This window comes from Sphingomonas aerophila (assembly GCF_014199305.1).
GTDB lineage: Bacteria > Pseudomonadota > Alphaproteobacteria > Sphingomonadales > Sphingomonadaceae > Sphingomonas > Sphingomonas aerophila.
The window spans coordinates 110755-165972 of the sequence record NZ_JACIJK010000009.1 but is presented as its reverse complement, the minus strand read 5'-3'; the positions used below and the strand labels follow the sequence as shown (position 1 = coordinate 165972).

Sequence of the window (55218 nt, the reverse complement as noted above, 5' to 3'; positions counted from 1 at the left end):
CGGTTGCGAATGCGGACGTTGACCAGGCGGACGGAGTTCTCGCGCGCCGCGATTGCCTCCCTCGCAATCCCCGCCTGCCGCTCGGCACGGGCCAGGTCCAGATAGGTTTGCACCACCGACCCCGCGAGCATTTCCCGCGCGGCAAGCAGGTCCAGCGTCGCGGCCCTGGTGGACGCACGCGCGCCTTCGATCGCCGCCCGCTGCCGTCCGAACAGGTCGAGGTTCCAGTTCAGATTGGCGTCCGCCGTCCCGACAAAGCGCACGGTGCCGCCATAGGGCGGTGGGATGGTATAGCGGCCCGACAAGCGCGCAACCTGGGCGTTGCCGTCCAGACCGACATTCGGCCCATTCTCCGCCCCGCGCTGCTGCAACACGGCTTGAGCCTGCCGCACCCGCGCAAGCGCCTGCTCCAGGCGCGGCGTGCCCGAAATCGCCGCCTCGACCAGTTGATCCAGTTGCGGGTCACCAAACGCGCGCCACCAATGCTGGTCGATCACGGGCGCTGCCGCGTTGGCGAGACCAAGCGCCTCCGGTACCTTCGGTGTCACCATCGGCCGACTGTTCGGGATCGCGCAGCCGGCCAGCAAGGTGGCGACCAGGAGAGCAGCCCGCTTCACGCGCAGGCCCCCGCGAATTCGATGCTCGTTCGTAGTTCGCGAAGGTCGCCCAGCAATTGCTGCACCTTCTCGGGTTCCCAGCCCGCCAGCCAACCGTTCCAGCACGCCGCCACTCGATCCCGTGTACGCTGGGCCACAGCCTCACCCTTGTCGGTCAGTGCAAGGATGACGTGACGGCGATCATCGGTCGCGCGTTCACGCGTCACCCAACCCTTTTCTTCCATCTGGTCAATGAGGCGAGTCATCGCACCCTTGTCGTGCGCCTGGTCGCGCGCGAGCTCGGCGCAGGTCCGCCCCCGCTCGAAGTGCAAGGATACTAGGACTGACCATTGCGCATGAGTCAGGCCTTCGTCGGCGAACACCGGCTCCAGCGCCGCACTCATGGCCTGCGCGGCCCGCTTGATCTGGTACCCGATCGAATTGTCGGGCTCGAACGGAACGGAATCGTAGAACGCCATGTCGCTGCCCTGGCAATCGTTGCTTAGGCAGTCAAGTAGGATCAGCAATGTCCAGCAACAAGGCATACGACAACGGGCCCGGTGACATACCGAGCCCGCCAGCGTCTGCTTCGATTGTCAGGGTTGCCGGGTGTCAGCGGCTCAACACATCCTCGATGGCCGCTGCTACCTGGTCCATGTCTGCCATGCCGTCGACCCGGGAAACCAACCCACGCTCCTCATAGAAGGGCAGGATCGGCGCAGTCTCACCACGATAGACTTCCATGCGGGTTCGCACGGTTTCCTCGTTGTCGTCAGGCCGGCGCTTGAACTCGGTGGAGCCGCACACGTCGCACACGCCAGCGACCTGGGGCTGCTTGAAGCGCTCATGATATCCCGTGCCGCACTTCGCGCAAGTGTAGCGGCCGCACACGCGCTCGATCAACGCGGCCTCGTCCACCTCCAGCTCGATCACATGGTCGAGCTGGCGACCCCGCTCGGCCAGTAGCAGCTCCAGCGCTTCGGCCTGGGCGACCGTACGCGGGAAGCCATCAAAGATGGCGCCCGTGCCCTCGTCCATGGAGTCGAGTCGCTCGCCGATCAACGCGGAGACAATCGCGTCTGAGACAAGCTCGCCAGCGGCCATGATCGCCTTGACCTGCAACCCGACGGGAGTGCCCGCGTCACGTGCCGCCCGCAGCATGTCCCCCGTGGACAGCTGCACCATGCCGCGCTCGGCGACCAGCCGCTGCGCTTGCGTACCCTTGCCCGCGCCCGGCGGTCCCAGCAGGATGATGTTCACGCGAACGCGCTCCCCTCGTTCGTTTTACAGATCCGGCTGCACGCTTCAGCGAGCGCGCCCACCCTTCAACTTCGCCTTCTTGATCAGGTCGCCATATTGCTGCGCCAGCAAGTGCGACTGGATCTGCGTCACCGTGTCCATCGTCACGTTCACGACGATCAGCAAGCTGGTGCCGCCAAGGTAGAACGGGATCGACAGCGCCGATACCAGGTATTCCGGCAACAGGCAGATGATCGTCAGATACGCCGCGCCGATCACCGTGATGCGGGTCAGCACGTAATCAAAATATGTCTCGGTGTTCTTGCCGGGACGGATGCCGGGGATGAAGCCGCCATAGCGCTTCAGGTTGTCCGCAGTCTCCTCCGGGTTGAACACCACGGCCGTGTAGAAGAACGAGAAGAAAATGATCCCCGCCGCATACAGCGCCATGTACACCGGGCTGCCGTGCTGGAGATACTGGTTGAGAGTGATGATGAAGTCACCCCAACGGCTCTCACCCGCCACCCGCTGGCCGGCGAACTGACTGATCGTCAGCGGCATCAGCAGCAGCGACGACGCGAAGATCGGAGGGATCACGCCCGCGGTGTTGAGCTTCAGCGGCAAGTGGCTGCGATCGGCCTGCATGCCGCGCTGTGTCGCGCGCTTGGGATATTGGATCAGGATGCGTCGCTGCGCCCGCTCCATGAAGCAGATGAACAGCACCAGCGCGACCACCGCGATGACGATGCCGATCAGGCGGACAGGGTCGATCGATCCGGTACGCCCGCCTTCCAGCAGGTTGACGAGCGTCGTGGGCAGGTGGGCGACGATGCCCGCCATGATGATCAACGACACGCCGTTCCCGATACCGCGGCTGGTGATCTGCTCACCCAGCCACATCAGGAACATGGTTCCGCCGATCAGCGAGATCACCGCCGCGATTCGAAAGGTGAAACCGGGCTCGATTACCGCCTGGATGCCCGAGTTCGCGCCCAGCGTCTCAAGGCCAACGGCGATGAAGTACCCCTGAATCGCGGTCAGCAGCACCGTCCCATAGCGGGTGTACTGGTTCAGCCGCTTGCGGCCACTCTCACCTTCCTTCTTGATCGCGGCAAGCTGAGGGCTGAGCGATGTCGCCAGTTGCACCACGATCGACGCCGTGATGTAGGGCATGACACCCAGTGCGATCAGGCTCATGCGGGACAGCGAACCGCCCGAGAAGGTGTTGAAGAAATCGAGCACGCCACCACTCGTCCGCTGGCTCAGCAGCCCCAGCGCGGTCGGGTCGACGCCCGGCAGCGGCACATAGGACAACAGGCGGAAGACGATCAGAACGCCGATCGTGAACCACAGACGCTTCTTGAGGTCGGTCGCCTGCGAAAACTTCGCCAGGCTGATGCTTTGCGCCATCTGGTCGGCTGCGGATGCCATCGTGTGTGCGTGTCCTGGAAACAAAAGCGGCGGGATGCGTTTGAACCGCCCCGCCGCTCATATAGGCGCACATGGCGCCTTGTCTAACCCGGGCGATACCTTCCAACTCTTCGCAGCTGCCCTCTAAGGCGCCTTTGGCCCGAACACGCCCGAAAAGGCGTGTTCGGGGCAGCAGCGAAGAAGGTGGCGGATCAGCCCTGGCGAGCGGCCAGACGCTCTGCGCGGACCTTGCCCTTCTTGGCCGCTGCCTTGTCGGCCGGCGAGACGAACTCGATCACGTTGACCGAGCCGCCAGCCTTCTCGACCGCCTCACGCGCCGACGACGACACGCCAGCCACGGTGAGGGTCAGCGCCGCGGTCAGCTCACCCTTCCCGAGCAGACGTACACCGTCCTTGCCGCCGCGGGCCAGGCCAGCAGCCTTCAGCGCAGCGTGGTCCAGCTCCGTCCCGGTCAGCTTGCCGGAGTCGATCGCCTTCTGGATCGCGCCCAGGTTCACCTCGGCATAGTCCTTGGCGAAGATGTTGTTGAAGCCGCGCTTCGGCAGACGCATGTGGAGCGGCATCTGACCGCCCTCAAAGCCCGCGATGGACACGCCCTCACGGCTCTTCTGGCCCTTCTGGCCACGTCCGCCGGTCTTGCCCTTGCCGGAACCGATGCCACGGCCGACGCGCATCTTGGACTTGCGGGCACCGGCATTGTCGCGGAGGTCGTTGAGATTCATGATAGGCACTCGCTTTCGCTTTTGTCGCGCTGATTGAAATGGAAGCGGGGCGCATAGCCGCGGCATCTCCATTTGTCACGGAAAGTTTGCCCGAAAGATAGGGCTCCTAGCGCTTCCCTCCCGCCCCGGCGGTTACCGCCTCCGCTCCTGGTGCAGCACGCCACGGCATCAGCACTGCCCATATGCGCGCCATCTGCTCGTCCGAAGGGACGCGACCACCGACAAGCGCAGCGAGAAGCCAGGGCGCGACACGCCGCAGGACGGCAAGGCCGACCACGCCCGCCGCCAGTGCAAAGAACGGCGTCGCCACGAAGAACAGGAAATAAGACGCCGTTGCGTACCTCACGTGCGCAACCTGCGCCGCGATCCAGGCAACTCCAAGGCTGATCGGGTGCGAGCAGAAGACAAAAAGATGACCGGCTCGAACGCGCCGACCCTCGAAGCCGCGCGACTGCCGCTTACCCGGTCCGCAATCGTCCAGAACAGCAACGCGCCGCCAAGCCGGCCAACGACGTCGCTGAGGTGCTGCAGGTACTCCCACGCCGAGCCCGCTCCCGCCAGCAGATATGAGCCGGAGGCGCCGGCCAGCATCAGACTTATGGCCACAGACACGGCAATCGTCCCCTGCCCCTGCCCACGCACCGCTCTCATCGGCAAACGATCCGCTGACATGGCCCCGATGCCGACCAGCAAGCCCAGAAAGAAGAACAGCGGGATCGCATTGTTGAGAAAAAGCTTCCCGTCGATGCCGAACACGGCATTTCCAAGCAGCAGCAGCCCCGTCACCATGGTCGCGTGACGGGCGCCGAACATGAGAGGCACAATCAGCAGGTTGAACACGAACACGTCACGTAGGAAGTAAGTGGGAGTTAGTGCCGGGTTCCCGTCCAGCGCCAGGAGCAAATGCGGCATATCGGACAGTGCCGGAAGCTCATGTCCGCCAGACTCAGCAAAGTTCTTTGCGAGCGCAATCAGGTTCCACAGCAGCAGCGGGATGATCAGCGTGCGGACCTTCTTGCGGAGATTGACTGACCAGGTCTTGCTCTGCCCCAGCCGGACAACAAGCAGGCCAGAGAAGATGCTGAGCAGCGCCACGCTGGTACGGCCCGCCAACTCACGCCAGATCCAGTAAAGACCGTCAGCTGAGATCAAATCCGCCGGCGCGCCACGTGCATAAGGCGGAGTGTGCACGTAAACGAGCGCAAGAATGCACAGCACACGAGCAATTCGCATCGTTTGTGAGGTGGAGGGCGACAGTGCAGGAACACTTTGCCGAGCGTTGCTCTTCTCAACCAGTGCTGCCGCACCAATAGCCGGGATGTTGATAGCGGGCATTCCAATCTACAAGCTACAGCTACGATTTGTTCGCAGGCTTGCGACCAATTGATCTCGTACCTTTTCACATGATCATAAACGCTGCAAAAGAAATCGGCGGCCGCCCCTTGGGACGACCGCCGACCGAATGTCTCGAATGGCAAGCGGGACTTAGCCCTCCTGCACCTCGACCATGTGCTGCACCTTGCGGATCATACCGCGCACTTCAGGGCTGTCCTGAAGCTCGCTGACCCGATGCATCTTGTTCAGGCCGAGCCCGACCAGCGTCGCGCGCTGGTCCTTGGTACGGCGGATGGGCGAACCCGTCTGCTTGATCTTGATCGTCGCCATTGTGCTTACTCCACGACGGCCGCAGCATCCGCCTCGGCGGACTGCTGAGTGGCGTTCTGACCACGACCGAGGAGGTCGGCGATCTTCTTGCCGCGGCGCTGTGCCACTGCCTTCGGGCTGGTCTGGTCACCCAGGGCCTCAAAGGTCGCGCGGATCATGTTGTACGGGTTGGAAGTGCCGACCGACTTGGTCACCACGTCCGCCACGCCCAGGCTTTCGAAGATGGCGCGCATCGGGCCACCCGCGATGATGCCGGTGCCCTGCGGCGCCGAACGAACCGTCACGCGGCCGGCACCGAAGTGGCCGTTCGCATCATGGTGCAACGTCCGACCCTCGCGCAGCGGAACGCGGATCATAGCCTTCTTGGCTGCTGCGGTCGCCTTGGAGATCGCCTCAGGCACTTCGCGCGCCTTGCCGTGACCAAAGCCGACCCGGCCCTTGCCGTCGCCGACGACAACGAGCGCTGCAAAGCCGAAGCGCTTGCCGCCCTTCACCGTCTTGGAGACACGGTTGATGTGGACGAGCTTTTCGATCAGCTCTTCGCCACCGTCATCGGCGCCGCCCGGACCACCACGACCGCGCTGATCGCGACCACCACGGCCGCCATCACGCCCGCCGCGCTGACCACCCGGACCGCCGCGACCACGACCACCGCCGCCACCGCCGCCAGGACCGCCACGACCGCGACCACCGCCGCCCTGACCCTGATAACCGCCACCAGCATTGCCGGTGTTAGCGCCGGCATCACCGGCGGGAGCCTCAACCGCGGCAGGATTGCCGGGCTGCGACTGGATATCGTTGGTATCGGCCATTTATTAGAACTCCAGACCGGCTTCGCGAGCCGCCTCGGCCAGCGCCTTGACGCGACCGTGATAAAGGAAGCCACCGCGATCGAACACGACCTGGGTCACGCCGGCAGCCTTGGCTGCCTCCGCGACGCGCCGGCCAACCTCGGTTGCGGCGGCTACATTCGCCGTCGCACCGTCGTGGCCAGCCAGCGTCGAGGCCGCAGCGACCGTGCGGCCTGCTGCGTCGTCGATCACCTGGGCATAAATGTGCTTGCCCGACCGATGCACCGACAACCGAGGACGGGTGCCGGCGCGCGCGCGGAGCGCGGTACGATTGCGCCGACGGCGCTTCTCGAACAGGGAAAGACCCTTGGTCATTACTTCTTCTTCCCTTCCTTGCGGAAGATGAACTCGCCGTCGTACTTGATACCCTTGCCCTTGTACGGCTCGGGCTTCCGCCACTGGCGGATGACGGCAGCCAGCTGGCCCACCTTCTGCTTGTCGGCGCCGGTGATCTCAACCGTGGTAGGATCCGGGGTCTTCACCTCGATGCCCTCGGGCACGTCGATGTTGACGTCATGGCTGTAGCCGAGCTGAAGCTTCAGGTTCTTGCCCTGCGCCGCGGCACGATAGCCAACGCCCGTGATCACCAGCTTCTTGGAAAAGCCTTCGGTCACGCCGGTTACCAGGTTCTGCACCAACGTGCGCTGCATTCCCCAAAAGGCTTGAGCGCGCTTGGTGTCGTTCGCCGGCTGAACCGAGATGCCGTCCGACTGGACGTCGTAAGTTACAAGGTCGGCCATCTTGAGGTTCAGGGTGCCCTTGGGACCCTTCACGCTCAGATTGCCGTCCTGCACGGTGGCGGTCACCCCCGCGGGGATCGGAACCGCCTTTTTACCGATGCGGCTCATCAGAATACCTCCGCCAGCACTTCGCCACCGACGTTCTGCTCGCGCGCCTCGGCATCCGAGAGCACGCCACGCGGCGTCGATACGATGGTGATGCCCAGGCCGTTCATGACCCGTGGCAGCTCCTGGCTGCCCGAGTAGACGCGGCGGCCCGGCTTCGAGACGCGCGCGACGTGCTTGATCGCCGGCTGGCCCTCGAAATACTTGAGCTCGATGCGGACGCCCTTGGCGGGCCCCATCTGCTCTTCGGCATAGCCACGGATGTAGCCCTCGCGCTGAAGCACATCGAGGACACGGACGCGCAGGTTGCTGGCGGGCGACAGGACGGAGTCCTTGCGCGCGCGCTGGCCGTTGCGGATGCGGGTGAGCAGGTCACCCAGGGGATCGGTCACTGCCATCTTGGGTGTCCTTACCAGCTCGACTTCGTGACACCGGGGATCAGGCCCTTGTTGGCCAGATCCCGCAGCATGACGCGGGCAAGACGGAACTTGCGGTAGTATGCACGCGGGCGACCCGTCAGCTCGCAACGATTGCGGATGCGGGTCGGGTTCGCGTTGCGGGGCAGCTCGGCCATCTTCAGGCGAGCGATCAGACGCTCCCCGTCATCAAGGCTCTGGTCGTTCGCGGTAGCCTTCAGCTTCGCGTACTTGCCCGCATACTGCTTGACGAGCTTCTTTCGACGCTCGTTCTTGTTGATGGAACTCAGTTTCGCCATGGACTTAAGCTCTCTTCTTCAGGTCCGTTACGCGGCCTGGCGCTGCTCGTCGGCAGCACCTTCGTCGCGGGGGAACGGGAAGCCGAACAGGCGAAGCAGCTCGCGCGCCTCGTCGTCCGTCTTCGCCGTGGTGGTGACGATGACGTCCATGCCGCGCACCTTGTCGATGCGGTCATAGTTGATCTCGGGGAAGATGATCTGCTCCTTGATGCCGCAGGCATAATTGCCACGGCCATCAAAGCTCTTGGGATTCAGACCACGGAAGTCGCGCACGCGCGGCAGAGCGATCGTGATGAAGCGGTCCAGGAACTCGTACATGCGCTCGCGACGCAACGTCACCTTGACGCCGATCGGCATGCCTTCACGCAGCTTGAACTGCGCGATCGACTTCTTGGCCTTGGTGATCACCGGCTTCTGGCCCGCGATCAGCTCCATCTCGGATGCAGCCTGCTCGACGCGCTTCTTGTCCTGGGTCGCCTCGCCGACGCCCATGTTGAGCACGATCTTCTCGATCCGGGGGATCTGGAGCGCGTTGGTGTAACCGAACTTCTCGGTCATGGCCTTGATGATGCGATCCTCATAGATCGCCTTCATGCGCGGCTTGTAAGCATCAGCCATTGATGGCCTCCCCGGTCTTGACAGCGACGCGAACCTTCTTGCCGTCCTGGGTCTCGAAGCGAACACGGGTCGGCTTGCCGTCCGCGGTGACGTGGGCGACCTTGGACACGTGAAGCGGAGCTTCAGTGCGGACCAGACCACCCTGCGGCTCTGCCTGTGTCGGCTTGCGGTGACGGGTCGCGATGTTCACGCCCTCTACCACTACCTTGCTGTCCTTGGGCAGCGCCTGGGTCACGGTGCCCGTCTTGCCCTTGTCCTTGCCGGACAGAACAACGACGCGATCACCCTTCTTGATCTTGGCGGCCGCCATTACAGCACCTCCGGCGCAAGGCTGATGATCTTCATGTGCTTCTTGCCACGCAGCTCGCGCACGACCGGGCCAAAGATACGGGTGCCGATCGGCTCCTCGTTCTTGTTGACCAGCACGGCAGCGTTGCTGTCGAAGCGAATGGTCGAACCATCCGCGCGGTGGATGTCCTTGGCGGTGCGCACGATCACGGCGCGATGAACGTCGCCCTTCTTCACGCGGCCGCGCGGCTGCGCTTCCTTGATCGACACCACGATGATGTCGCCAACCGATGCGGTACGACGCTTAGAGCCGCCCAACACCTTGATGCACTGCACCCGCTTCGCGCCGCTATTGTCAGCGACGTCGAGATTGGACTGCATCTGGATCATGGATCCGATTCCTTCTCTCGCTTGGGGTGGATACCGACCCAGCCCCGACTAAAACAAAACCCCGGCGCGAGCGAACTCGCGTCGGGGAGCGGCGCCTTTACCCGCTTCACGAATGAAGCGCAAGCGCCACCCAACTTCTTGCCCAGGTCAGCCTTGCGGCCCCTGGCGCCCTGCCCTCCCGCTTTCGCAGGAGGACCAGGCCTTAGGCGTCGACGTCGACCCGCTCGGGAGCGGCAGCCGCCCCGACGCGATCGAGAACCCGCCAGTTCTTCAGCTTGCTCATCGGCGCGGTCTCTTCGATCCGCACCGTCTCGCCAGCCTTGTACTCGTTCGCCTCGTCATGGGCGTGGTACTTTTTGGAACGACGGATGATCTTGCCGTAGAGCGCGTGCTTCACCTTGCGCTCGACGTTCACCACCACGGTCTTGTCGCCCTTGTCGGATACGATCAGACCGGTCAGCACGCGCTTGGGCATGTGCTGCTACTCCTTACTTGCCAGCCGCAGCGGAGCGCTGCGTCTGCAGGGTCTTGATGCGGGCGATGTCCTTGCGGACCTCCGCCACGCGGCTCGGCTTCTCGAGCTGGCTGGTCGCCGCCTGGAAGCGCAGGTTGAACTGCTCGCGCTTCAGCTGACCCAGGCTCTCGGTGAGCTGGTCGTCGCTCTGGCCGTTGAAATCAGTCTTCGCCATGTCACTCGCCTCCCAGGTGCGAGGTGTCGCCGAGGCGAGCCACGACCTTGGTCTTGATCGGCAGCTTCATCGCGGCGCGCTCAAACGCCTCGGCTGCCAGCTTGCCATCAATGCCGTCCACCTCGAAGAGGATCCGGCCCGGCTTGACACGGGCGACCCAGAACTCAGGCGCGCCCTTGCCCGAGCCCATGCGGACTTCGGCAGGCTTGGACGAGACGGGCACGTCCGGGAAGATGCGGATCCACAAGCGGCCCTGACGGCGCATGTGGCGGGTGATCGCACGGCGAGCCGCCTCGATCTGGCGGGCGGTGATCCGCTCCGGCTCCATGGCCTTCAGGCCATAGGCGCCGAAGTTCAGCTCGGTACCGCCGGGCGCTTTGCCCGAGATGCGGCCCTTGAACGCCTTGCGGAACTTGGTGCGCTTTGGTTGCAGCACGTCTCTTACTCCTTAGCGGCGGTCATCGCGCGCCGGACGGACTCCGGAGGTCTGAGCCTCCATCATCAGCCGGTCGGTCGCCATCGGGTCGTGACCCAGGATCTCGCCCTTGAACACCCAGACCTTCACGCCGCACACGCCATAGGACGTATGAGCTTCAGCCTCGGCATAGTCGATGTTCGCGCGCAGGGTGTGCAGCGGAACGCGGCCCTCACGATAGCTCTCGGCGCGCGCGATCTCCGCGCCGCCCAGACGGCCACCGCACGCGACGCGAATGCCCTCGGCACCCAGGCGAAGCGCCGACTGCACCGCGCGCTTCATGGCGCGACGGAACGCGATACGGCGCTCCAGCTGGTCGGCGATCGACTGCGCGACCAGGCGGGCGTCCACCTCGGGCTTGCGGATCTCGACGATGTTCAGCGACACGTCGCTCGTGGTCATCGCGCCCAGCGTCTTGCGGAGCTTCTCGATGTCCGAGCCCTTCTTGCCGATGATCACGCCAGGGCGCGCGGCAAATACGGAGATGCGGCACAGCTTGGCCGGACGCTCGATCACCACCTTGGAGATCGCCGCCTGCGGCAGCGTCTTCATGATGTACTGGCGGATCTTCAGATCCTCCAGCAGCAGGCGACCATAGTCGGCGCCCTCAGCGAACCAGCGGCTGTCCCAGGTGCGGTTGATCTGCAGGCGCAGACCGATGGGATTGGATTTCTGACCCATTAGGCTTCTTCCTGCTCGCGCACGACAATCCGGAGGCGCGAAAACGGCTTCAGGATGCGGGTGGACTTGCCGCGGCCGCGCGTTGCGAACCGCTTCATGGTGATCGACTTGCCGACCGAGGCCTCGGCGACGACGAGAGCGTCGACGTCGAGATTGTGGTTGTTCTCGGCATTGGCGATGGCCGAAGCCAGCACCTTGCGCGCGTCAACCGCCATGCCCTTGGGCGAGAACTGCAGGATGTTCAGCGCATCGCTGGCCTTCTTGCCGCGGATCAGCGCCGCAACCAGGTTCAGCTTCTGCGCGGATCCGCGGATCTGCGTGCCGACGGACAAGGCTTCCTTGTCACCGACCTTGCGGGGGGATGCAGGCTTGCTCATCAGCGCTTGCCCTTCTTGTCAGCAGCGTGACCCGGGAAGTAGCGCGTCGGCGCAAACTCACCCAGCTTCATGCCGACCATGTCCTCATTGACCGACACCGGCACGAACTTCTTGCCGTTGTAGACCGTGAACGTCAGGCCAACGAACTGCGGCAGGATGGTGGAACGACGCGACCAGGTCTTGATCGGCGCACGGCCACCCGCGTCCTGCGCGGCCTCGGCCTTCTTGAGCAGGCTCAGTTCGACGAACGGGCCCTTCCAGACTGAACGAGCCATTTAGCCCTTCCTCTTGGTCGAATGACGCGACCGGATGATCATCTTGTCGGTCGACTTGTTGTGACGGGTGCGCGCACCCTTGGTCGGCTTGCCCCACGGGGTAACCGGGTGACGGCCGCCCGAGGTACGGCCTTCACCACCGCCGTGCGGGTGGTCGACCGGGTTCTTCGCGACGCCGCGGGTCAGCGGGCGCTTGCCCATCCAGCGGCTGCGACCAGCCTTGCCGAGGTTCTGGTTCTGGTTGTCCGGGTTCGACACCGCACCCACCGTCGCCATGCACTCGCCATGGATGTAGCGCTGCTCGCCCGAGTTCAGGCGAACAATGACCATGCCCCGATCACGGCCCACAACCTGCACATAGGTGCCGGCCGACCGTGCGATCTGACCGCCCTTGCCCGGCTTCATCTCCACATTGTGGACAATGGTGCCGACCGGCATCTGGCCCAGCTCCATGGCATTGCCCGGCTTCACGTCGGTCTTGCGGCCCGCGATCACCTTGTCACCGGCAGCCAGACGCTGCGGCGCGATGATGTAGGACTGCTCTCCGTCGCCATAGCTGACCAGCGCAATGAACGCGGTGCGATTGGGATCATATTCGAGCCGCTCAACCGTGCCCTCGACGTCCCACTTGCGGCGGGTGAAGTCGATGAAACGATACTTCTGCTTGTGGCCGCCCGCGATGCCGCGGCTGGTCACATGGCCCTTGTTGTTCCGGCCACCCGTCTTGTTCTTGCCCTCGGTGAGCGCCTTGACCGGCTTGCCCTTGTAGAGCGACGACTTGTCGACAAGGATCAGGCCGCGAACGCCGGGGCTCGTCGGATTATATTGCTTGAGCGCCATTTCAGCGCACCCCCTCGGTGATGTCGATCGACTGGCCAGCGGCCAGGGTAACGATCGCCTTCTTCACGTCCGACTTGGTGTAGGGCACGCCCTTCCACCGCTTGGTCTTGCCCTTCTGCACGATCGTGTTCACGCCGGTGACGGACACGCCGAACAGGGCCTCAACCGCCGCCTTGATCTGCGGCTTGGTCGCGGTCTGGGCGACCCTGAACACAACGGCGTTCTGATCGGAGATCAGCGTCGCCTTCTCGGTGATGTGCGGCGCAACGATCACGTCGTAATGACGGACGTCCACCGCGGTCTGCGGCTTAGCCATTGAAGCGCGCCTCCAGCTGCTCGACCGCAGCGCGGGTCAGCACCAGCGTGTCGGCCTTGATGATGTCATACACGTTGGCGCCCACTGCTGGCAGCAGGTTCACGCCCGGCAGGTTGCGACCTGCGCGGAAGCCCTCGCCCGCCTGGCCGTCGATGACCAGGGTACGCTTGCCAGCGTTCAGGCCAGCGAAGTGGCCCTGAAGCTCCTTGGTCTTGGCAACCTCGAAACCGTCCAGGATGATCAGCGAACCAGCCTTGGCATGGCTCGACAGAGCCATCTTCAGGCCGAGCTGACGCACCTTCTTGTTCAGCGACGGGTTGAAGTCACGAACGCGAGCGCCGTGAGCCTTACCACCGCCGACGAAGACGGGGGCGCGACGATCGCCGTGACGAGCGACGCCGCCGCCCTTCTGGCGACCAAGCTTCTTGCCCGTGCGCGCAACGTCCGAACGCTCGCGAGTGCCGCGTGCGGTCGCACGACGCTTCTCGAGCTGCCAGGTGACCACGCGATGCAGGATGTCGGCGCGCGGTTCGAGGCCGAAGACCTCATCCGCCAGCTCGATCTCCGTGCCCGCGCCACCGGCGAAGGATTGAACCGTGACCTGCACTTATGCCTCCTGACCGTCGGTCGCGTCGGCGACAGGCGCCTCGACGGTGTTGTTATTCGCAGCGACCTTCAGCCCGGCGGGCTTGGGCGCTTCGGCATGGGCCGGAACCTTGACGGCGTCCTTGACGAACAGCCAGCCACCCTTGGATCCGGGCACGGACCCCTTCACGAAGATCAGGCCGCGCTCGGCGTCGGTGCCCACGATCTCCAGATTCTGCTGGGTGCGATACTTGTCACCCATGTGGCCGGCCATCTTCTTGTTCTTGAAGACGCGGCCTGGATCCTGGCGCTGACCCGTCGAACCAAGCGAACGGTGCGAGACCGAGACGCCGTGGGTCGCGCGCAGGCCGCCGAAGTTCCAGCGCTTCATGCCGCCGGCAAAGCCCTTGCCCTGCGTCCGGCCCTGGATGTCGACGAGCTGGCCGGCAACGAAGTGCTCGGCCGAAATCTCGGCGCCCACGTCCAGCAGGTTGTCCTCGGAAACCCGGAACTCCGCCAGGATCGCCTTGGGCTCCACCTCGGCCTTGCCGAACTGGCCACGCTGCGGCTTGGCAACGTTCTTCGCCTTGGCGCTGCCTGCGCCAAGCTGCACGGCGGTGTAACCATCAACTGTCATTTCGCGGCGGGCGACAACCTGAAGCGCCTCAAGCTGCAGAACGGTGACCGGCACGTGGCGGCCGTCGTCCTGAAACAGGCGGGTCATGCCCATCTTCTTCGCGATCACGCCGGTACGCATGATCCATTCTCCTTGACAGAGGCACCCACGGGCCCATCCCGCAGGTGCTTGCGAACCGGGCCTCTCGACCCAGCTCATCCAACCCGGATTGTGTACCTTGCGCCCCGCCCCGGGCTGGTTGCTCTTTCAGCGCTAGCTGCAAGAACGTGGCGGGAGACGCAGCCCGGAAACCTAGGTCGCCGGCGGTATCTCAGAATGCCGTAGCGTCGCGGGACCGATGGTCTACCACGACGCGAGCCGGCGCCTTACGCGAGCTTGATCTCGACGTCAACGCCTGCGGCCAGGTCGAGCTTCATGAGCGCGTCCACTGTCTGTGGGGTCGGCTGCACGATGTCGAGCAGGCGCTTGTAGGTGCGGGTCTCGAACTGCTCGCGCGACTTCTTGTCGATGTGCGGACCGCGGTTAACGGTGAACTTATCGATGTGGGTCGGGAGCGGGATCGGGCCGCGAATCAACGCGCCCGTCCGGCGAGCGGTGTCGGCGATGTCGCCGGCCGCCTGGTCGAGCACGCGATGGTCGAACGCCTTGAGGCGGATGCGGATGTTGTTGTCCATAATCCCTACCGGTTCATGCTGCCACGCCCTCGGCCACTTCCCGAAACCATGCGGCCCGGGCTCGTGCCGCAGGCAGGATGCCGGCGGGATGAGATCCGGGTCAGGAGCGACCCGGAAAGCGGAGAAAGAGCGCTACTCTTTGTTCTCGTGAGGGGGGCCGCATAACGGGCCCCTCACTAAAAGGCAACCGCCCGACACACCATTCGGCGCATCGGGCGGCTCCTTTTTTCCCAACGTCGTGCGGCCGAAGCCGCGCGGCGTCTTACTTGCTGATGGCCGACACCACGCCCGCGCCGACGGTACGACCGCCCTCACGGATGGTGAAACGCTGGCCGACGTCCATGGCGATCGGAGCGATCAGCTTGATGCCGAGAGCAACGTTGTCGCCCGGCATCACCATCTCGGTGCCCTCAGGCAGCTCGACGGTGCCGGTCACGTCCGTGGTACGGAAGTAGAACTGCGGACGATAGTTACCGAAGAACGGGGTGTGACGACCGCCCTCTTCCTTCGACAGCACGTACACTTCCGAGTTGAAGTCGGTGTGCGGCTTGATCGAGCCCGGCTTGCAGAGAACCTGACCACGCTCGACTTCGTCGCGTGCAACGCCACGGATCAGCGCGCCGACGTTGTCGCCAGCCTGGCCCTGGTCGAGCAGCTTGCGGAACATCTCAACGCCGGTGACGGTGGTCTTGCGAACGGTCGGGTGAATACCGACGATCTCGACTTCCTCACCCACCTTTACGATGCCGGTCTCAACGCGGCCGGTCACCACGGTGCCACGACCCGAGATCGAGAACACGTCTTCGATCGGCATCATGAACGGCTTGTCGAGCGGACGCTCCGGCTGCGGGATGTACTCGTCAACCGCTGCCATCAGCTTCAGCACGGCGTCCTGGCCGAGCGTCTTGTCGCTGCCGTCAAGCGCCTTCACGGCCGAACCCTGGATGACGGGGATGTCGTCGCCCGGGAACTCGTACGAGGAAAGCAGCTCGCGAATCTCGAGCTCGACGAGCTCCAGGATCTCTGCGTCGTCGACCAGGTCGACTTTGTTCATGAACACGACCATCGCCGGCACGCCAACCTGACGGGCGAGCAGGATGTGCTCGCGGGTCTGCGGCATCGGTCCATCGGTTGCCGACACGACCAGGATCGCGCCGTCCATCTGGGCAGCGCCGGTGATCATGTTCTTAACATAGTCGGCGTGGCCGGGGCAGTCGACGTGCGCGTAGTGGCGATTCGTCGTCTCGTACTCGACGTGGGCCGTCGAGATGGTGATGCCACGCTCGCGCTCTTCGGGAGCCTTGTCGATGTTGGCGAAGTCAACGGCGGTACCGCCGGTGGTTTCAGCCAGCACCTTCGTGATCGCTGCGGTGAGCGACGTCTTACCATGGTCAACGTGACCGATGGTGCCGATGTTGAGATGCGGCTTGGTCCGCTCGAATTTAGCCTTGGCCATTTTTTCCTACCTTCAGGGGTTTGGTTCCGGATTCGCTACGGAGCCGCGCCGGACGCGGCCCCATAACGACAGTTTCAGTATAATGCCAGCCCGGCGGATGCCTTATGCCAGCTTCGCCTTGACCTCGTCCGCGACGTTCTGCGGAACTTCGTCATAGTGCGAGAACTGCATCGAGTACTGCGCACGACCCTGGGTGAACGAGCGGAGCGCGTTTACATAACCAAACATGTTGGCCAGCGGCACCATCGCTTCCACCGTCTGCGCGTTGCCGCGCGTATCGGTGCCCTGGATCTGGCCACGACGGCTGTTCATGTCGCCGATCACGTCGCCCAGATAGTCTTCCGGGGTCACGACTTCGACCTTCATGACCGGCTCGAGCAGCGTGATGCCCGACTTCTGAGCCGCTTCGCGCATGGCGCCGCGAGCACAGATTTCGAACGCCAGCGCCGACGAGTCGACGTCGTGGTAGGCGCCGTCATACAGCAGGACTTCGAAGTCGATGATCGGGAAACCGACCAGCGAACCGGTTTCCGCCGTCTCGCGGAAGCCCTTCTCGATCGCGGGGATATATTCCTTTGGAATGTTACCGCCCTTGATCTCGTCCTTGAACACGAAGCCGCTGCCGCGCTCGCCCGGCGACAGCTTCACCTTGACGCGGCCGAACTGGCCGGTGCCGCCCGACTGCTTCTTGTGCGTATAGTCGATGTCGACCGGCTTCTTGAGGTACTCGCGGTAAGCCACCTGCGGCGCGCCGACGTTCGCCTCGACCTTGAACTCGCGCTTCATGCGGTCGACCAGGATCTCGAGGTGGAGCTCGCCCATCCCCTTGATGATGGTCTGGCCGGATTCGGCATCCGACGAGACGCGGAATGACGGATCCTCGCGAGCGAGACGATTGAGCGCCACGCCCATCTTCTCCTGGTCGGCCTTGGTCTTCGGCTCCACCGACAGCTCGATCACCGGCTCCGGGAACTCCATACGCTCAAGGATGATCGGGGCGTTCTGTGCGCAGAGCGTATCCCCGGTCGTGGTGTCCTTGAGGCCTGCGAGCGCGACGATGTCGCCTGCGAACGCTTCCTGGATGTCCTCACGGCTGTTCGCATGCATCAGCAGCATGCGACCGACCTTTTCCTTCTTGTCCTTGACCGAGTTGGTGACCTGCGACGCAGTTTCCAGCTTGCCCGAATAGATGCGGGCAAAGGTCAGGGTGCCGACGAACGGGTCGTTCATGATCTTGAACGCCAGCGCCGCGAACGGCTCGGTGTCCGACGACGGACGCTCATCCGGCGTCTCGCCGTCGAGCTTGACGCCCTTGATGGCGGGAACGTCGAGCGGGCTCGGCAGGTAATCGACCACGGCGTCGAGCAGGGGCTGCACGCCCTTGTTCTTGAACGCCGAACCACAAACGATCGGAACGAACGCCATTTCAAGCGTGCCCTTGCGGATCAGCTTCTTGAGGTCAGCGACGCTCGGCTCGTTGCCCTCGAGATACGCTTCCATCAGCGCATCGTCCTGCTCGACCGCCATCTCGATCAGCTCGCTGCGATACTTCGCAGCCTTCTCGACCATATCGTCCGGGATCGGCTGGTATTCGAACTTAGCGCCGAGGCTTTCTTCGAGCCAAATGATCGCACGGTTGTTCACCAGGTCGACTAGGCCCTTGAAGCCGCCCTCGATGCCGATCGGCAGATACAGGACCGCCGGACGCGCGCCGAGACGCTCGATGATCGAGTTCACGCAGAAGTAGAAGTCTGCGCCCGTGCGATCCAGCTTGTTGACGAAGCACATCCGCGGCACGCCATACTTGTCGGCCTGGCGCCACACGGTTTCGGACTGCGGCTCCACGCCGGCAACGCCGTCGAAGCACGCAACCGCGCCGTCGAGCACGCGCAGCGAACGCTCGACCTCGATCGTGAAGTCGACGTGGCCGGGCGTGTCGATGATGTTGATGCGGTGCTCGGCACCCTTGCCCTCGTCGGCCGACCAGAAGCAGGTCGTCGCGGCGGACGTGATCGTGATCCCGCGCTCCTGCTCCTGCTCCATCCAGTCCATGGTCGCGGTGCCCTCATGGACCTCGCCGATCTTGTAGGACTTGCCGGTGTAATAGAGGATGCGCTCGGTCGTGGTCGTCTTGCCGGCGTCGATATGCGCCATGATGCCGATGTTGCGATAGCGCTCGAGCGGATGGCTGCGGGCCATGATCGTAGTTTCCTTGGCAATGTGGGGAGCCGGCACAGAGCCAACTCCCCACGAGATAAGTTAGATTGGGGCCGTTTCCAGAGCCTACCAGCGGTAGTGCGAGAAAGCCCGGTTCGCTTCCGCCATGCGGTGCGTGTCTTCGCGCTTCTTCACCGCATTGCCGCGGTTGTTGCTCGCGTCCAGCAGTTCGCCCGACAGACGAGCTGCCATGGTGTTCTCGGACCGCGAACGCGCCGCGGTGATAAGCCAGCGAATCGCCAGCGCCTGGGCACGCTCGGGACGAACCTCGACCGGCACCTGGTAGGTGGCGCCGCCGACGCGACGGCTGCGGACCTCGATGCCTGGCTTTATGTTGTTGAGCGCGTCATGGAACACGCCCAGCGGATCGCGCTTGGCACGGGTTTCAACCGTTTCGAGCGCGCCATAAACGATCAGCTCGGCAACGGACTTCTTGCCGTCATACATGACGGAGTTCATGAACTTGGAAAGCACCTCATCCCCGAACTTGGGATCAGGCAGGATTACCCGCTTTTCGGGACGACGACGACGAGCCATGGTGGCTACCTTTCAATCAGCTGTGGGAAGAGTACGGGCCGGGCTCACTTGGGCCGCTTGGCACCGTACTTGGACCGCGACTGCTTGCGGTTCTTGACGCCCTGCGTGTCGAGCACGCCGCGCAGCACATGGTAGCGCACGCCGGGAAGGTCGCGCACACGGCCGCCACGGATCAGCACAACCGAGTGCTCCTGAAGGTTGTGACCTTCGCCCGGGATATAGCTGATGACTTCACGGCTGTTGGTCAGGCGGACCTTGGCCACCTTACGCAGTGCCGAGTTCGGCTTCTTCGGGGTCGTCGTATAGACACGGGTGCAGACGCCGCGCTTTTGCGGGTTCTGCTCCATCGCAGGGACCTTGGACTTGGCCTTCTGCGGTTCGCGGCCCTTGCGGACCAGCTGGTTGATCGTCGGCATGAAGCCTTCACCTCTTAAGTGGGTTACTTTGCTGGAGCCTAACAAGCCTTGGAATACGAAAAGGACCATGCGGCGCACGCGCCCCGGCCCTTGATGCATCCAGCAATGTTCAAGCATGTCGTTCCAACCCGATTACGGGCCGTTGGACGGGCGCGCCTATACGGCTACGCTGGCGCCCGGTCAACATAGGGCAGGCTCTTCGTTCCGCGTCCGCCGCCGAAACCTGCCTTGGTTGCCGTGATCCACGCTTGATCCGGGATTGCGCGCCCGCTAAGGGCAGCCACCGCACAGGGGCGTAGCTCAGTTGGTTAGAGCGTCGGTCTCCAAAACCGAAGGCCCTCGGTTCGAATCCGAGCGCCCCTGCCATTCACGGCCGACCTGGCCTGCTCCAAATCCCAAAACGATCCGCTACCGGCAAGCTCGTCACTCGCGCGGCTAGCGACCCGGCTTGCGCCCGTGGCCGCCCCGCGCTACATCGGCTGTTCCATCCGACAGCGAGGACAGGTCTCGCCGTCTCTCCCCTGCGGAGGGCCGGCGGCGGACCCATGCCCCGAGGTCGGCGACGTAGATCCAGCGGGTGTGAGCACCGACACGTGGCCAAGACGACCCCTCTCGAATTCATCAACCAAGTCAAAGCCGAGACCCGCCGGGTCGTGTGGCCGACGTGGAAGGAAACCTGGCTGACCGGGCTGATGGTGGTGATCATGACCACCATCCTGGCGCTGTTCTTCCTGGGCGTGGACTCGATGTTCAACGCGATCGTCACCGCCCTGCTCAAGCTCGCGCAATAAAGGACCGATCACCATGGCGCGCTGGTACATCATCCACGCCTATTCCGGCTTTGAGGGCAAGGTTCGCGACGCGATCATGTCTGAAGCGACCCGCCTCGGCCTCGACCAGCTGGTTGAGCAGATCGAGGTGCCGACCGAGACCGTGACCGAAGCGCGTCGCGGCAAGAAGATCGCTGTCGAGCGCAAGTTCATGCCCGGCTATGTGCTGGCCAAGCTCGACATGAACGACCAGGTCTACCACCTCGTCAAGAACACGCCAAAGGTGACCGGCTTCCTTGGCGCGATGGGCAAGCCGCAGGCGATCAGCGAGTTCGAAGCCGCCCGCATGCTCCAGTCCAAGGAAGAGACCGCCGCTGCCCCCAAGCAGAAGGTCAAGGTCGACTACGAGATCGGCGATGCGGTCAAGGTGCTCGAGGGCCCCTTCGCCAGCTTCAACGGCACGGTGGAAGAGCTCGACTTCGACAAGTCCAAGGTCAAGGTGTCCGTCAGCATCTTCGGCCGCGCGACTCCGGTGGAGCTGGACTTCGAACAGGTCGAACGCTCGAAGTAACATGTTTCAGGTGTCTGCCGCCTTGTCCTGGGTGCGGCAGACCCTTTCCCGAGCGTTTATGGAGCGGCGGACATTATCTGCCGTTCCCGGGCGTTGGGGCCAGCGGGGCTACCGGCCTTGGCGAAATCTTCCGCGGTGAACGGTCCGGAAAGCGGATGGCTCGTTCGGCTGACCGCGCTGGGATGGCCAAGCAGCCGCTCCGAAGCATCATAAGTGAGGTTACGGAACGCGAAAAGCTTCGTTGTCCGATCCACGGTTTTCGGCACTGCTTCCCAGGCGATCATCGAACCAGCCAGGCCCCGCGCCCAACGATCCGCGCGGTAATTCACCGCACGAATGGCTAGGATCGGCACCGGGCAGGTTGCGAGGTTCGGGAACGTCACGCGACAGGCCTGTTCAGCTGCCAGCTTCATCGACTCCCCCTCGACCACCATTGCACCGTCTGGCACGGTCGCGAGCGAACGGAACGCCAAGCGCCAGTCTCCGTCGTGCGGCAGCATGAACGAACCACGCGCTGTGTAGGTGTTGGCCGTGAGCAGAACGGCCAGCGACGTTAACGCGCCCAGGCGCAGTCCGGTCGAGCGGAACGACGCCACTCCCATTCCCGCGAGCAGTAGCGGGAAGATCATCGGCCACATGATCGTAAGCTGGGTGAGAACGGGTTTCGCCGACCCGACGATCATCAAGGTCCCGAAGCTGAGCACCCCGAGAAGCGTCAGCAGCCGCGTTTCAGGCTCTCGCCAGTTTCGCGCAACTCCGATTGCCGCGAGCAGAGTGACCGCGAGATATCCAATGCGCGCCACCCAATCCCCCGACCGGGTCAGAAGCGACTCCGTCCTGAACATCCAAAGCATTTCGCGAACAGGCCGTGGCTTGATCCAGCCAAGATTATCGTTTGTGACCAGAACCTGCTGGACCGTGATCCACAGCCACCATCCTGACACCACCAAGATGATCGCATTGGCGGCGAACAACACTAGCAGCAATCTGGCCCGGTCTTGAAAGAAGCGGCGCCAATATAACAGCACCATGCTTAACGTGGCGACCAGCGGCCAGATGAACATTGTGGTGTGCGTGTAGATCGCCAGCAACGACCCTAGAACATACAGAGCAACGGCACTGGACGTCGTTCGACGCGTGGCATGATCGTCACGGATTAGCAGCAGCAACCCAAGCGTCGCCAGCGCCACGCCACCAAGACTGAAAATGTACCCTCGGGCATAGTCGCTCAGGAAAATGTGCTGAGCCGACAAGGCAGTGATCACCGCCACTGCAACCGCCGCGCGCTCGCCATGAGCTCGCAAAGCGATCACGATTAGAACGACCATGCTCGCCATACCCGCCAGTGTGGGCAGCGCCCGGATAGCGCCTAACGAGTGGCCGAACAGAGCCACCCACCCCTTCAGCAACGTGTAGAAAAGAGGTGGGTTCGTCTCTCGCAGCATCCAGTCGCTCCAGAGACGGGAGACTGGCTGCTCGGCGAAGAAGAGCGACGCAAGCTCATCGAATACAAGCGAGTGATCGCCGACGACCACGCGTAGGATCAACGCCAGTATGAACGCTGCAGCGATAGCAGCGAACGCCGGCCTCGAGATGCTCCGCAGAGACGCTGCTGGCAGGATCATGACGTCGCCGTCCTGCGACGCTTGTGCTGCCCCCAGACTATGCTGCTTGCCGCGCCGAAGTTGAACACCGCGCCCATCAGCGCGCCGAGAATACCGGCGGCCGTCCAGCTATGCGTCCGTTGGATGGCGAGCTCGGCGACGCCGACATTGGCGAGTGCGCCGATGCTGCAGATCAGCATGAACAGAACGAGTCCCCGAATGAACTTCCAACCGACCAGGCGACGGTCCCGATAGGTGAACTCGTTATTGACGACGTAGTTGAAGACCATGGCAGTAAAGGTCGCCAGCACCTGCGCATCCAGGAAGCCGAGGTTCGCCTTGGCGCCGGTCAGCAGGATACACAGGTGGATCAGCAGGCCGAGTCCGCCCACGCCCACGAATAGTACGAAGCGTGGCGGGATCCATCCGCGGGTGACCTTGTCGATGAGCAGAAAGGCGAACTCCGCCAGCACCATCATGCTGATCTTGCTCTCGCCCTCCGCTCGTGAGCGAAACTGGTAGGGCTCCTCCAGCACCTTGAGCGGACGGTCGGCGGAGGTGAGCAGGTCGATGAGGATCTTGTAGCCCTGCTGCGACAGGCCATAGAGCGTCGACACGAACACGGACCGGCGGATCACGAAGAAGCCGCTCACGGGGTCGGTTGTCTGATTGCCGACCAGCCGTCGGCTGAGCGTGTTCGCGAAGTTGCTCATCTTCGCACGGGTCGCGTTCCAATCGCCAATCCCACCCTCCCCGGCATAGCGGGTGCCGACGACCACGTCGGCCTCCTCCTCGATCAGGCGATGGTACATGACCGGTAGTTTCGTTTCGTCATGCTGGAAATCCGCGTCCATCACGGCGATCACCTCGCCATTGGCGGCCAGGACTCCTTCGGTCACGGCGGAGGAAGGGCCACGCCGGCCAACCCGTCGCAGGCACCGCAGCCTTGGTTCGGACTGCGCGATTCGCAGAACCTCGTCATAGGTACCGTCGCGACTATCGTCATCGACGACGATCATCTCCCACGGCACCGAGCCGAGCACGCTACGGACCGCCGCAACCAGAGGCGCAATGTTCGCGAACTCGTTATAGGTAGGAACAATAACCGATAGTCGCGGCGCGTTCTGGTGCCGCTCCTCGACTTGGAGCGGCTTGAACAAAGTCGCCATGCTTCAACTCCCCCCGTAATACTACGCAAGAAAAGCCGCTGGCGCGCATCATGGTCAAGACGTTTTTGAGCCGCTTCGCACCATTCTTGCGCCCGGGTACGCGCGGGCTCGAACGCGGTTGTCGGACAGCCTGTTTTCCGCTATGGGCGCCCCCTTCCAGCGTCAAAGCGTCGGAAACTTGTGCGGGAGGGCGCCGGAACGCGCCCGCTTGGACCGCTAAACTCGTGAAAGAGTGACACATGGCAAAGAAGATTACAGGTTATATCAAGCTGCAGGTGCCTGCGGGCTCCGCCAACCCCTCGCCGCCGATCGGCCCGGCGCTGGGTCAGCGCGGCGTCAACATCATGGAATTCTGCAAGGCGTTCAACGCGCAGACCGGCGATCAGGCAAAGGGCACGCCCCTGCCCACCGTGATCACCGTTTACGCGGACCGTTCCTTTTCGTTCGAGACCAAGACGCCACCGGCGACCTACCTGCTGAAGCAGGCAGCGAACCTGAAGTCGGGCTCCAAGGAGCCGGGCAAGGTGAGCGCGGGTCAGATCAAGCGCTCCGCGCTGTCGGAGATCGCCCAGGCCAAGATGAAGGACCTGAACGCGAACGACATCGACGCCGCAACGAAGATCATTGAAGGTTCGGCCCGCGCAATGGGCCTCCAAGTGGTGGAGGGCTGATTCCATGGCCAAGCTGACCAAGAAGCAGAAGGCAGTCTCGATCAATCCCGAGCACCTGCACGGCATCGACGAGGCGATCAACCTCGCCAAGACCAACGCCACCAGCAAGTTCGACGAGACCATTGAGATCGCGATGAACCTGGGCGTTGACCCGCGTCACGCCGACCAGATGGTCCGCGGCGTGGTGAACCTGCCCAAGGGCACCGGCAAGACCGTGCGTGTCGGCGTGTTCGCGCGCGGCGCCAAGGCTGACGAAGCTCGTGAAGCCGGAGCCGACGTGGTCGGTGCCGAAGACCTGATGCAGACCATCCAGGACGGCAACATCGACTTTGACCGCTGCATCGCGACGCCCGACATGATGGGCATCGTCGGTCGCCTGGGTAAGGTGCTGGGCCCCAAGGGCCTGATGCCGAACCCGAAGCTCGGCACCGTCACGATGAACGTTGCTCAGGCCGTCAAGGACGCCAAGAGCGGCCAGGTCGAGTATCGCGTTGAAAAGGCCGGCATCATTCACTCCGGAATCGGCAAGGCATCGTTCCCGGCCGAAGACCTGCGCGCGAACTTCGACGCACTGGTTGACGCGGTGGTGCGTGCCAAGCCGTCGGGCGCCAAGGGCAAGTATGTCCGCAAGATCGCGGTCAGCTCCACCATGGGCCCGGGCATCCGCGTTGACGTGGCAGAGGTTGCAGGTAGCTGATCCGCTTCCTAAGTTATTGATTAGGAGGGGCCGGGAGCGATCCCGGCCCCTTTCGTTTTGCCCCAACTTCCGCATTGATCATGCCCCTGCCGACGCGGGGGCCCAGGGTTACAGGCGCGGCGCTCGGGGCTTCCAGGCACCTGCTCAAGGCAGGCCTTCATCCTAGCATTGCGAGTTCCATGTCCTTTCCCCACCTCCCCGCTCCCCTTGCCGATGCGCTGACCGCGCGCGGCTATGAAACACTCACCCCCGTCCAGGCCGAGGTGACCGAGGCCAGCGCCGATGGCCGCGACCTGCTGGTGTCCGCCCAGACCGGGTCGGGCAAGACGGTTGCCTTTGGCCTTGCCATGGCTGGCGAGCTGATGGCCGACGGTGTCCTGCCCCCGCCCGCCCTTCCGCTGGCCCTTGTCATCGCCCCCACCCGCGAGCTCGCGTTGCAGGTCGCCAAGGAGCTTGCGTGGCTCTACGCTGCGGCCGGCGGCCGGATCGCGACCTGTGTTGGCGGCATGGACGCCAGCCGGGAACGACGGGCGCTCAATCAGGGCACGCATATCGTGGTCGGAACGCCGGGGCGCCTGAAGGACCACCTCGAACGTGGCGCGCTGGACCTCTCGGCGCTCCGTGTTGCCGTCCTCGACGAGGCGGACGAGATGCTCGACATGGGCTTCCGCGAGGATCTGGAAACTCTGCTCGACGCCAGCCCGGCGCAGCGGCGCACCCTGTTGTTCTCGGCCACCCTGCCCCGCCCGATCGTGCAGCTTGCCAAGGCATATCAGCGTGATGCGCTGCGTGTCTCGACGGTAGGTGAGGATCGCGGGCACGGCGACATCGCCTACCGCGCGGTGGCGGTGGCCCCGTCCGACATCGAACATGCGGTGATCAACCTGTTGCGCTTCTATGAAGCGGACACGGCCATGCTGTTCTGTGCCACCCGCGACAATGTGCGCCACCTCCATGCCAGCCTGGTGGAGCGCGGGTTCGCAGCGGTGGCGCTCTCGGGTGAGCACTCGCAGAACGAGCGCAATCACGCGCTCCAGGCGCTGCGTGACCGGCGCGCCCGCGTGTGCGTCGCGACGGACGTGGCAGCCCGCGGCATCGACCTTCCCACGCTGAGCCTAGTCGTTCACGTCGAAATGCCGCGCGATGCGGAGGTGCTGCAGCACCGGTCCGGCCGTACCGGTCGCGCGGGCCGCAAGGGCACGGCCGTGCTGATCGTGCCCTACCCGCGCCGCCGCCGGGTCGAGATGATGCTGCGAGGTGCGCGCATCCCGGCCGAGTGGATGCCGGTGCCTACGCCAGAGGCAATCCGGGCGCAGGATCGCGAGCGGCTGTTGTCGCAGCTGCTGGCACCCGTTGAGATCGAGGAAGACGATCGCGCACTCGCGGCCGAGCTTCTGGCGCAGCGTTCGCCTGAGGACATTGCTGCCCTGCTGGTACGCGCCGGCCGGGCTGCCCTGCCCGCCCCTGAGGAACTGATCGACCGAGAGCCGGCCGCCCGTTCGGAGCATCGTCCAGGGTTCGACGACGTGGCGTGGTTCCGCATGAACATCGGCCGGCGCCAGAACGCCGACCCGCGCTGGATCCTGCCGCTGATCTGCCGCCGCGGTCACGTCACCAAGACGGAGGTCGGCGCGATCCGCATCGGACCGAGTGAAACCCAGTTCGCGGTACCGCGGGCGCTGGCCGCTCGCTTTGCCCAGGCAGTCGCCAAGACGGCCGATCCGTCCGGCGAGGACGAGAGCGGCGTGCGGATTGAAGCGGTCCAGGGCGCACCCGCACCCGCCGCTCCGGCCCAACGTCGCGGCCCGGCACCGCAGCGGCATCAGGCGCGTCCCACGCGGCCGGGTCAACAGGGTCGGCGTTGAACGGAGCCGAGCGCCGCATCCTGGTCGATGCGGACGCCTGTCCTGTAAAGGATGAGGTATATCGGGTGGCGTGGCGGGTCGGCGTGCCGGTCACGGTGGTCAGCAACCAGCACCTGCGCGTCCCTGACCACCCGCAGGTGAAGCGGGTCGTCGTCGGCTCCGGCTTCGATGCTGCGGATGACTGGATCGCGGAAGCTTCAGGCCCCGGTGCGGTCGTGATCACTGCCGACATCCTGTTGGCGGATCGCTGCCTGAAAGCGGGGGCCGATGTCCTCGCGCCGACCGGCAAGCCGTTCACGACCAGCTCGATCGGGGCGGCGATCGCCACCCGCGCGATCATGGCGGACCTGCGCGCTGGCGGCGAACAGATCGGCGGGCCGGCGCCCTTCAGCAAGGCCGACCGGTCCCGCTTCCTGACCGCGCTGGATGCAGTGTTGACCCGCCGCTGCTAGGAACGACGAGTCTGTCGGAACCAGGACCCGGCGATCCTTTCATTTTCGTCGGTAATCACGATCATGGAGAGCGGCGCTGACGGGTCCAGGCCGGTCCTTTGAAGACGGCAAGCAATTGACTCGGATGCGCATCCTGCTATGGGCGCCGGGCCCGGTTCGCCGGGCGTTCCGTCCAAGACAGCAGGTGCGCCGGATTTGCCGGTGCTTAATGTCCTGCCCAGACGGGGTATAAAGGTTTTCCGGTCAGCCGCTTGTGCTGTTCCGGCCTGCTGCGCGCTTCGGCTGCGGCAGTTCCCCATGCCCCATCGATGGACAACCCGGTTTGCGGTTCCGCCGCGGCCGGTTCGTAACCGGGCACGGTCGTTCGCGGCCCTGCCCAGATGTGGAGAATGGCATGGATCGTGCTGAAAAGGCCGCGGCCGTTGCCGAGCTCAAGCAGACCTTCTCCGAGGTTGGTGTGGTGGTCGTCACCCGCAACCACGGGATGACCGTCGCTCAGTCCACCCGACTGCGCAACGCGATGCGAGATGCCGGCGCGACCTTCAAGGTCTCGAAGAACAAGCTTGCCAAGATCGCACTCGACGGCACCGACTACCTGACCCTGGGCGACATGCTCACCGGTCCGGTTGGCCTTGCCTCCTCGATCGACCCGGTCGCTGCCGCCAAGGTGGTGGTCGACTTCGCCAAGACGACCGACAAGTTCGAGATCGTTGGCGGGGCGATGGGTGCAACTCCTCTCGATGCTTCGGGCGTGCAGGCTCTGGCGACGATGCCGTCGCTCGACGAACTGCGTGCCAAGATCGTCGGCCTCATCGTGGCGCCTGCCACGAAGATCGCCACGATCACCCAGGCTCCGGCGGCGCAGATCGCCCGCGTCCTGGCGGCGTATGCGGAGAAGGAGAACGCCTGATCCCAGGCGGTTCTTGGTTATTTCAACGATGCTTGCGGGCCGTTTCTGGCCCGGGAACTACAAAAGGAAGTGAACATGGCAGACCTGAACGCGCTGGTTGACCAGCTGAGCGAGCTGACCGTTCTTGAGGCAGCCGAGCTGTCCAAGCTGCTCGAAGAGAAGTGGGGCGTTTCGGCCGCAGCAGCGGTTGCAGCAGCTCCGGCCGGCGGCGCCGGCGGCGCAGCGGCCCCGGCCGTTGAAGAGAAGACCGAGTTCGACGTGATCCTCACCGGCGACGGTGGCAAGAAGATCAACGTCATCAAGGAGGTCCGCGCGATCACCGGTCTCGGCCTGACCGAAGCCAAGGCTCTCGTCGAGGGCGCGCCCAAGCCTGTCAAGGAAGGCGTGAGCAAGGACGAGGCCGAGAAGGTCAAGAAGCAGCTCGAAGAAGCCGGCGCGACCGTCGAGGTCAAGTAAGCCGCAGCGGGGCCCGGCCCCGCTCGGCCGAGGTCACGGGATCCGATCCCGTGACGGCCAGCTCGAGACAAGAAAGGGCGGCCCCGCACACGCGGTGGCCGCCCTTTCCTCGTTCAGGCCCGCGCGATCGCCTCGACCCAGCCGCCGATAACCGACTGCGTCATGTCCGTCGTGTTGAACACGACCACCGTTTCGCTGCGGCTGAGCCGATGGGCGATGTGCGTGCGGTAGCCGCCGACCTTGCCCGTTTCCCATGCCCAGGGTTCGCCAGCGACCGGATGCACCCGACCACCCAGCGCATATTCCTCACCCGGCCACCGAACCGTCGTCAGCTCACGACGGGAGTTGGCGCTGAGCAGCGGCCCATGGAAAATTCCATGGGCCGCCCGCATGGCATCGCCCACGCTACTGGCGGCGTTGCCGCTGGCCGCGAGGAACGGAGGCACGGGCGCCATCTTGCGGACCGGCGGCACCGCTTCCGTATAGGCGGCGGCGAGATGCGGCAGTGGTGGCTGATCGACCTGCACGAAACCAGCCGAGCGCATGCCGAGTGGGCGAAACACCAAGCCGTGAACGATGGCGGGCAGCCCCTCACCCGTTTGCCGCTCGATGATGTCGGCTAGGATGGCCCAATTGAGTGCGGCGTAATCCCAGCCGTTGCCCGGCGTAAAGGCAAGGTCGCCACCGCCGAAGCGAGCGACGATTGCGGCCGCAGTAGCGGTTGATGTCCGCAGCTCTGGCTCCGTCGCGATCTGCCGGCTGAGCAGATCCGGGATGCCGCTGGTATTGGAGAGAAGGTGTTTCAGCAGCACGCGATCCCCGGTCTCGCGCCTGAAACTCGGGAGATAAGTCGTGATCGGCGCGTCGAGGGACAGCCGCCCCTGCTCCACCAGGCGCAACACGGCGACGCTGGTCAGCCACTTGGAAGCAGAGCCGAGCTTTATCTGCGTTGCAGGGGTGAAGGCCCTGCCCGCCTCCCTGTCCTCAAACCCGACACAGCGGACGTGATCAATCGCGCCGCGCCGACCAAAGGCAATCAGGCCATTGAAGGAGGGCGGCAGCTCGATCGCGTCGATGGCCCGGCGCTTCGCCTCCGCAGCGGGCCGGGCCAGAACCCCGGCCGACGTGCTTATCGCAACCGCGCCGGCCACCAGTGTCCGTCTGTTTATCATGCAACTGCCCCCCTGAAGGCGGCAGATGTAGGCCGGGCAACGCTGCCCTGCCAGCATGATCGCGGATGGCGGCGAGGCGATCGTCAGGCTTCGAACAGATCCCCATGCGGACGGGCGGCGACCTGGTCGTGCATGCGAGGCGGACCATCGAGCCAGATCGGGGCAAGCTTCGCCGAGTCCACCCGCTCGATCCCGACCGCAAAGGCGCGACCTGCCCGCCGTGGCCTGCCCTGGTCGATGAAGGCGCCGGTGATGGCGACCACAGGCACGAACATGGGCCGGCCGGCGGCCTGTACCGGGCGGATCGCATCGAGCGGCAGGACGGCGACGACCGTGACCCGGCGCTCCTCCCCCGCAGCAAGGGTGAATGGCGGCGTTGCAAGTCGTCCGAGCTGACCGGTGTAGATCGTGCGCAACTCAGCGTCCTGTTCGGCATGGGCGCCGATCAACGATCCTTCGACCTGGACGCGCTCGGCCGAAGCCGTCCCCGTGTTGCGGACCGTGACTTCACCCATCACCGTGGCGCTGAGCAGGTTCAAGCCGGCGCGGGTCGGGCGGAACTCAAGGCTTAGCCTCGCGCCGTCAGCGGCGACGGCGGGAGTGGGCCGGGGCGCGGGTGCAGGACGAGGTACGGGAGCGGCTTTCGGCTGAAGCGGTGGCTCTGGCGGCGCCGAGGCGGCAACTTCGGGCGCAAAGAGGGCGGGGCGTTGAGCGCGGCGGCGCACCAGCAGCAAGGCCGTCGCCGCGATCGCGACGAGTGCCGCGAGGGTTGCCGCTGCGCCGAGCCACCAGCCCAGGCCCTCGCTCCCCTCCAGCGTCGGCGAAGCGCCCGGCCCCTCCCCTAAAGGCGCAGGCTCGATCGGGGTCGTTTCGGCTGCCGGTCGCCGCACCGGCGGGGAAGCGACGACGGTAGGCGGGACCGGCACGGGCGTGGCCGCTGTCACAGGCACGACAGGCGCTGGTGTCGGGAAAGGTGCCGGGGTTGCGGCGGGCGTCGCTGTCGCGCTTGGCGTCGGGCGGGGGCGCGGGGCACTACGCGCGGTTGGCGTTGCGGTGGGCGCAGGAACTCCGGACGTTGTCGCGGCCGGTTCAGGAACGACGAGCGGTGGCGGAGACTGGGCCGGCGCGGGGCTCTGAGTCGACGGCGGTCCCGCTGTCGGCGTCGGCGTGGGGGTCGGTGCGGGCGTGCCGGGAAGGCTGTAGTTTTCCGGGATAACCTGAGTCGTTTGTGCTCCTGCCGCGCTGTTCGCCAGCGTCATCGCCGCCAGCGCTATCGTGCTTGTCTTCCGTACCGATATGTTCATGGTTCCCGCCGACCCTGTCGTCCGCTCGCCAGCAAGCCGGGCTGCGATGAACGGCGCCCGAACGGCGACGAACGGAAGCGAATGGAACCGATCTCGTACATGGGGGTTGGCAGGCCCGATCCAGCGACCTATATGGACCTCCTGCCAAAGCTTTCGGGACATGGTGCGCCGTCGCGCAGTGCATCGTACGAATGGGGAGCTATGGTGTTCACGACGCTGAAGCCGACGCACAGGTTGCGATCGGCTTTTTTGCGTCGCTGATCTTCGCGCACCGTTATTCCGGCTGACGAGGCAAATAGTTCACATGGCGACCAAGGCGATCGACGGCGGCTCCGCACGGCGCGACATCAAGGGTGGCACCGCAAAGCGGCGCATCCGCAGGGTCTTCGGCAACATCCACGAAGTGGTGCAGATGCCGAACCTGATCGAGGTTCAGCGCGAGAGCTATGAGCAGTTCCTGCGTTCGGACAAGTCGACCGGCCACGTGTCGGGTCTGGAAAAGACGCTGCGCAGCGTGTTCCCGATCCAGGACTTCGCTGGCACCGCCTATCTCGACTTCGACGATTATGTCCTTGAGCCGCCGAAATTCGACGTGGAAGAATGCCGCCAGCGGGGCATTACCTATGCCGCGCCGATGCGCGTCACCCTGCGCCTGACCGCGTTCGAGGTTGATCCGGATACGGAGGCCAAGTCGGTCATCGATATCAAGGAGCAGGACGTGTACATGGGCGACATGCCGCTCATGACCGAGAACGGCACTTTCTTCATCAACGGCACCGAGCGCGTCATCGTCAGCCAGATGCACCGGTCGCCGGGCGTGCTGTTCGACCATGACCGTGGCAAGACCCACGCCAGCGGCAAGTACCTGTTCGCCGCGCGTGTGATCCCGTATCGCGGTTCGTGGCTGGACTTCGAGTTCGACGCCAAGGACATCGTCAACGTCCGTATCGACCGCAAGCGCAAGCTGCCGGTCACCGCTCTGCTGTACGCGCTGGGGATGAACGGCGAGGACATCCTGAGCCACTTCTACAACCGCGTGACCTATGTTCGCGGCCAGGGCGGCTGGATCATCCCGTTCGCGGCGGAAAACTGGCGCGGCGTGAAGCCGACCTATGACATTGTCGATTCCAAGTCGGGCGAGGTAGTGTTTGCTGCCGGCCAGAAGATCAGCCCGCGCGCTGCCAACAAGGCGGCGAAGGACGGCCTGACCGACCTGTTGATCCCGACCGAGGAGATCTTCGGCCGCTATTCCGCGTTCGACCTCATCAACGAGGGCACGGGCGAGATCTATGTCGAGGCGGGCGATGAGATCAGCGCCGAGAACCTGGAAAAGCTCGACAAGGCTGGCATCGACACGATCGAGCTGCTGGACATCGACTTCGTCACGACCGGCCCCTGGATCCGCAACACGCTGAAGGCCGACAAGGCCGAAGAGCGCGAGCAGGCGCTGAGCGACATCTATCGCGTGATGCGCCCTGGCGAGCCGCCGACGCTGGAAACGGCCGAGTCGCTGTTCGCCGGCCTGTTCTTCGATCCGGACCGCTATGACCTGTCGGCCGTCGGCCGCGTGAAGCTGAACATGCGCCTTGACCTCGACGTCGAGGACACGGTGACAACGCTGCGTACCGAGGACATCCTGGCGGTCGTGAAGACCCTGGTCGACCTGAAGGACGGCAAGGGCGAGATCGACGACATCGACAACCTCGGCAACCGCCGCGTACGTTCGGTGGGCGAGCTGCTGGAGAACCAGTACCGCGTCGGCCTGCTCCGCATGGAGCGCGCCGTGAAGGAGCGCATGAGCAGCGTCGACGTGTCGACAGTCATGCCGAACGACCTGATCAACGCGAAGCCTGCTGTTGCCGCGGTGCGCGAGTTCTTCGGTTCGTCGCAGCTGTCGCAGTTCATGGACCAGACCAACCCGCTGTCCGAAGTGACGCACAAGCGTCGTGTTTCGGCACTCGGGCCGGGCGGCCTGACGCGTGAGCGTGCGGGCTTCGAGGTTCGCGACGTCCACCCGACCCACTATGGTCGTATCTGCCCGATCGAGACGCCGGAAGGCCCGAACATCGGTCTGATCAACTCGCTCGCGAGCTTCAGCCGGGTCAACAAGTACGGCTTCATCGAGACGCCGTACCGCCGCGTGGTGGATCACAAGGTCACCAACGACGTGGTGTACCTGTCGGCAATGGAAGAGGCCAAGCACACGATCGCGCAGGCCTCTGCCGAGCTCAGCGAGGATGGCAGCTTCTCGGAGGACCTGGTGTCCGCCCGTCAGGCTGGCGAGTTCCTGAACGCACTGCCCGAAACCATCACGCTGATGGACGTCAGCCCCAAGCAGCTGGTGTCCGTCGCCGCTTCGCTGATCCCGTTCCTGGAGAACGACGACGCGAACCGCGCGCTGATGGGTTCGAACATGCAGCGCCAGGCCGTGCCGCTGGTGAAGGCGGAAGCGCCCTTCGTCGGCACCGGCATGGAAGAAACCGTCGCCCGTGACTCGGGCGCCGCCATCTCTGCGCGCCGTGCAGGCATTGTCGACCAGGTGGATGCGGGCCGTATCGTGATCCGCGCAACGGGTGAGGTCGATGCCGGCAAGTCGGGCGTCGACATCTATTCGCTGATGAAGTTCCAGCGTTCGAACCAGTCGACCTGCATCAACCAGCGTCCGCTGGTGAAGGTCGGGGACGTGGTGGTCGCAGGCGACGTGATCGCCGATGGCCCCTCAACCGAGTTCGGCGAGCTGGCGCTGGGCCGCAATGCGCTGGTCGCGTTCATGCCTTGGAACGGGTACAACTATGAGGACTCGATCCTGATCTCCGAGCGGATCGTGAAGGACGACGTGTTCACGTCGATCCACATCGACGAGTTCGAAGTCATGGCCCGCGACACGAAGCTCGGGCCGGAGGACATCACTCGCGACATCCCGAACGTCGGTGAAGAAGCGCTGCGCAACCTCGACGAGGCTGGCATTGTGTACATCGGCGCCGAGGTGGAGCCGGGCGACATCCTGGTCGGCAAGATCACGCCAAAGGGCGAAAGCCCGATGACGCCGGAAGAAAAGCTCCTCCGCGCCATTTTCGGCGAAAAGGCATCGGACGTGCGCGACACGTCGCTGCGCCTGCCGCCGGGCGTGTCGGGCACCATTGTCGACGTTCGCGTCTTCAATCGCCACGGCATCGACAAGGACGAGCGCGCGATGGCGATCGAGCGCGAGGAGATCGAGCGCCTGAAGAAGGACTCGGACGACGAGCGCTCGATCCTGAACCGGGCGACGTGGAGCCGCCTGCGCGAGATGCTGCTGGACCAGGTCGCGACCGCGGCCCCCAAGGGCGTCAAGAAGGGCTCGACCATCGATGCCGATCTGCTCGAAAGCGTGGATCGTCACGACTGGTGGAAGTTCGCCGTGCAGGACGACGCGGTCCAGGCGAACCTGGAAGCGGTGAAGGTCCAGTATGACGACGCGGTGAAGCTGATTCGCGAAAAGTTCGAGGATCGCCGCGAGAAGCTGGAGCGGGGCGACGAGCTGCCGCCGGGCGTGCTCAAGATGGTCAAGGTGTTCGTCGCGGTGAAGCGCAAGCTGCAGCCGGGCGACAAGATGGCCGGCCGTCACGGCAACAAGGGCGTCATCAGCCGCATCCTGCCGCAGGAGGACATGCCCTTCCTCGCGGACGGGACGCCGGTGGACCTGGTTCTGAACCCGCTGGGCGTGCCGTCGCGCATGAACGTCGGGCAGATCTTCGAAACGCACCTTGGCTGGGCGGCTCGCGGTCTTGGCCAGCAGATCGCGCATCAGCTGGACGAATGGCGTGAGGCCAATCCAGATGCCAAGGCGGGCGCCATGCCCGATGCGGTCAAGGAGCGGCTCCAGACCATCTATGGCGAGCACTATCTGGACGACATCAACGCCCGCTCGGGCGACGAGATCGTCGAGTTGGCGCAGAACCTGCGCGGCGGCGTTCCGATGGGCACCCCGGTGTTCGACGGCGCGGTCGAGCGTGACGTGTCGGAAATGCTGGAGCTGGCGGGCCTCGATGCGTCGGGTCAGTCGGATCTGTTCGACGGGCGCACCGGCGACAAGTTCGACCGCAAGGTGACGGTGGGCATCATCTACATGCTCAAGCTGCACCACCTTGTGGACGACAAGATCCACGCCCGGTCAATCGGCCCCTACTCGCTCGTCACGCAGCAGCCGCTGGGTGGTAAGGCGCAGTTCGGTGGCCAGCGCTTTGGCGAGATGGAGGTCTGGGCACTGCAGGCGTACGGCGCTGCCTATACGCTGCAAGAAATGCTGACGGTGAAGTCCGACGACGTGGTCGGCCGCACCAAGGTCTACGAGGCGATCGTCAAGGGTGACGACACGTTCGAGGCCGGCATCCCCGAGAGCTTCAATGTGCTCGTCAAGGAAATGCGCTCGCTGGGTCTGAACGTCGACCTCAAGTCGGTGGAAGACGGCGACGAGATGGCCGAGGCTGCGGAGTAAGTTGGACGGAGCGCTGCCTTTCGGGGCGGCGCTCCTCCCCTACCCTTTCGCGCGCACAAGAAATTCACCCTCTAGAGGGACGAAGTTATGAACGAGATGACTCCTTTCGCGAACCCGATCGCGAAGCCTGAAACATTCGATCAGATCCAGATCGGTATCGCGTCGCCCGACAAGATCCGTTCCTGGTCGTTCGGCGAGATCAAGAAGCCCGAGACGATCAACTACCGCACGTTCAAGCCCGAGCGTGACGGCCTGTTCTGTGCGCGCATCTTTGGTCCGATCAAGGACTATGAATGCTTGTGCGGCAAGTACAAGCGGATGAAGTACAAGGGCATCGTCTGCGAGAAGTGCGGTGTTGAAGTCACCGTGTCGAAGGTCCGCCGTGAGCGGATGGGCCATATCGAGCTCGCCGCCCCGGTTGCGCACATCTGGTTCCTGAAGTCGCTGCCGAGCCGCATCGGCCTGCTGCTCGACATGCAGCTGAAGCAGCTTGAGCGCGTGCTGTACTTCGAGGCCTATATCGTGATCGAGCCGGGCCTGACCCCGCTCGAGAAGTATCAGCTGCTGACCGAAGACGAACTGCTCGACGCGCAGGATCAGTATGGCGAGGACGCCTTCTCCGCCGGCATCGGCGCGGAAGCGGTTCGCATCATGCTCGAGAGCCTGGACCTCGAGGGCGAGAAGCGTGACCTTCTGGAAGAGCTGGCGACGACCAAGTCGGAGCTGAAGCCCAAGAAGATCATCAAGCGACTGAAAGTCGTCGAGAGCTTCCTGGAATCGGGCAACCGGCCCGAGTGGATGATCCTGGAGGTCGTCCCGGTCATTCCGCCGGAACTGCGCCCGCTGGTTCCGCTGGACGGCGGCCGCTTCGCGACGTCGGACCTCAACGACCTGTATCGCCGCGTCATCAACCGCAACAACCGCCTGAAGCGGCTGATGGAGCTGCGTGCGCCGGACATCATCGTCCGCAACGAAAAGCGCATGCTGCAGGAAGCCGTCGACGCGCTGTTCGACAATGGCCGTCGCGGTCGCACGATCACGGGCGCCAACAAGCGTCCGCTGAAGTCGCTGTCCGACATGCTGAAGGGCAAGCAGGGCCGCTTCCGTCAGAACCTTCTCGGCAAGCGCGTCGACTATTCGGGCCGTTCGGTGATCGTGACCGGGCCTGAGCTGAAGCTGCACCAGTGCGGCCTGCCGAAGAAGATGGCGCTCGAGCTGTTCAAGCCGTTCATCTACGCCCGCCTCGACGCCAAGGGCCTGAGCATGACGCTCAAGCAGGCGAAGAAGTGGGTCGAGAAGGAGCGCAAGGAAGTCTGGGACATTCTGGACGAGGTGATCCGCGAGCATCCCGTGATGCTGAACCGCGCGCCGACGCTCCACCGTCTTGGCATCCAGGCGTTCGAGCCGGTGCTGATCGAGGGCAAGGCAATCCAGCTTCACCCGCTGGTCTGCTCTGCGTTCAACGCCGACTTCGACGGCGACCAGATGGCCGTGCACGTTCCGCTGAGCCTCGAGGCGCAGCTGGAAGCGCGCGTGCTGATGATGTCGACCAACAACATCCTCAGCCCGGCGAACGGCAAGCCGATCATCGTGCCGTCGCAGGACATGGTGCTGGGCCTGTATTACCTGTCCATGATGAAGGAAGGCGAGCCCGGCGAGGGCATGCTAATCTCCGACATGGCAGAGGTGCACCAGGCGCTGAACGCCGGCTCCGTGACGCTTCACACGAAGATCATCAGTCGCGTTCCGCAGACGGACGAGAACGGCAAGCAGTACATGAAGCGGGTGGAAACCACGCCTGGCCGCATGCTGCTGGGCGAAACGCTGCCCAAGTCGTCCAAGGTGCCGTTCGAGACCGTCAACCGCCTCCTCACCAAGAAGGACGTGGGCGACGTGATCGACGAGGTGTATCGTCACACCGGCCAGAAGGAGACGGTCCTGTTCGCTGACGCGATCATGGCGCTGGGCTTCCGCCACGCGTTCAAGGCCGGCATCTCGTTCGGCAAGGACGACATGATCATCGCGCCCGACAAGGACGCGCTGGTCGACGAAACGCGCGAGCAGGTGAAGGACTTTGAGCAGCAGTATCAGGACGGCCTGATCACTCAGCAGGAGAAGTACAACAAGGTGATCGACGCCTGGAGCCGTTGCGGCGACCAGGTCGCGAACTCGATGATGAACGAGATCAAGGCGGTTCGCCGCTATGGTCCGGAAGACGGCGAGATGGCCGGCCGTGAGAAGCCGATCAACTCCATCTACATGATGGCCCACTCGGGTGCCCGTGGTTCGCAGGCGCAGATCAAGCAGCTCGCCGGAATGCGCGGCCTGATGGCCAAGCCGTCGGGCGAGATCATCGAAACGCCGATCATCTCGAACTTCAAGGAGGGCCTGACCGTCCTTGAATACTTCAACTCGACCCACGGCGCCCGTAAGGGCCTGGCGGACACGGCGCTCAAGACGGCGAACTCGGGCTACCTGACCCGCCGCCTGGTCGACGTCAGCCAAGACTGCGTCATCATCGAGGATGATTGCGGCACCGAGCGCGCGCTGGAGATGAAGGCGATCGTTCAGGGCGGCTCCACCATCGCGTCGCTGGGCGAGCGCATCCTGGGCCGCACCACGGCCGAGGACGTGGTCGATGCCAAGACGGGTGAGGTTGTCATCCCGACGGGCACGCTGCTGGACGAGGCGATGATCGCGCAGATCGAAAAGGTCGGCATCATCGGCATGAAGATCCGTTCGCCGCTGGTTTGCGAAAGCAAGATCGGCGTTTGCGGAAAGTGCTACGGGCGCGACCTTGCCCGCGGTACGCCGGTGAACATCGGTGAAGCTGTTGGCGTCATCGCGGCGCAGTCGATCGGTGAGCCGGGCACGCAGCTGACCATGCGTACCTTCCACATCGGTGGTGCGGCGCAGCTCAACGAGCAGTCCAACCTGGAGGCACCGGTTGACGGTACCGCCTCGTACAAGGACCTGCGCGTCATCATCGACCAGCGTGGTCGGCGCGTGGTGCTCAGCCGTTCGGGCGAGATCGTCATCACCGACATGGACGGGCGCGAGCTCTCCACCCACCGTATTCCGTACGGCGCGTATGTGATGTTCGACGACGGCCATGTGCTGACCAAGGGCGACCGCATGGCGGAATGGGATCCGTTCACCATGCCGGTGATCACGGAGAACCCGGGCACCGTCCGCTTCCAGGACCTGATCGAGGGCAAGACGCTCACCGAGCAGACCGACGAAGCGACCGGCATCGCCCAGCGCGTGGTCATCGAGTACCGCACCAGCGCCAAGTCGAAGGAGGATCTGCGTCCGCGCCTGACCCTGCTCGACGAGGGTTCGGGTGAAACCGGCCGCTACATGCTGGCATCGGGTGCGACCCTGTCGGTCGAGGACGGTGCGCAGGTGCAGGCGGGCGACGTGCTGGCACGTGTCAGCCGCGAGGCCGCCAAGACCCGCGACATCACGGGCGGTCTGCCGCGCGTGGCGGAGCTGTTCGAGGCACGCGTCCCCAAGGAGTCGGCGATCATCGCCAAGGTCTCCGGCCGGGTCGTGTTCGGCAAGGACTACAAGGCCAAGCGCAAGATCGGGATCCAGCCCGAGGACGGCGGCGAGGTCGTGGAGTATCTGGTGCCGAAGTCGAAGGTGATCGACGTTCAGGAAGGCGACTACGTCAAGCGTGGCGACAACCTGATCGGCGGCAGCCCCGATCCGCACGACATCCTGGAAACCATGGGCATCGAGCCGCTCGCCGAGTACCTCGTGTCCGAGATCCAGGAAGTCTATCGACTGCAGGGCGTGAAGATCAACGACAAGCACATCGAGGTGATCGTTCGCCAGATGCTGCAAAAGGTTGAAATCACCGACGGCGGCGACACCACGCTTCTGAAGGGCGAACAGCTCGACCGTGAGGAGATGGACGCGGTCAACGCGAAGCTCGAGGCAGGCCAGGCGCGTGCGCAGGGCAAGCCGATCCTGCTCGGCATCACCAAGGCGTCGCTGCAGACCCGCAGCTTCATCTCGGCGGCGTCGTTCCAGGAGACCACCCGCGTCCTCACGGAGGCTGCGGTCCAAGGCAAGCAGGACACGCTCATGGGCCTGAAGGAGAACGTGATCGTGGGCCGCCTGATCCCGGCGGGCACGGGTGCGGGCATGAACCGCCTGCGCGTTGCGGCCTCCTCCGCCGATGCGGCCATCCGCGCTTCGCAGCGCCGGATGGAAGCGGCCCTGGTCGCTCCCGCTACTGCTGCCGAGCAGCGCGAGGCAGAGCTTGCCCGCACCGTTCGCGACGACGTGGGCACGGGCAGCGATCCGCTGGCAGATGTGGTGACGTCGGGCACCGGCAGGGACGAGGATGCGGGCGAGTATCTCGACCGCAGCCAGGACGAGGGCGAGTTCCTCGGCCGCGAGTAATCTGCGGCCCTAAAAGACTGAACAACAGCCGCCGTCCGGGTTCGCCCGGGCGGCGGTTGTCGTTTGGGAGTAGAGCAATCCAGGTTATCGTCTGTCCAGATCCGGGGCGTGGGCACGGATAGCGACAGGGCGGCGGACGTTCAGGTCCCCGCCGCGTCACCCGCGGCATCACCATTCCAGTCGAAGGATGTCGCATGGCCATCAAGTTTGCCGGAACGATCAACGCGATCAATCGCGGGCTCGACAGCACAAAGCCTGACAGGGGCGCTAACCTGATCGAGGATTGGGAGGCAGCACTTGCCGAAACCGACGTCGCTGGTGCCAAGGGCATTCTCCGCGACCTTACTGCCCTGCGCAAGCAGCTCGAAAAGGGCGAACCTGACGCGGATCGCATTCACGCGCTACTCCACCGCCTTGGCGCCGCGACCACCAAGATCGCCGACAAGGCAGACAAGAACGGCGACAAGCTTCGCGACCTGGGCCAGGCGCTGACCGAGGCGGGCGAAGAAGATCATGATGAAGAGCATGACGAAGAGGCCGCCGCTGCCCCGAAGCGTGGCCGCAAGAAGAGCTGATCACCGATCCTGGTAACACGAACGCCGCCCGGAGCGATCCGGGCGGCGTTTGCGCTTATCGGGCTATGGGAGGCTCGCCCGTTCGTCGAAGGAGCAGGCGGCGGGTCAGGCCTCCCCCGCCGCCACCGCTTCCTCGATCGGCTTGGGCGGCGCGCTGGTGTGGGTCCGCGCAATCGCCTCGATCTGGCCATTCTGGATGCGCAATTCGTTGAAGGCCGCGGGAGTGGCGCGCGTGCGCTTTGAAAGCGTTCCCGCCCCGATCATGCGCACGGTCCGACCGGACCGCTCCACCGGCACGTCAAAGGGATCGTGGACATGGCCCGACAGCACGGCATGAGCGCCCGCTTCGGCAAGGGCATTCAGGGCGATATCGCCGTGACGCGTTCTTGCCGTGCCGCGCGTCCCGCCCTCTATCAGCGGATGATGGGCGGCAACCAGAATGACGTCGCCCTTGGGCGCTTGGTCGATCAGGGCCAGCGCGCGACGCAGCGAGCCTGAGCTGACCCGTCCCTTTGACCAGTTCCAGCGCCATTGTGCCCGAGCGGTCGTCTTGAGCGGCACCACGGTGATGCCCGGCAGGTCGAGCGGGTGCTCGATCATCTTCTCAACTGCGGCATAGCGCGTGTAGGGCGCAAGCAAGCGGCGGATCGGGTCCCAGTAATAGGGAATATCGTGGTTGCCGACCTCCAGCGTGACCGGCACGTTCAGCGAGCGGAGCCAGTCGCCGCCACGCTGGAACTCCTGGGTGGTCGCCCGCATGGTGAGGTCCCCTGTCATGATCACCGCGTCGGGCCGCTCGGTGGCGACCAGTCCGGTGAACCAGGCGATGGCGTCGGGATCTTCCGCCCCGAAGTGAACGTCACTGACGTGAAACAATCGGATCATGGGGCGCTCAATGCACGAAGCGGCAAAAGCGTCCAACCGATCCGTGTTTCAGTAATCCTTGGACACGCGGACGTTGGCGCTTTGGCGCCCAAGCGTGGAGATGCTGGACAGGAGCGACAGCCAGCGGGTCACCTGAAACTCGACCTGTGTGGCCGAATATCCCTGACCATCGGTCACGATCTCAGCATAAAAGCGGCGAGTGACGTATTTGCCCGCGGCGATCGCGGTGCCCTGCCCCGTTTGCGGGTCGGCGGGAAGGATGCGAAGGCGATCGAGCCCCGCCGCCCGCCGTACCGCGTTGATCGGGTTGAGGCCGTTGCCGCCATTTTGCAGCGCCGCCACCGCCGCTGCGAGCTGAAGCGCTTCGGGGGCGGACAGGTTGGTGATGGAGGTGCCGAACAGCAGCCGGGACAGCAACTCGTCCTGGGGAAGCGCGGGTGTGCTGGTGAAGCTGATCTCTGGCTTCAGCGCATTGCCGGTCACGCGGATGCTGGCGTTGAGGCCGGTGGAGGTCGCGTCCGCCTCGATATCCAGCGCCGGATTGGCGGGCACCTCCCCGCCGAAGCGGATCACGCCGCGTTCCAGCTCGAACTCGCGGCCGGCGAACTCATAGTCGCCGCGGATCAGGTCGGCCCGACCGGTGATGGCCGGGTTTTCGGGCTGGCCGCCGATCTGGAGGTCGGCCGACCATTCGCTCGACAGGCCAAGGCCGCTGACCCGGAGGCCATCGCGGGCGCGGGCGCGAATGGCGAGCTGCCACGGGGTCACTGGGACATCGTCCTCATCCCCGTTTCCTTCGGGCAGGTTAATCTCCCGCACGTTCAATCGTGGCGCTGCGCTGGCGGCTGCGGCTTGGCCGAGGCGGTAGCGGCTGCGGTTGAGGACCACATCGCCCGAAATGGTGCCGCCTACCCCGGTGGAGCGGAACGACAGCGGCCCGGTCACGGTCGCGGCGATGTCGTCGCGTGCGATCATGGCGGCGTGGTCGGCGTCGAGCCGGATGTCGAGGCCGATCCCGTTCTGGGCGGCGAAGTCGAAGCGGCCCGTGCCCGTCACCCGCCCGCCCTTGCCCGCCGCCGCCGCAAAGCGGTCGATCTGGAGGCGCGACCCGGCAAATCGGCCGCTCGCCTGGATACCGGTCAGCACGGTGCCGGTGGTGGCGCTTTCGATGCGGGCGCCGTTGGCCTGGACCTGCCCGCGGATCACCGGCTGGTCGAGTGTGCCGCCCGCGTCGGCCGCGACCTGAACCGGGCCGGAGAGGTCGAACAGCTCGACCCCGGTCAGTCGCCATAAGGTGTCCGCGGGGCCTGCATAACGAAGCTGCGCGATCAATGGCGCGCGGGAAATCCGGCTGGCGAGGTCGCCGGTCCCAAGCGGGGTCGCGAGCGCCTGCACCCGCCCGATCACCTGCCCGCCCGATCCCATAACGGCGCGGATACCGAGCCGGTCGGCGGTAAGCACGCCCGCAAGGCCAACGTCGATCGGCTTGGACGACAGTACCAGCCCGGCGCGGGCGAGACCGCGGATCTGCATGTCGACGCGTCCGGTCGGCGCCGCGCCGGCTTGCGACCCGAGGGCGAGATGCCCCGACGCGGTGCCCGAAAGGCCAAGACCCGGATAACCAATGTCGAGAATGGCGAGCGGCATCCGCGTCAGCCCTGCGTCGATGCTGGTTTGGCTGCCAAAGCGCCCGCCCACCGTCGCCTCCCCGCCGGCGAAACTCAACCGCGTGGGCGCAAGCCGCCAGCCAGCGCCGTCCCGCGTCAGCGTCGCCGGCTCCAGCAAGCGAAGCGGGCGCCGATCCAGCGTACCCTGGGCAAGCACCGAATAGCTGTCTGCCCGGACCTGCGTCACGGTTTGAATGTCAAAGGCCCGCCCGCGCGAACCCGCGACCGAGGCGCGCACCTCTCCCACTCCGTCCACCAGATGCGCGGTGCCGGCGAAACGGGCGAGGCTCAAGGAACCTCGGCGCAGTCCCTGCCCGTTCGCCGTTGCGTCGATGTCCGTTCCGGCCGGGTCCAGCCGCATGACCAGATCGAGATGCCCGCGCCGCAGGGTCCAGCCCGCCGCCCGCGCGCCGCGCGCATCGAGATGTGCCTCTATCCGCTGCACATCGCCGTCGGGGCGGAAGCCGATCGTGCCGCCGAGCCCGCCACCCGCGACCGTCAGGCTGCCGCCGAAGCCGCCAGTCACGATGGCCAGCGATCCGCTGGCGCGCGTGCCCGCCACCGTGAGGTCGTCCACGTTGATCCGCGCCTGCCCGCCGGGGGGCAGCAGGATGGCGCCCGTCCCGGTGAACGGCCCCAGGCGTGAGGTGCCGGCGGCCCGGAACGCGAACCCCTGTGGCGTTGGATCGAGGTGCGCCGCAACGTCGCGGAGGCCCAGCGCCGCGTTCGGCCGCGCGAAACGGAGGTCAAGCCGGGGGTGGTCGATCTGGCCGTCCAGCACCAGCGTGACGGGACCATAGGTGGTCTGGGTCCCGCCGCCCTCGAAGTGGAACGTGCCGTCGCGGCGCCGATAACCGTTGCCCGTCAGCCGGATCGAGGGTGCGGTCAGCACCAGGCCACGGAACCACAAAATGCCATCCGGCGTCCGCTCCAGCCCCGTGGTGATGCGCGGCAGTCCGCCGGCAAGGCCGCGAAAAAAGGCGTTGTCGAGCCGCAGCATCTGCGCGCTGCCCTGCCCGACAATGCGCGTGCCGTGCCCGCCCGGCCCGGGTACGACCCGCAGCGTGGATTTCACGTCGACCACGCCCAGCCCCGGTATGACATAGCGGCCGAGCGCGCCCGCGACGCCGACCTGGTAAACGCCCGTGCGCAGGTCCAGCACCAGCGTGATCTGGCCAGACAGCTTGTCGGAACGGACACGAATGCCGTACCCGGTCAGCAGCGTAGAGGTGACCCGCAGTTGCCCCTCTGCGATCAGGTTGCGCAGGATGCCGCCCGCAACATCGCCCACTCCCGTTACGCGGGCCGCGCGGAAGCGGATGGGGACGATTACCGGCGCGGGGCTGAAGCGCCCCTGCCCCGCGGCATGGGCGTCCTCGAACCCGGTCTGGTCGAAGGCGAAGCGCTCTGCATCCAGGCGATAGTCGAAGCGGGCGGTGCGGAACGGGCCGTCGATCACCGCGCGCAGTTCGATGGTGCGGCCCGTCATGTTCGGGAACAGCGCTGGCGGCTGGAGCAGCCGCGCTCGCACGCGCACTGCATCGAAATCGCTGCTGGAAAGGTCGATCACGCCGGTCGCGGTCGCGGCCAGGGCGCGGCTGCGTAGAGCCAGCACGCCATCGATGCGGCGGTTGGCGAAGGTCGCGCTGCCGCTGACCAGCACGCGTGGGGTTGTCAGCCGCAGTAATTTGCCACGCAGGAATGGGGCCGGCGTTATCGTGCCGCCGAGCGTGTAGCGGCCGGACTCCACCCCCAGCCGCAGGTCCGCAACCGGCCTTCCTGCGATGCTGGCGGCCGCCGTGCCCTGCCAGCGCGTCCAGCGGCCGTCGCCCGCAACGGTGAGCGTGACCGGGCCGTGATTGCCCGCCATCCGCGCCAGCACGCCCCCGGCCCGGCCAGTCGCATCCACGTCGATGTCGAAACGGTCGCGATCTGGCGCGGCGTCAATCCTGAGACGCAGGCGGTCGCTGCCCGCCACCAGCGCGGACAGCTCCACCAGCGCCCGGCCGGCGTGGATATCGGCCCGCCCGGCGAGCCGCCCCTGCCGCGGCGCGCCGAGCACGCCCCGCGCGATATCCAGCCGCCCCACGGAGAGCGCACCGATGTGGATATCGAAATCGGGCAGTACCGGCCCGCGCCGCCCGGTCGGCCGGGCGCGTGGCACCTTCACGAAGGTCGCGCGGGGGATGGCAAGCCGTTCTATCTCCAGCCGGTTCGACAGCCAGGCGAGCGGACGCCAGTCGAGCGCGACGTCCGGCGCCTGGAACACCAGCCCTTGCGGATCATAAACGCGCAGGTTCGTCAGCCGGGTGTTGCTGTACAGAGACCCGTCGATCCGGCCGACGCTGAAGCGAAGGCCATTGGCGAGCCGCACCTCCCCGATCCGGTCGGCCACGAACCGGTGCCCGATCGAGGTGTCGACGAGCGCCAGCACGGCCCCTGCCAATGCAATTAGCGCCAGCAGCGCAATCAACAGCCAGCGCAGCGCTTTCTTCAAAACGCCTGTCCCAGGGACACATACACGGCCACCCGCGCGTCGCCCCGCTGCGGGTTGATCGGCGTGCCGACATCGACGCGGATCGGGCCGAAATTGCTGTAGTAGCGCACGCCCAGCCCCGTGCCGAAGCGCATGCCGGTGAAGTCGGGCAGCGCGGCGGTGTAGATATTGCCGGCATCCAGGAAGGGCACCAGGCCGAAATTGCCGAACGCCCTAACCCGCGCCTCGATCGAGAATTCAGCCAGGCTGCGGCCGCCGATCGGATCGTTGTTGGGGTCACGCGGCCCGATCGACTGAAAGCCATAGCCTCGCACGGACGCGCCGCCGCCCGCGTAGAAGCGACGTGACGGCGCCACCTGGTCACGGGGAGCGCCAACGATCGTCCCCAGCCGCGTTCGCGCCGCCAGCACCACGCGGTCGGTCACCGACCGGTATATGCTCGCATCGAACTGGGTGCGGGTGTAGCCAAAGGCTGTTCCCTGCAACGACAGCTCGGGCGACAGGCGCCCGCCGACCCGGAAACCGCGCGTCGGGTTCAGCAGGTCGTCAGATCCGTCATAGGTCAGGCTGGTCGGCGCGGCGGCGATGAGAAAGGTGCGTTGCCGGGGCTGGCCGGTGGACACGATCACATCCCGCTCGTCAGAGGCAAGCAGTTCTGCCCCCAGCGACCAGGTCCAGGCTTTCTGGAAGAAGATGTTGGTCTGCCGCTCCAGGCTGCCCGACAGCGAAAAGGTATTCGCCTCATAGGCGTCACGCTCGACATGGGCGGCGGCGATCTGGCCGGTCAGCACGCGATCGCGGCCGTGGAAGTTGTTACGCCGGAACACCGCCGCGCCAAGCTGTTCGCGCGTGCCGAGCACACCACGCAGGGTCAACGCCCCTTCGGGTGGGAACAGGTTGCGGTGGGTCCAGCTTGCCTCCGCCCGCGCGCCCTCGCCGGTGCCATAGCCAAGTTCGCCTGCAACGGTGCGCGGCGGGGCGGGATCGAGCCGGACGCCGATGTCGACGGTGCCGGGGGTTTGACCCTCGACCGGCTTCACCTCCGCCTGGGAGACGAGGCCGGTCTGGATCAGTGCGCGGCGCAGGTCGTCGATGGTATTTTGGTCGAACCGCTGGCCCGGCGTGAAGCGGGCGATGTCGGCGACATGGGCTGCGTCGAATACCCGGTTGCCCGGCAGGGCGATTACCTGCCCGAACCGCTGCGCCTGCCCCGGCGCGACCGGCAGGTCGAGCGTAGCTGTACGAGTGGCGTGGTCGACGACGACCTCTGGCTCGCCCACCTTGGCGAAGGGGAACCCCTCCCGACCGATCTGTTCACGCAGGCGCGCCTGCCCTGCGACGACCGTGTCGGCGTTGAGCGGATCGCCCGGCTTCACTCCGAACGCCCTTGTCAGCTCGTCCGCCTTGGCCCCTGCCTGCGCCACGCCGCCGAGGGTGACGCCGGCCAGTCGATACTGGTTGCCCGGTTCCGCCGCGAGCACCACCTGCGGCTTGGTCCCGGGTTCTACGCGCGTCGTGACCCGCGCATCATAATAGCCCTCCGCTCGCAGCAGGCTGACCAGCAGTTCGGCATCTTCCTTCGCACGGCGGTCGAGCTGTGCCGCGTTCGCTACCTCCCCGTCGTTCGCGTCGAGAGTCGATGCCGCCGCAAAGCGCTGATGAAGCAGTGCATCGCCGACGCCGTCGATCCCCTCGATACGCCAGCCATAGCGGGTCTCCGCCGCAGCGTCGGTGGTCTGCCCTGTTGCGGTGTCGGTATTGGTCGGGAGGGTCGGCCAGTCGACGCCGATACCGGACAAGGGCGCCAGTGCCGCGCCGGGATCCGGCATCGCCGCATCGGGAACTGGTTGCGGTGGCGCGGGGACCTGAGCCGGACTCACAGCCGGGACGCTCTGCGCGCGGACCGCCGGAGCAGCAAGGAGAACAAGCGCGGTCGCCGCCGGCGACAGCCGCGCAACGCGGATTACCATGCCCCGCCTGTAGATAGCGGAAGCGCGCCGAACAATGGCGCGCAGCGTTGTGATGCGGGCGTTAGTGGACGGTCCCCACCGCTTCGTCGCAACCCAGCAGAATGATCAACCGCTCGATCTGCCGCCACCGACAGAAGCGCAAGTGATTGCCGATGTCGCGCGACTTGTTGGCAAGAGCTGCGGCCTCGAACTCCGCATCGGTGCCGTGGCGGGCGATCAGGTCGGCGGCATCGGCCACCGCGGCGGAGTCGGACAGGTAGAGCTGCATTGTGCCCGACAGGTCGCACGAACCGTGCCACCGTTGCAGAGGCTACGGCAGGCCGGGGATCACAAAGGTAAACACGCGAAAAGCGGGGCATACGGAACCGTGCCAGCCGTCCCAGCACGGCACGGCTGGCGTCCCGGGGCGGGACGTGGCACTGGCCGTTCATGGCTGCTTCCCCCAATCCCGCCGCAGGTGGTGCCTTTATCGCGCTTGGTGCCATGGGGGGCGCGGCGATCGGCGTGGCGACCGGACAGACAAGTGCCGGCCTGCTGGTCGGACTGGGCCTGGGCATCGTCCTGGCCATTGTGATCTGGTTGCGTACGCGAGGCTGAAGGCTGGTCCGGGGCCATACCGCTCCGTCTGCTTCGCGGGGTAAGCGCCTAGCCGGGACGACCACCTGATGCCGCTCCGCCGCGCGCCGTCACACACGCGCCCTGCGGCATATTGAAGGCAGCCCGGAAGCAGGATCGGACGCCGACGTCGCGCTCGGGCAGCATCCGTGCAATTCGCCAATGGTCATGGTCAGCCCGGTTCCGGGCGACCGGCAGTGGTCAAGCCAAGCGTCCCACCGGTGAACATGCCCGGATTACTCAAAGGCTGAGCGGGCAGCGCGCTCCGTCGCTATTGGCCGATCGAGATACTCGTCACGACCACGGGTCGCCGGCCGAGTTCGTGCCCGAGCCGACCGACCCGGCAAGGGCCGCTCCAGCGCTGAAGCGCTTGAACAGTAGGGTTCCGCCTATCGCCGCCTAGCCCGGCCGGCGCATCAGCCAGACGACGCGTCCGATCACCTCGATCGGCAGGGACGGCACCGGGTCTGCGGTCGGGTTGTCGCTGGTCGCGACCAGGCCGCCCGCTTCGCGCCGCACGCGCTTGACCATGATCGCTTCGTCAATGCGGATCACGTAAACTGCACCGGTCGCGTCCGGGCGCCGATCCGCTTCGTTCACCACCAATTGGTCGCCATCAAGGATGCCCGGCGCCATCGAGTCTCCCCGGACGCCGATCACGCTGGCAAGGCCGTGACGAAGCCCCAGCGAGCGGGCGAGCACGGCGTCCACGGTGCCGACGCCGACCACCACCTCATCCTCCACCAGCGACCCTGGTCCCGCGGACGCGGCGACGCTCAGCACCGGCAGCCGTAACGCGGCATCGCGGACGCTCGCCCCCAGCCGCACCTCATCAACTCCCAGATGCTGGGCCAGCAGCTTGCGGTCGCGCGCGTCGAGGACCCGCGGGCTGCCGCGCGTCACATATTGGCCAAGATAGGACGAATTTCGCCCGAGCATGCCCGACAACGCCGCCAGGCTTTCGCCCCGACGCCGCGCCTCGGCCAAAAGCACCTCGCGTGGATCATTCATCATTCGTCTCCGCCGTCGAGGAAAATTTCCCTCGACTTGTTGGACGAGTCGTTCCTACTGGAACAGATCGGGAACGACAAGGCGAGTCGCGTTATGTCACTGGTCAGGGAGATTGAAGGATGCCTGCTCCGAACGGGGCTGAAGGAGACGCGGTTCGGCCGGGTCGCCGTGAACGACCCGCGGCTGGTCCGCGACCTGAGGCGTGGGCGAAAGCCGGGACCGGGCACCGTGGCGCGGGTACGCGAAACCATTGCGAGGCTCGACTCGTGATCGCAACCCCCGTTCGTGGCCGTGACGCAGAAGCGCGGCTGGCCCGCGCGCTGCACTCGTCCGCCCACGCGGCCGGACTGGCGATCGAGCTGGCCGACGTGCGCGCGCGGCCATGGGCGAGCGCGACGTTTGTGGGCATCCAGGTCTCGCTCGTCGTGTCGTCGCCCCGGTCACCGACGCTCGGCCGGTGGTTGTCCGACCTGCCGCTGGCGGAGTTGCCGATGCGGGATCACCTGCTTGCCAGCCTTGCGCTGGACAGGATCGAGGATGACGGGACCGTCGTTCTGACGACCATCACGGCGCTGGTCATCGAGAACTGAGCTACCCTGCCGGGGTGGACATCCGGGTCACCGCGCGCGAAGCGCTGACACAACATACAGGAGAGTTTGCATGGCGGGCATGGGCCGCTTCAGCTGGGAAGATCCGTTCCTTCTCGATGATCAGCTGACCGACGACGAGCGCATGGTTCGCGATACCGCGCGCGCTTATTGCGACGACAAGCTGGCGCCGCGCATCACTGACGCGTTCGCGCACGAACATACCGACCCCGAGATCTTTCGCGAGATGGGCGGGCTCGGCCTGCTCGGCCCGACGGTGCCGGAGGAATATGGCGGCGTCGGCGCGTCCTATGTCGCTTATGGCCTGGTCGCGCGCGAGGTGGAGCGGATCGATTCCGGGTACCGGTCGATGATGAGCGTCCAGAGCTCGCTCGTCATGTATCCGATCCTTGCCTATGGGTCGGAGACACAGAAGCGCCGTTTCCTGCCCAAGCTAGCGACGGGCGAGTGGATCGGCTGTTTCGGCCTGACCGAACCGGATGCGGGCTCCGACCCTGGTGGCATGATGACCCGGGCGCGCAAGACGGACGGCGGCTATGTGCTGTCGGGGTCCAAGACCTGGATCTCCAACTCGCCTATCGCCGATGTATTCGTGATCTGGGCCAAGTCGGACGCTCATGAGGGGAAGATCCGGGGCTTCGTGCTGGAGCGGGGGGCCAAGGGGCTGGAGACGCCCAAGATCGAGGGCAAGCTGTCGCTGCGCGCGTCGATCACCGGCATGGTGATGATGGACGAGGTCGAGGTCGGTGAGGACGCACTGCTACCCGACGTCGAGGGTCTGAAGGGTCCGTTCGGCTGCCTGAATCGCGCGCGCTATGGCATCAGCTGGGGCGCGATGGGTGCGGCGGAGTTCTGCCTCCATGCGGCGCGGCAATATGGGCTGGACCGCAAGCAGTTCGGCACGCCGCTCGCCGGGCGGCAGCTATATCAGAAGAAGCTCGCCGACATGGAAACCGAGATCGCGCTGGGGTTGCAGGCGAGCCTGCGCGTCGGGCGATTGATGGACGAAGGCCGCTTCGCGCCCGAGATGGTATCGCTGATCAAGCGCAACAATGTCGGCAAGGCGCTCGACATCGCCCGGGTCGCGCGTGACATGCACGGCGGCAACGGCATCTCTGGCGAATATGGCGTGATGCGCCACCTGATGAACCTGGAGACGGTCAATACCTATGAGGGCGCGCATGACGTCCACGCGCTGATCCTCGGCCGCGCAATCACTGGGCTGAGCGCGTTCTGAGGCGACACGGCTAGAGGTTGGCGACGAACCAGACCACAAACGCCGCCACCCCGGCCAGCGCGAGCGCGAGCAACAGGCGCACGGCGGGCGTATCGCGGGGCGCTGCATCGGTCGGCCAAGGCAGCGTGAGGGCGCGAAGCGGGGCGACAAAGGCGGCGGTCGCCCCCGCGACGCGTAGCCAATCCAGCATCACCCACCGGCGTGCCATCGCGATCGATTGCGCGTCGGTGATCCGGTCCTTGGGCGACCCGATGCCATGGTAGTGGAGGTCCGCGTTCATCGGCCAGAACGCGACCACTGTCAGGACCAGCAGCGCAAGGATACCGACCGAGGGCAGGCAGAGCAGCCATCGATACCGCCACGGCGTCCGCCAGCCGGTAACCAGCGCGCCAAAGCCGGCCAATAGCATCAGGGCGGAGAACGGGACAAAGAACAGCCCGGTGTCGACCGGCCAGGCCCTGCCATAAGGCATCATCGCCAGTGAGGCTGGCGGGTGAGCGCTCCACGCGCCGGCGAGGACAAGCAGATCAAACAGCTTCGCGCCGAGCAAGGGACCGCCGACCAGCACGGCGAGCCACAGGAAACCACGACACAGACGTTCCCTGCTCATCCCCTGCCCCTTGTCTCGCTCCATCTTGTCCATGCTGGCTCGAAGTCGCCGGCGCAGCAATCCTGGCGGCGGACCGCCGGGTTTGGCCGAACGGAGCCTATTCGACAGACCTGGGTTACTGCCCGCAACCGCGACCAGCGCTAACAGAAGCCGGGGCGGGCGTTTGGAGAGTGACAGCACATGACCGACGAACCCAAGCCACCGATGCCGGAACAGCAGCAGCCGATGCCCGGCAGCAGCGCAGCGATGGACCCCCAGCCCGATTATGGCGAGGACAGCTATAAAGGGTCGGGCAAGCTGGAGGGAAAGAAGGCAGTCATCACTGGCGGCGACAGCGGCATCGGTCGCGCGGTCGCGCTGGCATTTGCCCGTGAAGGCGCGGACGTGCTCATCTCCTACCTCAACGAGGAAGAGGACGCGCAGGAAACCCGGCGGCTGATCGAGAGCGCCGGCCGGCAGGCGGTGCTGGTGCCCGGCGACATCCAGTCGGCCGAGCATTGCCGCAGCATCGTCGCCAAGGCGGTGGAGGCGTTCGGCCGGGTCGACATCCTGGTCAACAACGCCGCGCACCAGGCGACGTTCGAGGACTTTACCGAGATCCCGGACGAGGAGTGGGAGGAAACCTTCCGCACCAACATCCATGCCATGTTCTTCATCACCAAGGCGGCGGTCCCGCACATGGCGGAAGGGTCGGCGATCATCAACACGACGTCCGTCAATGCCGACAGTCCGACCCCGCAACTACTAGCCTATGCGACCACCAAGGGTGCGATCCAGAACTTCACCGGCGGTCTTGCGCAGTTGCTGGCCAAGAAGGGTATCCGGGTGAACTGCGTCGCACCGGGGCCGATCTGGACGCCGCTGATCCCGTCCACCATGCCGCCCGAAAAGGTGAAGAGCTTCGGCGAGGAGACACCGATCGGTCGACCAGGGCAGCCAAAGGAGCTGGCGCCTGCATATGTGATGCTTGCCAGTTCGGAGGCGAGCTACATCTCCGGCGCGACGATTGCGGTGACCGGCGGCAAACCGATCATCTGACGGCCGGGCGGCGCTTCGGCTTCTGGAGCGCCGCCCCTCCGCCTCACTTTGCGTTCGGCACCAGCGCCTGGCGGATCGGTTCGACCCAGCGATCCTTGTCGATGTCGTACAGGATAAAGTCGCTGTCGAACTGCCAATAGGCCCAGGGGAAGCCATGCGCTTCCGCCTCGCGCCGGACGGTCGCCGTGTAGCGGGCGCGGGCTTCCATCGGCGTGCCGCTTTTCTCGTACGCGCCGAATTCGCCCATCAGCACGGGGCGGTCGTTCGCCTTCGACCAGGCGCCGACCTTGTCATAGTCAGCCTTGATCCGCGCTTCGTCGGCGGCCGTGAACGGGATGTTCTTCAGCCCGGCCATTTCGGGCGTCCAGGGCGCGCCCTGATGGGTGAAGCGGAAGGGTTCATAGGAGTGGAAGGTGACCAGGATGTTCCGGTCCTCCCTGGGCAGTTCGAGCCCGGGCAGTTCCTCCAGGTTGTTCCAGCGCGTCGGGCCGATCACCAGCGTGCGATTGGGGTTGGTAGCGCGCACGACGGGGATGAGCTTTGCCAGCATCGCGTTCCAGCGCGCGGCATCTAGCGGCGCATGCGGTTCGTTGAGCAGTTCAAACAACACGGTGTCGGGCGCGTCGCGGTAACGCTCGCCGATCTGCGTCCAGAAGGCGATGAGCTTGGGCTCGCATGCGTCCGGTGCTTCCGAGCAGAGGTTGAAGTCATGCTCGTCCAGGATGACGCCCAGGCCCGCCGCAGTGGCCTGCTTCACCACGCCGTCGAGCGTCGCGAGCCATTTGGGGTCAAGGCGGTTCTGCGCGTCCATGTGCTTGAAGGATTGCAGCACGACCCGGACGAAGTCGAAGCCGCCCTGCTTTATGATGCCGAAGTGGCGCGCCTTGAACCGGGCCTTGGCGGGATCGCTCCAAAGGAGATCATAGCCGATGATGTTGACCCCGCGTTTCAGGCGTGCGGCGGTCTGCCAGGCGGGGCCGGCACCGGCGGTGGACGCTGCCGCCGCCTGCGGAGACTCGCCCGACATGGCCGGCTGCGCGATTGCGGGCGTGGCGAGGACCAGGGCCGAACCCAGAAGGAAGTGAGCAAACCGCACGGCTGATCCTTTTCGACAAACGGGTGACAAGACGTTGCTAGCTGATCGGTTCGCTTCTGTCCCGTCGCACCGGCAGCGGAGCGGGGTCGTGGCGACAGAGGCGCCGGTCCCTATCTACCCGTTCGGAGCAGAATGGAGTTTCCCATGAGCGAGTTTACCGCTGATGCCGCCGTGCCGACGCCCAATGCCAGCCGCTATATCCAGCAGCTTTGCAAGCATTGGTCACATAACCTGCACGTATCGTTCACTGCCGAGGAAGGCACGATCACCTTTCCCAAGAATGCGCGGGGGGCGGATTATCCAGGTGACGCCGTCGTGACACTGACGGCGCAGGACTCCGTGCTGGACGTTCGGGTGAGCGCATCGGCGCCCGAGCAGCTCGAGAACCTGAAGGGCGTGGTCGCGAGCCACCTCGACCGCTTCGCGTTTCGAGAGGCTCCGCTCACCTTTGACTGGCGTTGAGGGGCCTCACCGGGCGTCGATGCCACCAAGCGAGGCTCGGTGCGTTGACGAGAAAAGCCATGCTGCGGAGAAAGCCATGACAGATCCGAATGCCACGACGACGCCCGCCCCCGACAATTTTGGCGACCTGCCGATGCAGCCGACCGGTTCAGGCGTGGCCGACCTGGAGATCGCCTATGAGCAGATGAAGCTTGCCGAGGGCGACGAGGAAGGGTCGACGGGGTTGGAAGCCACGGCCCCCGCGGCGGCCATCGACGCGGCCGATGTGCCGACCGAGGGCGGCGAGGACAAGGTGGAGAGCGCGGCTCACCCGAGTTGATCGCGCTTGCGGTCGCAAGCGCCCTGCCCAGCGGCGCCAGCCTGCGATAAGGCCGGGGGATGACGGTTCCGAATACTCCCCTTGCCGGCTTCAAGGTCGTTGAGCTTGCGCGCATCCTAGCTGGCCCGTGGGCGGGCCAATTGCTCGCCGACCTGGGCGCGGAGGTGGTCAAGGTGGAGAGCCCGGCTGGGGACGACACCCGCACCTGGGGGCCGCCGTTCGTCCCAAACCCGGACGGCAGCCGCGACGCCGCTTACTTCCATGCCTGCAATCGCGGCAAGCGGTCGGTGGTGGCCGACTTCACCACCGCCCAAGGTCAGGAGTCCGTGCGGGCGCTGGCCGCCGATGCCGATGTCCTGATCGAGAATTTCAAGGTTGGCGGGCTCGCGAAATACGGGCTCGACTATCCCACGCTGTCCGCGATCAACCAGCGGCTGGTGTATTGCTCGATCACCGGCTTTGGGCAGGACGGGCCTTATGCGGCGCGGCCCGGCTACGATTTCATCATTCAGGGCATGGGCGGGATCATGAGCCTGACCGGGGAGCCGGACGGCGCGCCGCA

General features: G+C 65.3%; 62 protein-coding genes and 1 tRNA gene (2 of these 63 cut by a window edge). 21 read left to right on the top strand and 42 right to left on the bottom strand.

Annotated elements, in window-relative coordinates; genetic code table 11:
* The 31 genes from FHS94_RS14965 to rpsL form a co-directional block, all read right to left on the bottom strand.
* On the bottom strand, positions 1-617 hold the start of the coding sequence (locus tag FHS94_RS14965) for an efflux transporter outer membrane subunit (RefSeq protein WP_184059290.1). It extends 781 nt beyond the left edge of the window; only the first 617 of its 1398 coding nucleotides appear in the window; the start codon lies at positions 615-617; its stop codon lies off the left edge, out of view.
* Positions 614-1075: a MarR family winged helix-turn-helix transcriptional regulator gene (locus FHS94_RS14960; RefSeq protein ID WP_184059288.1), complete on the bottom strand. Its 462-nt coding sequence runs from the start codon at positions 1073-1075 to the stop codon at positions 614-616. Before FHS94_RS14960 ends, FHS94_RS14965 begins: the two co-directional genes overlap by 4 nt.
* Positions 1076-1208: 133 nt before the next feature.
* Positions 1209-1856, bottom strand: coding sequence for an adenylate kinase (locus FHS94_RS14955; RefSeq protein WP_184059286.1), 648 nt, complete (start codon positions 1854-1856; stop codon positions 1209-1211).
* A gap of 45 nt (positions 1857-1901) precedes the next feature.
* On the bottom strand, positions 1902-3266 hold the full coding sequence (secY, locus tag FHS94_RS14950) for a preprotein translocase subunit SecY (protein WP_184059285.1): 1365 nt from the start codon (positions 3264-3266) through the stop codon (positions 1902-1904).
* A 191-nt stretch (positions 3267-3457) separates the two neighbouring features.
* Complete coding sequence (gene rplO / locus FHS94_RS14945) at positions 3458-3988, bottom strand: 50S ribosomal protein L15 (RefSeq protein WP_184059388.1); 531 nt, start codon at positions 3986-3988, stop codon at positions 3458-3460.
* A 106-nt stretch (positions 3989-4094) separates the two neighbouring features.
* Entirely contained in the window at positions 4095-4334 is a 240-nt protein-coding gene (locus FHS94_RS14940) for a hypothetical protein (protein WP_184059283.1), read from the bottom strand.
* Entirely contained in the window at positions 4331-5323 is a 993-nt protein-coding gene (locus FHS94_RS14935; RefSeq protein WP_184059281.1) for an acyltransferase family protein, read from the bottom strand. The genes FHS94_RS14940 and FHS94_RS14935 overlap by 4 nt, the downstream gene beginning before the upstream one ends.
* A 150-nt stretch (positions 5324-5473) precedes the next feature.
* On the bottom strand, positions 5474-5653 hold the full coding sequence (rpmD, locus tag FHS94_RS14930) for a 50S ribosomal protein L30 (protein WP_184059280.1): 180 nt from the start codon (positions 5651-5653) through the stop codon (positions 5474-5476).
* A 5-nt stretch (positions 5654-5658) separates the two neighbouring features.
* Positions 5659-6465 (bottom strand): 30S ribosomal protein S5, encoded by an 807-nt coding sequence (rpsE, locus tag FHS94_RS14925; protein ID WP_246348641.1) that lies wholly within the window; start codon positions 6463-6465, stop codon positions 5659-5661.
* 3 nt (positions 6466-6468) lie between these two features.
* Positions 6469-6819: a 50S ribosomal protein L18 gene (gene rplR / locus FHS94_RS14920; protein ID WP_184059278.1), complete on the bottom strand. Its 351-nt coding sequence runs from the start codon at positions 6817-6819 to the stop codon at positions 6469-6471.
* Positions 6819-7352 (bottom strand): 50S ribosomal protein L6, encoded by a 534-nt coding sequence (gene rplF, locus FHS94_RS14915; RefSeq protein WP_184059276.1) that lies wholly within the window; start codon positions 7350-7352, stop codon positions 6819-6821. Before rplF ends, rplR begins: the two co-directional genes overlap by 1 nt.
* Positions 7352-7747 carry a 30S ribosomal protein S8 gene (gene rpsH / locus FHS94_RS14910; RefSeq protein ID WP_184059274.1) on the bottom strand — a complete coding sequence of 132 codons (396 nt, stop codon included), beginning with the start codon at positions 7745-7747 and terminating at the stop codon, positions 7352-7354. The genes rplF and rpsH overlap by 1 nt, the downstream gene beginning before the upstream one ends.
* Positions 7748-7758: 11 nt before the next feature.
* The gene (rpsN, locus tag FHS94_RS14905) at positions 7759-8064 is read right to left on the bottom strand and encodes a 30S ribosomal protein S14 (protein WP_184059272.1); all 306 of its coding nucleotides are present in this window, start codon (positions 8062-8064) and stop codon (positions 7759-7761) included.
* A 27-nt stretch (positions 8065-8091) separates the two neighbouring features.
* Positions 8092-8682, bottom strand: a complete 591-nt coding sequence (rplE, locus tag FHS94_RS14900) for a 50S ribosomal protein L5 (protein ID WP_184059270.1) — start codon at positions 8680-8682, stop codon at positions 8092-8094.
* Positions 8675-8992: a 50S ribosomal protein L24 gene (rplX, locus tag FHS94_RS14895; protein WP_184059268.1), complete on the bottom strand. Its 318-nt coding sequence runs from the start codon at positions 8990-8992 to the stop codon at positions 8675-8677. Before rplX ends, rplE begins: the two co-directional genes overlap by 8 nt.
* On the bottom strand, positions 8992-9360 hold the full coding sequence (gene rplN / locus FHS94_RS14890; RefSeq protein ID WP_184059266.1) for a 50S ribosomal protein L14: 369 nt from the start codon (positions 9358-9360) through the stop codon (positions 8992-8994). The genes rplX and rplN overlap by 1 nt, the downstream gene beginning before the upstream one ends.
* Before the next feature lie 202 nt (positions 9361-9562).
* Positions 9563-9835, bottom strand: a complete 273-nt coding sequence (rpsQ, locus tag FHS94_RS14885; RefSeq protein WP_184059264.1) for a 30S ribosomal protein S17 — start codon at positions 9833-9835, stop codon at positions 9563-9565.
* A gap of 13 nt (positions 9836-9848) precedes the next feature.
* Positions 9849-10049 carry a 50S ribosomal protein L29 gene (gene rpmC, locus FHS94_RS14880; protein ID WP_184059262.1) on the bottom strand — a complete coding sequence of 67 codons (201 nt, stop codon included), beginning with the start codon at positions 10047-10049 and terminating at the stop codon, positions 9849-9851.
* A 1-nt stretch (position 10050) separates the two neighbouring features.
* Positions 10051-10485, bottom strand: coding sequence for a 50S ribosomal protein L16 (gene rplP, locus FHS94_RS14875; RefSeq protein ID WP_184059260.1), 435 nt, complete (start codon positions 10483-10485; stop codon positions 10051-10053).
* A 12-nt stretch (positions 10486-10497) separates the two neighbouring features.
* Positions 10498-11205 carry a 30S ribosomal protein S3 gene (rpsC, locus tag FHS94_RS14870; protein ID WP_184059258.1) on the bottom strand — a complete coding sequence of 236 codons (708 nt, stop codon included), beginning with the start codon at positions 11203-11205 and terminating at the stop codon, positions 10498-10500.
* Entirely contained in the window at positions 11205-11582 is a 378-nt protein-coding gene (gene rplV, locus FHS94_RS14865; protein WP_184059256.1) for a 50S ribosomal protein L22, read from the bottom strand. Before rplV ends, rpsC begins: the two co-directional genes overlap by 1 nt.
* Positions 11582-11857 (bottom strand): 30S ribosomal protein S19, encoded by a 276-nt coding sequence (gene rpsS / locus FHS94_RS14860; protein ID WP_184059254.1) that lies wholly within the window; start codon positions 11855-11857, stop codon positions 11582-11584. Before rpsS ends, rplV begins: the two co-directional genes overlap by 1 nt.
* A complete protein-coding gene (gene rplB, locus FHS94_RS14855) occupies positions 11858-12697 on the bottom strand; it encodes a 50S ribosomal protein L2 (protein ID WP_184059252.1) in 840 nt (279 codons plus the stop codon).
* A 1-nt stretch (position 12698) separates the two neighbouring features.
* Positions 12699-13013 (bottom strand): 50S ribosomal protein L23, encoded by a 315-nt coding sequence (locus FHS94_RS14850; RefSeq protein ID WP_184059250.1) that lies wholly within the window; start codon positions 13011-13013, stop codon positions 12699-12701.
* The gene (gene rplD / locus FHS94_RS14845; protein WP_184059248.1) at positions 13006-13620 is read right to left on the bottom strand and encodes a 50S ribosomal protein L4; all 615 of its coding nucleotides are present in this window, start codon (positions 13618-13620) and stop codon (positions 13006-13008) included. The genes FHS94_RS14850 and rplD overlap by 8 nt, the downstream gene beginning before the upstream one ends.
* On the bottom strand, positions 13621-14355 hold the full coding sequence (rplC, locus tag FHS94_RS14840; protein WP_184059246.1) for a 50S ribosomal protein L3: 735 nt from the start codon (positions 14353-14355) through the stop codon (positions 13621-13623).
* Between the two features lie 245 nt (positions 14356-14600).
* The gene (gene rpsJ, locus FHS94_RS14835; protein ID WP_033921125.1) at positions 14601-14909 is read right to left on the bottom strand and encodes a 30S ribosomal protein S10; all 309 of its coding nucleotides are present in this window, start codon (positions 14907-14909) and stop codon (positions 14601-14603) included.
* A gap of 262 nt (positions 14910-15171) precedes the next feature.
* On the bottom strand, positions 15172-16365 hold the full coding sequence (gene tuf / locus FHS94_RS14830) for an elongation factor Tu (protein ID WP_184059244.1): 1194 nt from the start codon (positions 16363-16365) through the stop codon (positions 15172-15174).
* Positions 16366-16467: 102 nt separating this feature from the next.
* Positions 16468-18564, bottom strand: a complete 2097-nt coding sequence (gene fusA, locus FHS94_RS14825) for an elongation factor G (protein WP_184059242.1) — start codon at positions 18562-18564, stop codon at positions 16468-16470.
* Positions 18565-18648: 84 nt separating this feature from the next.
* Complete coding sequence (rpsG, locus tag FHS94_RS14820) at positions 18649-19119, bottom strand: 30S ribosomal protein S7 (protein WP_184059240.1); 471 nt, start codon at positions 19117-19119, stop codon at positions 18649-18651.
* A 44-nt stretch (positions 19120-19163) separates the two neighbouring features.
* Complete coding sequence (gene rpsL, locus FHS94_RS14815) at positions 19164-19535, bottom strand: 30S ribosomal protein S12 (RefSeq protein WP_184059238.1); 372 nt, start codon at positions 19533-19535, stop codon at positions 19164-19166.
* A 289-nt stretch (positions 19536-19824) separates the two neighbouring features.
* Here rpsL and FHS94_RS14810 point away from each other — a divergent pair.
* From FHS94_RS14810 to nusG, 3 genes are all read left to right on the top strand, one after another.
* Positions 19825-19901, top strand: a tRNA-Trp gene (locus FHS94_RS14810).
* A 227-nt stretch (positions 19902-20128) separates the two neighbouring features.
* Positions 20129-20326, top strand: coding sequence for a preprotein translocase subunit SecE (secE, locus tag FHS94_RS14805; RefSeq protein WP_184059236.1), 198 nt, complete (start codon positions 20129-20131; stop codon positions 20324-20326).
* 13 nt (positions 20327-20339) lie between these two features.
* Positions 20340-20876 carry a transcription termination/antitermination protein NusG gene (gene nusG, locus FHS94_RS14800; RefSeq protein WP_184059234.1) on the top strand — a complete coding sequence of 179 codons (537 nt, stop codon included), beginning with the start codon at positions 20340-20342 and terminating at the stop codon, positions 20874-20876.
* A 56-nt stretch (positions 20877-20932) separates the two neighbouring features.
* Here nusG and FHS94_RS14795 read toward each other — a convergent pair whose 3' ends face one another.
* Together FHS94_RS14795 and FHS94_RS14790 are read right to left on the bottom strand one after the other, a co-directional pair.
* The gene (locus FHS94_RS14795) at positions 20933-22411 is read right to left on the bottom strand and encodes a glycosyltransferase family 39 protein (RefSeq protein ID WP_221234791.1); all 1479 of its coding nucleotides are present in this window, start codon (positions 22409-22411) and stop codon (positions 20933-20935) included.
* An 86-nt stretch (positions 22412-22497) separates the two neighbouring features.
* Positions 22498-23649, bottom strand: a complete 1152-nt coding sequence (locus FHS94_RS14790; RefSeq protein ID WP_184059230.1) for a glycosyltransferase — start codon at positions 23647-23649, stop codon at positions 22498-22500.
* 239 nt (positions 23650-23888) lie between these two features.
* On the opposite strand from FHS94_RS14790, the gene rplK reads away from it, so the two are divergent.
* The 6 genes from rplK to rplL all read left to right on the top strand — a co-directional run bounded on the left by rplK (position 23889) and on the right by rplL (position 28700).
* A complete protein-coding gene (gene rplK / locus FHS94_RS14785) occupies positions 23889-24320 on the top strand; it encodes a 50S ribosomal protein L11 (RefSeq protein WP_184059228.1) in 432 nt (143 codons plus the stop codon).
* Positions 24321-24324: 4 nt separating this feature from the next.
* Positions 24325-25017: a 50S ribosomal protein L1 gene (gene rplA / locus FHS94_RS14780; protein ID WP_184059226.1), complete on the top strand. Its 693-nt coding sequence runs from the start codon at positions 24325-24327 to the stop codon at positions 25015-25017.
* A 179-nt stretch (positions 25018-25196) separates the two neighbouring features.
* Entirely contained in the window at positions 25197-26882 is a 1686-nt protein-coding gene (locus FHS94_RS14775; protein ID WP_184059224.1) for a DEAD/DEAH box helicase, read from the top strand.
* Complete coding sequence (locus tag FHS94_RS14770) at positions 26879-27334, top strand: YaiI/YqxD family protein (RefSeq protein WP_184059221.1); 456 nt, start codon at positions 26879-26881, stop codon at positions 27332-27334. Before FHS94_RS14775 ends, FHS94_RS14770 begins: the two co-directional genes overlap by 4 nt.
* Positions 27335-27728: 394 nt before the next feature.
* Positions 27729-28244, top strand: a complete 516-nt coding sequence (gene rplJ / locus FHS94_RS14765; protein WP_184059219.1) for a 50S ribosomal protein L10 — start codon at positions 27729-27731, stop codon at positions 28242-28244.
* 75 nt (positions 28245-28319) lie between these two features.
* A complete protein-coding gene (gene rplL, locus FHS94_RS14760) occupies positions 28320-28700 on the top strand; it encodes a 50S ribosomal protein L7/L12 (protein WP_184059217.1) in 381 nt (126 codons plus the stop codon).
* Positions 28701-28813: 113 nt separating this feature from the next.
* Here rplL and FHS94_RS14755 read toward each other — a convergent pair whose 3' ends face one another.
* Together FHS94_RS14755 and FHS94_RS14750 are read right to left on the bottom strand one after the other, a co-directional pair.
* Positions 28814-29872 (bottom strand): serine hydrolase domain-containing protein, encoded by a 1059-nt coding sequence (locus FHS94_RS14755; RefSeq protein ID WP_184059215.1) that lies wholly within the window; start codon positions 29870-29872, stop codon positions 28814-28816.
* Between the two features lie 83 nt (positions 29873-29955).
* Positions 29956-30762 carry a hypothetical protein gene (locus FHS94_RS14750; protein WP_221234790.1) on the bottom strand — a complete coding sequence of 269 codons (807 nt, stop codon included), beginning with the start codon at positions 30760-30762 and terminating at the stop codon, positions 29956-29958.
* 40 nt (positions 30763-30802) lie between these two features.
* Here FHS94_RS14750 and FHS94_RS19185 point away from each other — a divergent pair, with 40 nt between their 5' ends.
* The 4 genes from FHS94_RS19185 to FHS94_RS14735 all read left to right on the top strand — a co-directional run bounded on the left by FHS94_RS19185 (position 30803) and on the right by FHS94_RS14735 (position 40641).
* Entirely contained in the window at positions 30803-31009 is a 207-nt protein-coding gene (locus tag FHS94_RS19185) for a hypothetical protein (RefSeq protein ID WP_221234789.1), read from the top strand.
* Between the two features lie 471 nt (positions 31010-31480).
* Positions 31481-35653, top strand: a complete 4173-nt coding sequence (gene rpoB / locus FHS94_RS14745) for a DNA-directed RNA polymerase subunit beta (RefSeq protein WP_184059211.1) — start codon at positions 31481-31483, stop codon at positions 35651-35653.
* A gap of 87 nt (positions 35654-35740) precedes the next feature.
* On the top strand, positions 35741-40066 hold the full coding sequence (rpoC, locus tag FHS94_RS14740; RefSeq protein WP_184059209.1) for a DNA-directed RNA polymerase subunit beta': 4326 nt from the start codon (positions 35741-35743) through the stop codon (positions 40064-40066).
* A gap of 194 nt (positions 40067-40260) precedes the next feature.
* Positions 40261-40641, top strand: coding sequence for a hypothetical protein (locus FHS94_RS14735; protein ID WP_184059207.1), 381 nt, complete (start codon positions 40261-40263; stop codon positions 40639-40641).
* 105 nt (positions 40642-40746) lie between these two features.
* On the opposite strand, the gene FHS94_RS14730 is transcribed toward FHS94_RS14735, so the two are convergent.
* The 4 genes from FHS94_RS14730 to FHS94_RS14715 all read right to left on the bottom strand — a co-directional run bounded on the left by FHS94_RS14730 (position 40747) and on the right by FHS94_RS14715 (position 47928).
* Positions 40747-41526, bottom strand: coding sequence for a metallophosphoesterase family protein (locus FHS94_RS14730; RefSeq protein WP_184059205.1), 780 nt, complete (start codon positions 41524-41526; stop codon positions 40747-40749).
* A 48-nt stretch (positions 41527-41574) separates the two neighbouring features.
* A complete protein-coding gene (locus FHS94_RS14725) occupies positions 41575-45690 on the bottom strand; it encodes a translocation/assembly module TamB domain-containing protein (protein ID WP_246348640.1) in 4116 nt (1371 codons plus the stop codon).
* On the bottom strand, positions 45687-47660 hold the full coding sequence (locus FHS94_RS14720) for an autotransporter assembly complex protein TamA (protein ID WP_184059203.1): 1974 nt from the start codon (positions 47658-47660) through the stop codon (positions 45687-45689). Before FHS94_RS14720 ends, FHS94_RS14725 begins: the two co-directional genes overlap by 4 nt.
* Positions 47661-47721: 61 nt before the next feature.
* The gene (locus tag FHS94_RS14715) at positions 47722-47928 is read right to left on the bottom strand and encodes a hypothetical protein (RefSeq protein WP_184059201.1); all 207 of its coding nucleotides are present in this window, start codon (positions 47926-47928) and stop codon (positions 47722-47724) included.
* 161 nt (positions 47929-48089) lie between these two features.
* On the opposite strand from FHS94_RS14715, the gene FHS94_RS14710 reads away from it, so the two are divergent.
* Positions 48090-48257, top strand: coding sequence for a hypothetical protein (locus FHS94_RS14710; RefSeq protein ID WP_184059199.1), 168 nt, complete (start codon positions 48090-48092; stop codon positions 48255-48257).
* A 417-nt stretch (positions 48258-48674) separates the two neighbouring features.
* On the opposite strand, the gene FHS94_RS14705 is transcribed toward FHS94_RS14710, so the two are convergent.
* Positions 48675-49286, bottom strand: a complete 612-nt coding sequence (locus FHS94_RS14705; RefSeq protein WP_246348639.1) for a S24 family peptidase — start codon at positions 49284-49286, stop codon at positions 48675-48677.
* A 93-nt stretch (positions 49287-49379) separates the two neighbouring features.
* Here FHS94_RS14705 and FHS94_RS14700 point away from each other — a divergent pair, with 93 nt between their 5' ends.
* The 3 genes from FHS94_RS14700 to FHS94_RS14690 all read left to right on the top strand — a co-directional run bounded on the left by FHS94_RS14700 (position 49380) and on the right by FHS94_RS14690 (position 51131).
* Entirely contained in the window at positions 49380-49556 is a 177-nt protein-coding gene (locus FHS94_RS14700; protein ID WP_184059195.1) for a hypothetical protein, read from the top strand.
* Positions 49553-49876 (top strand): hypothetical protein, encoded by a 324-nt coding sequence (locus FHS94_RS14695; protein WP_184059193.1) that lies wholly within the window; start codon positions 49553-49555, stop codon positions 49874-49876. Before FHS94_RS14700 ends, FHS94_RS14695 begins: the two co-directional genes overlap by 4 nt.
* A gap of 70 nt (positions 49877-49946) precedes the next feature.
* On the top strand, positions 49947-51131 hold the full coding sequence (locus tag FHS94_RS14690; RefSeq protein WP_184059191.1) for an acyl-CoA dehydrogenase: 1185 nt from the start codon (positions 49947-49949) through the stop codon (positions 51129-51131).
* A gap of 10 nt (positions 51132-51141) precedes the next feature.
* Here FHS94_RS14690 and FHS94_RS14685 read toward each other — a convergent pair whose 3' ends face one another.
* Positions 51142-51741: an anthrone oxygenase family protein gene (locus FHS94_RS14685; RefSeq protein WP_184059189.1), complete on the bottom strand. Its 600-nt coding sequence runs from the start codon at positions 51739-51741 to the stop codon at positions 51142-51144.
* Positions 51742-51921: 180 nt separating this feature from the next.
* On the opposite strand from FHS94_RS14685, the gene FHS94_RS14680 reads away from it, so the two are divergent.
* Complete coding sequence (locus FHS94_RS14680; protein ID WP_184059187.1) at positions 51922-52779, top strand: SDR family oxidoreductase; 858 nt, start codon at positions 51922-51924, stop codon at positions 52777-52779.
* Between the two features lie 43 nt (positions 52780-52822).
* Here the strand turns inward: FHS94_RS14680 and FHS94_RS14675 are convergent, their stop codons facing one another.
* Entirely contained in the window at positions 52823-53875 is a 1053-nt protein-coding gene (locus FHS94_RS14675) for a glycoside hydrolase family 5 protein (protein ID WP_343055304.1), read from the bottom strand.
* 144 nt (positions 53876-54019) lie between these two features.
* Here FHS94_RS14675 and FHS94_RS14670 point away from each other — a divergent pair, with 144 nt between their 5' ends.
* From FHS94_RS14670 to FHS94_RS14660, 3 genes are all read left to right on the top strand, one after another.
* Positions 54020-54337 carry a DUF2218 domain-containing protein gene (locus FHS94_RS14670; RefSeq protein ID WP_246348638.1) on the top strand — a complete coding sequence of 106 codons (318 nt, stop codon included), beginning with the start codon at positions 54020-54022 and terminating at the stop codon, positions 54335-54337.
* A 76-nt stretch (positions 54338-54413) separates the two neighbouring features.
* Entirely contained in the window at positions 54414-54656 is a 243-nt protein-coding gene (locus tag FHS94_RS14665) for a hypothetical protein (RefSeq protein WP_184059183.1), read from the top strand.
* Positions 54657-54715: 59 nt separating this feature from the next.
* Positions 54716-55218, top strand: partial view of a CaiB/BaiF CoA transferase family protein gene (locus FHS94_RS14660; protein WP_184059180.1) — the start only. It continues 640 nt past the right edge of the window; 503 of the gene's 1143 nt are visible here — the first part of the coding sequence; the start codon lies at positions 54716-54718; its stop codon lies beyond the right edge, outside the window.

Coding starts and splice junctions, on each gene's coding strand:
- FHS94_RS14710 (WP_184059199.1), top strand. CDS start 48,090: ATGGCTGCTTCCCCCAATCCCGCCGCAGGTGGTGCCTTTATCGCGCTT.
- FHS94_RS14720 (WP_184059203.1), bottom strand. CDS start 47,660: ATGGTAATCCGCGTTGCGCGGCTGTCGCCGGCGGCGACCGCGCTTGTT.
- FHS94_RS14960 (WP_184059288.1), bottom strand. CDS start 1,075: ATGGCGTTCTACGATTCCGTTCCGTTCGAGCCCGACAATTCGATCGGG.
- rpsG (WP_184059240.1), bottom strand. CDS start 19,119: ATGGCTCGTCGTCGTCGTCCCGAAAAGCGGGTAATCCTGCCTGATCCC.
- tuf (WP_184059244.1), bottom strand. CDS start 16,365: ATGGCCAAGGCTAAATTCGAGCGGACCAAGCCGCATCTCAACATCGGC.
- FHS94_RS14755 (WP_184059215.1), bottom strand. CDS start 29,872: ATGATAAACAGACGGACACTGGTGGCCGGCGCGGTTGCGATAAGCACG.
- rpmD (WP_184059280.1), bottom strand. CDS start 5,653: ATGGCGACGATCAAGATCAAGCAGACGGGTTCGCCCATCCGCCGTACC.
- rplL (WP_184059217.1), top strand. CDS start 28,320: ATGGCAGACCTGAACGCGCTGGTTGACCAGCTGAGCGAGCTGACCGTT.
- rpmC (WP_184059262.1), bottom strand. CDS start 10,049: ATGGCGAAGACTGATTTCAACGGCCAGAGCGACGACCAGCTCACCGAG.
- FHS94_RS14775 (WP_184059224.1), top strand. CDS start 25,197: ATGTCCTTTCCCCACCTCCCCGCTCCCCTTGCCGATGCGCTGACCGCG.
- rplB (WP_184059252.1), bottom strand. CDS start 12,697: ATGGCGCTCAAGCAATATAATCCGACGAGCCCCGGCGTTCGCGGCCTG.
- FHS94_RS14705 (WP_246348639.1), bottom strand. CDS start 49,286: ATGAATGATCCACGCGAGGTGCTTTTGGCCGAGGCGCGGCGTCGGGGC.
- rpsH (WP_184059274.1), bottom strand. CDS start 7,747: ATGGCAGTGACCGATCCCCTGGGTGACCTGCTCACCCGCATCCGCAAC.
- FHS94_RS14730 (WP_184059205.1), bottom strand. CDS start 41,526: ATGATCCGATTGTTTCACGTCAGTGACGTTCACTTCGGGGCGGAAGAT.
- rplF (WP_184059276.1), bottom strand. CDS start 7,352: ATGAGCCGCATCGGTAAAAAGGCGGTTCCGATCCCCGCGGGGGTGACC.
- FHS94_RS14935 (WP_184059281.1), bottom strand. CDS start 5,323: ATGCCCGCTATCAACATCCCGGCTATTGGTGCGGCAGCACTGGTTGAG.
- FHS94_RS14665 (WP_184059183.1), top strand. CDS start 54,414: ATGACAGATCCGAATGCCACGACGACGCCCGCCCCCGACAATTTTGGC.
- rpsL (WP_184059238.1), bottom strand. CDS start 19,535: ATGCCGACGATCAACCAGCTGGTCCGCAAGGGCCGCGAACCGCAGAAG.
- FHS94_RS14790 (WP_184059230.1), bottom strand. CDS start 23,649: ATGGCGACTTTGTTCAAGCCGCTCCAAGTCGAGGAGCGGCACCAGAAC.
- FHS94_RS14690 (WP_184059191.1), top strand. CDS start 49,947: ATGGCGGGCATGGGCCGCTTCAGCTGGGAAGATCCGTTCCTTCTCGAT.
- rpsC (WP_184059258.1), bottom strand. CDS start 11,205: ATGGGTCAGAAATCCAATCCCATCGGTCTGCGCCTGCAGATCAACCGC.
- fusA (WP_184059242.1), bottom strand. CDS start 18,564: ATGGCCCGCAGCCATCCGCTCGAGCGCTATCGCAACATCGGCATCATG.
- rplJ (WP_184059219.1), top strand. CDS start 27,729: ATGGATCGTGCTGAAAAGGCCGCGGCCGTTGCCGAGCTCAAGCAGACC.
- FHS94_RS14700 (WP_184059195.1), top strand. CDS start 49,380: ATGTCACTGGTCAGGGAGATTGAAGGATGCCTGCTCCGAACGGGGCTG.
- rpoB (WP_184059211.1), top strand. CDS start 31,481: ATGGCGACCAAGGCGATCGACGGCGGCTCCGCACGGCGCGACATCAAG.
- rplV (WP_184059256.1), bottom strand. CDS start 11,582: ATGAGCAAGCCTGCATCCCCCCGCAAGGTCGGTGACAAGGAAGCCTTG.
- rplN (WP_184059266.1), bottom strand. CDS start 9,360: ATGATCCAGATGCAGTCCAATCTCGACGTCGCTGACAATAGCGGCGCG.
- rpsN (WP_184059272.1), bottom strand. CDS start 8,064: ATGGCGAAACTGAGTTCCATCAACAAGAACGAGCGTCGAAAGAAGCTC.
- FHS94_RS14735 (WP_184059207.1), top strand. CDS start 40,261: ATGGCCATCAAGTTTGCCGGAACGATCAACGCGATCAATCGCGGGCTC.
- rplX (WP_184059268.1), bottom strand. CDS start 8,992: ATGGCGGCCGCCAAGATCAAGAAGGGTGATCGCGTCGTTGTTCTGTCC.
- rpsE (WP_246348641.1), bottom strand. CDS start 6,465: ATGGCCGATACCAACGATATCCAGTCGCAGCCCGGCAATCCTGCCGCG.
- FHS94_RS14670 (WP_246348638.1), top strand. CDS start 54,020: ATGAGCGAGTTTACCGCTGATGCCGCCGTGCCGACGCCCAATGCCAGC.
- FHS94_RS14685 (WP_184059189.1), bottom strand. CDS start 51,741: ATGAGCAGGGAACGTCTGTGTCGTGGTTTCCTGTGGCTCGCCGTGCTG.
- FHS94_RS14715 (WP_184059201.1), bottom strand. CDS start 47,928: ATGCAGCTCTACCTGTCCGACTCCGCCGCGGTGGCCGATGCCGCCGAC.
- rpsS (WP_184059254.1), bottom strand. CDS start 11,857: ATGGCTCGTTCAGTCTGGAAGGGCCCGTTCGTCGAACTGAGCCTGCTC.
- rplK (WP_184059228.1), top strand. CDS start 23,889: ATGGCAAAGAAGATTACAGGTTATATCAAGCTGCAGGTGCCTGCGGGC.
- secY (WP_184059285.1), bottom strand. CDS start 3,266: ATGGCATCCGCAGCCGACCAGATGGCGCAAAGCATCAGCCTGGCGAAG.
- rplC (WP_184059246.1), bottom strand. CDS start 14,355: ATGCGTACCGGCGTGATCGCGAAGAAGATGGGCATGACCCGCCTGTTT.
- rpsQ (WP_184059264.1), bottom strand. CDS start 9,835: ATGCCCAAGCGCGTGCTGACCGGTCTGATCGTATCCGACAAGGGCGAC.
- rplA (WP_184059226.1), top strand. CDS start 24,325: ATGGCCAAGCTGACCAAGAAGCAGAAGGCAGTCTCGATCAATCCCGAG.
- nusG (WP_184059234.1), top strand. CDS start 20,340: ATGGCGCGCTGGTACATCATCCACGCCTATTCCGGCTTTGAGGGCAAG.
- rpsJ (WP_033921125.1), bottom strand. CDS start 14,909: ATGGACAACAACATCCGCATCCGCCTCAAGGCGTTCGACCATCGCGTG.
- FHS94_RS14680 (WP_184059187.1), top strand. CDS start 51,922: ATGACCGACGAACCCAAGCCACCGATGCCGGAACAGCAGCAGCCGATG.
- rplR (WP_184059278.1), bottom strand. CDS start 6,819: ATGACCAAGGGTCTTTCCCTGTTCGAGAAGCGCCGTCGGCGCAATCGT.
- FHS94_RS14850 (WP_184059250.1), bottom strand. CDS start 13,013: ATGGCTAAGCCGCAGACCGCGGTGGACGTCCGTCATTACGACGTGATC.
- rpoC (WP_184059209.1), top strand. CDS start 35,741: ATGAACGAGATGACTCCTTTCGCGAACCCGATCGCGAAGCCTGAAACA.
- rplO (WP_184059388.1), bottom strand. CDS start 3,988: ATGAATCTCAACGACCTCCGCGACAATGCCGGTGCCCGCAAGTCCAAG.
- rplE (WP_184059270.1), bottom strand. CDS start 8,682: ATGGCTGATGCTTACAAGCCGCGCATGAAGGCGATCTATGAGGATCGC.